At 62.8% G+C, this 56262-nt stretch carries 52 protein-coding genes, 3 tRNA genes and 1 pseudogene (2 of these 56 only partly in view); 33 read left to right on the top strand and 23 right to left on the bottom strand.

Annotation, left to right across the window (positions count from 1 at the left end):
• The 3 genes from K6301_RS07090 to K6301_RS07080 form a co-directional block, all read right to left on the bottom strand.
• A protein-coding gene (locus K6301_RS07090) for an alanyl-tRNA editing protein (protein WP_425475377.1) crosses the window boundary here: on the bottom strand, positions 1–57 show its 5' end (the start). Its footprint begins 687 nt before the window's first position; 57 of the gene's 744 nt are visible here — the first part of the coding sequence; the start codon lies at positions 55–57; its stop codon lies off the left edge, out of view.
• Positions 58–62: 5 nt separating this feature from the next.
• Positions 63–1103, bottom strand: coding sequence for a cysteine synthase A (locus K6301_RS07085; RefSeq protein WP_134651855.1), 1041 nt, complete (start codon positions 1101–1103; stop codon positions 63–65).
• Positions 1104–1228: 125 nt separating this feature from the next.
• Complete coding sequence (locus K6301_RS07080) at positions 1229–2494, bottom strand: SAM-dependent methyltransferase (RefSeq protein ID WP_247220159.1); 1266 nt, start codon at positions 2492–2494, stop codon at positions 1229–1231.
• A 236-nt stretch (positions 2495–2730) separates the two neighbouring features.
• Between K6301_RS07080 and K6301_RS07075 the strand changes: the two genes are divergently transcribed.
• Together K6301_RS07075 and K6301_RS07070 are read left to right on the top strand one after the other, a co-directional pair.
• Positions 2731–2934 carry a hypothetical protein gene (locus K6301_RS07075; protein ID WP_247220158.1) on the top strand — a complete coding sequence of 68 codons (204 nt, stop codon included), beginning with the start codon at positions 2731–2733 and terminating at the stop codon, positions 2932–2934.
• A 71-nt stretch (positions 2935–3005) separates the two neighbouring features.
• Complete coding sequence (locus tag K6301_RS07070) at positions 3006–3197, top strand: hypothetical protein (RefSeq protein ID WP_247220157.1); 192 nt, start codon at positions 3006–3008, stop codon at positions 3195–3197.
• Between the two features lie 120 nt (positions 3198–3317).
• Here the strand turns inward: K6301_RS07070 and K6301_RS07065 are convergent.
• Positions 3318–3392, bottom strand: a tRNA-Asn gene (locus tag K6301_RS07065).
• A 163-nt stretch (positions 3393–3555) separates the two neighbouring features.
• Between K6301_RS07065 and K6301_RS07060 the strand changes: the two genes are divergently transcribed.
• Together K6301_RS07060 and K6301_RS07055 are read left to right on the top strand one after the other, a co-directional pair.
• The gene (locus K6301_RS07060; protein WP_247220156.1) at positions 3556–3843 is read left to right on the top strand and encodes a hypothetical protein; all 288 of its coding nucleotides are present in this window, start codon (positions 3556–3558) and stop codon (positions 3841–3843) included.
• Positions 3844–3922: 79 nt separating this feature from the next.
• Positions 3923–4399, top strand: coding sequence for a DUF2938 domain-containing protein (locus tag K6301_RS07055; RefSeq protein WP_247220155.1), 477 nt, complete (start codon positions 3923–3925; stop codon positions 4397–4399).
• Between the two features lie 54 nt (positions 4400–4453).
• On the opposite strand, the gene K6301_RS07050 is transcribed toward K6301_RS07055, so the two are convergent.
• On the bottom strand, positions 4454–4777 hold the full coding sequence (locus tag K6301_RS07050) for an RcnB family protein (protein ID WP_247220154.1): 324 nt from the start codon (positions 4775–4777) through the stop codon (positions 4454–4456).
• A gap of 279 nt (positions 4778–5056) precedes the next feature.
• Between K6301_RS07050 and K6301_RS07045 the strand changes: the two genes are divergently transcribed.
• Together K6301_RS07045 and K6301_RS07040 are read left to right on the top strand one after the other, a co-directional pair.
• Positions 5057–5130 (top strand) — tRNA-Cys (locus K6301_RS07045).
• Between the two features lie 120 nt (positions 5131–5250).
• Complete coding sequence (locus tag K6301_RS07040) at positions 5251–5748, top strand: YciE/YciF ferroxidase family protein (protein ID WP_247220153.1); 498 nt, start codon at positions 5251–5253, stop codon at positions 5746–5748.
• A gap of 64 nt (positions 5749–5812) precedes the next feature.
• Here the strand turns inward: K6301_RS07040 and exbD are convergent, their stop codons facing one another.
• Together exbD and exbB are read right to left on the bottom strand one after the other, a co-directional pair.
• Positions 5813–6241 (bottom strand): TonB system transport protein ExbD, encoded by a 429-nt coding sequence (gene exbD, locus K6301_RS07035; RefSeq protein ID WP_247220152.1) that lies wholly within the window; start codon positions 6239–6241, stop codon positions 5813–5815.
• Positions 6242–6245: 4 nt separating this feature from the next.
• Entirely contained in the window at positions 6246–7223 is a 978-nt protein-coding gene (gene exbB, locus K6301_RS07030; protein WP_247220150.1) for a tonB-system energizer ExbB, read from the bottom strand.
• Positions 7224–7538: 315 nt separating this feature from the next.
• Here exbB and K6301_RS07025 point away from each other — a divergent pair, with 315 nt between their 5' ends.
• The 4 genes and pseudogenes from K6301_RS07025 to K6301_RS07010 all read left to right on the top strand — a co-directional run bounded on the left by K6301_RS07025 (position 7539) and on the right by K6301_RS07010 (position 13885).
• Entirely contained in the window at positions 7539–8189 is a 651-nt protein-coding gene (locus K6301_RS07025; RefSeq protein WP_247220527.1) for a protein-L-isoaspartate O-methyltransferase family protein, read from the top strand.
• A 236-nt stretch (positions 8190–8425) separates the two neighbouring features.
• Entirely contained in the window at positions 8426–9220 is a 795-nt protein-coding gene (locus K6301_RS07020) for a PopZ family protein (protein ID WP_247220149.1), read from the top strand.
• A gap of 82 nt (positions 9221–9302) precedes the next feature.
• Positions 9303–12285 (top strand): annotated as a pseudogene (locus K6301_RS07015) (valine--tRNA ligase).
• 346 nt (positions 12286–12631) lie between these two features.
• Positions 12632–13885 (top strand): OmpP1/FadL family transporter, encoded by a 1254-nt coding sequence (locus K6301_RS07010; protein WP_247220146.1) that lies wholly within the window; start codon positions 12632–12634, stop codon positions 13883–13885.
• 124 nt (positions 13886–14009) lie between these two features.
• Here K6301_RS07010 and K6301_RS07005 read toward each other — a convergent pair whose 3' ends face one another.
• The 4 genes from K6301_RS07005 to K6301_RS06990 all read right to left on the bottom strand — a co-directional run bounded on the left by K6301_RS07005 (position 14010) and on the right by K6301_RS06990 (position 20842).
• Positions 14010–17828: a vitamin B12-dependent ribonucleotide reductase gene (locus tag K6301_RS07005; RefSeq protein WP_247220144.1), complete on the bottom strand. Its 3819-nt coding sequence runs from the start codon at positions 17826–17828 to the stop codon at positions 14010–14012.
• 730 nt (positions 17829–18558) lie between these two features.
• Entirely contained in the window at positions 18559–19056 is a 498-nt protein-coding gene (gene gpt, locus K6301_RS07000) for a xanthine phosphoribosyltransferase (protein ID WP_134649223.1), read from the bottom strand.
• 123 nt (positions 19057–19179) lie between these two features.
• Complete coding sequence (locus tag K6301_RS06995; protein WP_247220142.1) at positions 19180–20022, bottom strand: universal stress protein; 843 nt, start codon at positions 20020–20022, stop codon at positions 19180–19182.
• Between the two features lie 64 nt (positions 20023–20086).
• Positions 20087–20842 carry a competence/damage-inducible protein A gene (locus K6301_RS06990; protein ID WP_247220140.1) on the bottom strand — a complete coding sequence of 252 codons (756 nt, stop codon included), beginning with the start codon at positions 20840–20842 and terminating at the stop codon, positions 20087–20089.
• Between the two features lie 168 nt (positions 20843–21010).
• On the opposite strand from K6301_RS06990, the gene wrbA reads away from it, so the two are divergent.
• On the top strand, positions 21011–21610 hold the full coding sequence (gene wrbA / locus K6301_RS06985; protein WP_247220138.1) for an NAD(P)H:quinone oxidoreductase type IV: 600 nt from the start codon (positions 21011–21013) through the stop codon (positions 21608–21610).
• A gap of 87 nt (positions 21611–21697) precedes the next feature.
• On the opposite strand, the gene K6301_RS06980 is transcribed toward wrbA, so the two are convergent.
• Positions 21698–21782, bottom strand: a tRNA-Leu gene (locus K6301_RS06980).
• Between the two features lie 258 nt (positions 21783–22040).
• Here K6301_RS06980 and K6301_RS06975 point away from each other — a divergent pair.
• Positions 22041–22790 (top strand): cytochrome c biogenesis CcdA family protein, encoded by a 750-nt coding sequence (locus K6301_RS06975; RefSeq protein ID WP_134649219.1) that lies wholly within the window; start codon positions 22041–22043, stop codon positions 22788–22790.
• Positions 22791–22832: 42 nt separating this feature from the next.
• Positions 22833–23795, top strand: a complete 963-nt coding sequence (locus K6301_RS06970) for an AEC family transporter (RefSeq protein WP_247220137.1) — start codon at positions 22833–22835, stop codon at positions 23793–23795.
• Here K6301_RS06970 and K6301_RS06965 read toward each other — a convergent pair.
• Positions 23763–24971 (bottom strand): UbiH/UbiF family hydroxylase, encoded by a 1209-nt coding sequence (locus K6301_RS06965; protein ID WP_247220134.1) that lies wholly within the window; start codon positions 24969–24971, stop codon positions 23763–23765. The two genes, K6301_RS06970 and K6301_RS06965, sit on opposite strands and share 33 nt — an antisense overlap.
• A gap of 247 nt (positions 24972–25218) precedes the next feature.
• Here K6301_RS06965 and pcsA point away from each other — a divergent pair, with 247 nt between their 5' ends.
• The 6 genes from pcsA to K6301_RS06935 are packed head-to-tail and all read left to right on the top strand — an operon-like array spanning position 25219 to position 31685.
• Entirely contained in the window at positions 25219–25944 is a 726-nt protein-coding gene (gene pcsA / locus K6301_RS06960) for a phosphatidylcholine synthase (protein WP_134649216.1), read from the top strand.
• Between the two features lie 18 nt (positions 25945–25962).
• A complete protein-coding gene (locus tag K6301_RS06955; protein ID WP_247220132.1) occupies positions 25963–26934 on the top strand; it encodes a quinone oxidoreductase family protein in 972 nt (323 codons plus the stop codon).
• A gap of 48 nt (positions 26935–26982) precedes the next feature.
• Entirely contained in the window at positions 26983–28557 is a 1575-nt protein-coding gene (locus K6301_RS06950; RefSeq protein WP_247220130.1) for an ABC transporter ATP-binding protein, read from the top strand.
• Positions 28547–29641: an ABC transporter permease gene (locus K6301_RS06945; RefSeq protein WP_247220129.1), complete on the top strand. Its 1095-nt coding sequence runs from the start codon at positions 28547–28549 to the stop codon at positions 29639–29641. The genes K6301_RS06950 and K6301_RS06945 overlap by 11 nt, the downstream gene beginning before the upstream one ends.
• Complete coding sequence (locus K6301_RS06940; protein WP_247220128.1) at positions 29641–30561, top strand: ABC transporter permease; 921 nt, start codon at positions 29641–29643, stop codon at positions 30559–30561. Before K6301_RS06945 ends, K6301_RS06940 begins: the two co-directional genes overlap by 1 nt.
• A gap of 53 nt (positions 30562–30614) precedes the next feature.
• On the top strand, positions 30615–31685 hold the full coding sequence (locus tag K6301_RS06935; RefSeq protein WP_247220127.1) for a BMP family ABC transporter substrate-binding protein: 1071 nt from the start codon (positions 30615–30617) through the stop codon (positions 31683–31685).
• Between the two features lie 115 nt (positions 31686–31800).
• Here K6301_RS06935 and hspQ read toward each other — a convergent pair whose 3' ends face one another.
• The gene (hspQ, locus tag K6301_RS06930) at positions 31801–32133 is read right to left on the bottom strand and encodes a heat shock protein HspQ (protein ID WP_247220126.1); all 333 of its coding nucleotides are present in this window, start codon (positions 32131–32133) and stop codon (positions 31801–31803) included.
• 155 nt (positions 32134–32288) lie between these two features.
• On the opposite strand from hspQ, the gene K6301_RS06925 reads away from it, so the two are divergent.
• Positions 32289–33236 carry a hypothetical protein gene (locus tag K6301_RS06925; protein WP_247220125.1) on the top strand — a complete coding sequence of 316 codons (948 nt, stop codon included), beginning with the start codon at positions 32289–32291 and terminating at the stop codon, positions 33234–33236.
• Positions 33237–33366: 130 nt separating this feature from the next.
• The gene (locus K6301_RS06920; protein ID WP_247220124.1) at positions 33367–34407 is read left to right on the top strand and encodes a TAXI family TRAP transporter solute-binding subunit; all 1041 of its coding nucleotides are present in this window, start codon (positions 33367–33369) and stop codon (positions 34405–34407) included.
• 90 nt (positions 34408–34497) lie between these two features.
• Here the strand turns inward: K6301_RS06920 and glnA are convergent, their stop codons facing one another.
• Both glnA and K6301_RS06910 read right to left on the bottom strand, forming a co-directional pair.
• Positions 34498–35907: a type I glutamate--ammonia ligase gene (gene glnA / locus K6301_RS06915; protein WP_134649207.1), complete on the bottom strand. Its 1410-nt coding sequence runs from the start codon at positions 35905–35907 to the stop codon at positions 34498–34500.
• A gap of 62 nt (positions 35908–35969) precedes the next feature.
• Positions 35970–36308, bottom strand: a complete 339-nt coding sequence (locus K6301_RS06910; RefSeq protein WP_003515720.1) for a P-II family nitrogen regulator — start codon at positions 36306–36308, stop codon at positions 35970–35972.
• Positions 36309–36673: 365 nt separating this feature from the next.
• Between K6301_RS06910 and K6301_RS06905 the strand changes: the two genes are divergently transcribed.
• Positions 36674–38164, top strand: a complete 1491-nt coding sequence (locus tag K6301_RS06905) for an NAD(P)H-hydrate dehydratase (protein WP_247220123.1) — start codon at positions 36674–36676, stop codon at positions 38162–38164.
• 63 nt (positions 38165–38227) lie between these two features.
• Here K6301_RS06905 and K6301_RS06900 read toward each other — a convergent pair whose 3' ends face one another.
• Positions 38228–39040, bottom strand: coding sequence for a DUF72 domain-containing protein (locus K6301_RS06900; RefSeq protein WP_247220121.1), 813 nt, complete (start codon positions 39038–39040; stop codon positions 38228–38230).
• Between the two features lie 19 nt (positions 39041–39059).
• Positions 39060–41978, bottom strand: coding sequence for an excinuclease ABC subunit UvrA (gene uvrA / locus K6301_RS06895; RefSeq protein ID WP_247220119.1), 2919 nt, complete (start codon positions 41976–41978; stop codon positions 39060–39062).
• Between the two features lie 282 nt (positions 41979–42260).
• Between uvrA and K6301_RS06890 the strand changes: the two genes are divergently transcribed.
• The gene (locus K6301_RS06890; RefSeq protein WP_247220117.1) at positions 42261–42794 is read left to right on the top strand and encodes a single-stranded DNA-binding protein; all 534 of its coding nucleotides are present in this window, start codon (positions 42261–42263) and stop codon (positions 42792–42794) included.
• An 88-nt stretch (positions 42795–42882) separates the two neighbouring features.
• On the top strand, positions 42883–43767 hold the full coding sequence (locus K6301_RS06885; RefSeq protein WP_247220115.1) for a restriction endonuclease: 885 nt from the start codon (positions 42883–42885) through the stop codon (positions 43765–43767).
• 15 nt (positions 43768–43782) lie between these two features.
• Here K6301_RS06885 and K6301_RS06880 read toward each other — a convergent pair whose 3' ends face one another.
• On the bottom strand, positions 43783–44412 hold the full coding sequence (locus tag K6301_RS06880; RefSeq protein WP_247220113.1) for a MarC family protein: 630 nt from the start codon (positions 44410–44412) through the stop codon (positions 43783–43785).
• A gap of 238 nt (positions 44413–44650) precedes the next feature.
• Between K6301_RS06880 and gyrA the strand changes: the two genes are divergently transcribed.
• Complete coding sequence (gene gyrA / locus K6301_RS06875) at positions 44651–47440, top strand: DNA gyrase subunit A (RefSeq protein WP_247220111.1); 2790 nt, start codon at positions 44651–44653, stop codon at positions 47438–47440.
• A 123-nt stretch (positions 47441–47563) separates the two neighbouring features.
• Here gyrA and K6301_RS06870 read toward each other — a convergent pair whose 3' ends face one another.
• Complete coding sequence (locus K6301_RS06870) at positions 47564–47737, bottom strand: hypothetical protein (protein WP_160872269.1); 174 nt, start codon at positions 47735–47737, stop codon at positions 47564–47566.
• A 363-nt stretch (positions 47738–48100) separates the two neighbouring features.
• Between K6301_RS06870 and coaD the strand changes: the two genes are divergently transcribed.
• The 6 genes from coaD to tgt all read left to right on the top strand — a co-directional run bounded on the left by coaD (position 48101) and on the right by tgt (position 52510).
• Positions 48101–48595 carry a pantetheine-phosphate adenylyltransferase gene (coaD, locus tag K6301_RS06865; protein WP_247220109.1) on the top strand — a complete coding sequence of 165 codons (495 nt, stop codon included), beginning with the start codon at positions 48101–48103 and terminating at the stop codon, positions 48593–48595.
• Positions 48596–48628: 33 nt separating this feature from the next.
• Positions 48629–49195: a peptidylprolyl isomerase gene (locus K6301_RS06860; protein WP_160872271.1), complete on the top strand. Its 567-nt coding sequence runs from the start codon at positions 48629–48631 to the stop codon at positions 49193–49195.
• An 80-nt stretch (positions 49196–49275) separates the two neighbouring features.
• On the top strand, positions 49276–49791 hold the full coding sequence (locus K6301_RS06855; protein ID WP_247220107.1) for a peptidylprolyl isomerase: 516 nt from the start codon (positions 49276–49278) through the stop codon (positions 49789–49791).
• Positions 49792–49867: 76 nt separating this feature from the next.
• Positions 49868–50317 (top strand): DMT family transporter, encoded by a 450-nt coding sequence (locus tag K6301_RS06850; protein ID WP_247220105.1) that lies wholly within the window; start codon positions 49868–49870, stop codon positions 50315–50317.
• A gap of 7 nt (positions 50318–50324) precedes the next feature.
• Positions 50325–51383, top strand: coding sequence for a tRNA preQ1(34) S-adenosylmethionine ribosyltransferase-isomerase QueA (gene queA / locus K6301_RS06845; protein ID WP_247220103.1), 1059 nt, complete (start codon positions 50325–50327; stop codon positions 51381–51383).
• Entirely contained in the window at positions 51380–52510 is a 1131-nt protein-coding gene (tgt, locus tag K6301_RS06840; RefSeq protein ID WP_247220101.1) for a tRNA guanosine(34) transglycosylase Tgt, read from the top strand. The genes queA and tgt overlap by 4 nt, the downstream gene beginning before the upstream one ends.
• 12 nt (positions 52511–52522) lie before the next feature.
• Here the strand turns inward: tgt and K6301_RS06835 are convergent, their stop codons facing one another.
• A complete protein-coding gene (locus K6301_RS06835) occupies positions 52523–52945 on the bottom strand; it encodes a DUF4864 domain-containing protein (protein ID WP_247220099.1) in 423 nt (140 codons plus the stop codon).
• 274 nt (positions 52946–53219) lie between these two features.
• Between K6301_RS06835 and K6301_RS06830 the strand changes: the two genes are divergently transcribed.
• Positions 53220–53618, top strand: coding sequence for a GFA family protein (locus K6301_RS06830; protein WP_247220097.1), 399 nt, complete (start codon positions 53220–53222; stop codon positions 53616–53618).
• Between the two features lie 181 nt (positions 53619–53799).
• Entirely contained in the window at positions 53800–54744 is a 945-nt protein-coding gene (locus K6301_RS06825; protein WP_247220525.1) for a phosphoribosylaminoimidazolesuccinocarboxamide synthase, read from the top strand.
• On the opposite strand, the gene K6301_RS06820 is transcribed toward K6301_RS06825, so the two are convergent.
• Together K6301_RS06820 and K6301_RS06815 are read right to left on the bottom strand one after the other, a co-directional pair.
• Positions 54732–55559: an MBL fold metallo-hydrolase gene (locus K6301_RS06820; protein WP_247220095.1), complete on the bottom strand. Its 828-nt coding sequence runs from the start codon at positions 55557–55559 to the stop codon at positions 54732–54734. The two genes, K6301_RS06825 and K6301_RS06820, sit on opposite strands and share 13 nt — an antisense overlap.
• A gap of 2 nt (positions 55560–55561) precedes the next feature.
• Positions 55562–56262 carry the 3' portion of a TatD family hydrolase gene (locus K6301_RS06815; protein ID WP_247220093.1) on the bottom strand. It continues 79 nt past the right edge of the window, so only the last 701 of its 780 coding nucleotides appear in the window; its start codon lies beyond the right edge, outside the window; its stop codon occupies positions 55562–55564.

Below are 56262 nucleotides of genomic sequence, written 5' to 3'. Positions count from 1 at the left end.
CTCGTTTGTCGAAAGATAGAAATCGTCGCGAAACAGGGCAGTGGTGGCTATGGACATGGGACCTATTCGACCGGCTGGTAGGGGACCTTGATCCCCGATTTCGCCTTCAGCCATCCCGGGACGGGCAGGCCCTTCGAATCGAGGAAGTCAGGGTTGAAGAGTTTCGACTGATAGCGGTTAGCATAGTCGCACAGGATCGTCACGATCGTATGGCCGGGACCGAGATCCTTCGCTAGGCGAATGGCGCCCGCAATATTGATTCCCGACGAGCCGCCGACAGCGATGCCTTCGTTCTCGATCAGGTCGAAGATGAGTGGAACGGCTTCCGCATCCGGGATCTGGTAGGAATAGTCAGGCGTGAAGCCTTCGAGGTTGGCCGTGATGCGGCCCTGGCCGATGCCCTCGGTGATGGAGCTGCCTTCCGACTTCAGTTCGCCATGGGCATAATAATTATAGAGGGCGGCACCATTCGGATCGGCGAGGGCGATCTTTATGTTCGGGTTCTTCGCGCGCAGGCCTTCTGCAACGCCCGCCAGCGTGCCGCCGGAGCCGACGGCGCACACGAAGCCGTCCACCTTGCCATCGGTGTCGCGCCAGATTTCGGGCGCCGTCGTCTCGACATGGGCCGCGCGGTTGGCGACGTTGTCGAACTGGTTGGCCCAGATCGCGCCGTTCGGTTCCGTCTTCGCCAGCTGTTCGGCGAGACGGCCGGAGAGCTTCACGTAATTGTTCGGGTTCTTGTAGGCGACAGCAGGCACTTCGACGAGCTCTGCGCCGAGCCCGCGAATGGCGTCCTTCTTTTCCTGGCTCTGCGTTTCTGGGATGACGATCACGGCCCGGTAGCCGAGCGCGCGGGCGACCAGCGCCAGCCCGATGCCGGTGTTGCCGGCCGTACCCTCAACGATGACGCCGCCCGGACGCAGCTGTCCGGCCGCTTCGGCCTTGCGGATGATCGAGAGCGCCGCGCGGTCCTTCACGGACTGGCCGGGATTGAGAAATTCCGCCTTGCCGAGGATCTCGCAGCCCGTCGCTTCGGACGGCCCCTTGAGGCGGATCAGCGGCGTGTTGCCGATGGCATCCAGAACAGACGGAAGAATGGACATGGCAGACGAGCCTCGCATGTGGTTTGCCTTGGTGGGAAGCGTCTTTTCGGCCGGCAGCCGTCGGTTTGCAAGAAATCCTGTTCCTGCCAAGCGCTCATCGTGAGGGATTTTTTCCACTGTTATGGTCAGGCGAGGGGGCGTGTATAGACCACCTGCCGCACATCGATGTTTTTTGCCCGAAATCCCGCTTCGCAATAATAGAAGTAGAACTCCCAAAGCTTGCGGAACCGCTCGTCGAAACCGAGCGGAACGATGCGCTCCCACGCCGCCCAGAAGCGGTGCCGCCATTCGGCGAGCGTGCGGGCGTAATCGTGGCCGAAGCCCATGTCGGAGGCGGTGAACAGGCCGGACTGGCGGCCGAGCGTGGCAAGATGCTCCCGTGTTGGCAGCATGCCGCCGGGGAAGACATATTTCTGGATGAAATCGGGGTTGGCGCGGTAGTCCGCATAGGCCTCCTGCAGGATGGTGATGATCTGCAGGCCGGCGCGCCCGCCGGGCTTCAGGCATTCGTGCAGCTTGGAGAAATAGGCTGGCCAGTACTTCTCGCCCACCGCCTCGAACATCTCGATGGAAACGATACGGTCGTAGGTGCCTTTCTCGTCGCGGTAATCCTGGAACTTCAGCTCGACCCGGTCGGAAAGGCCCGCCTTGGCGATGCGCTCGCGGGCGAAGGCCAGTTGCTCGCGGCTGATCGTCAGGCCCGTGACCGTGCAGCCGATCTCGCCCGCTGCGAATTCGGCGAAGCCGCCCCAGCCGCAACCGATCTCCAGAACATGGTCTTTCGGGCCGATACCGGTCGCCTCCGCCAGCGCACGGTATTTTGCGACCTGCGCGGATGTCAGGTCGTTTGCGCCGCTGGTGTACAGCGCCGACGAATAGGTCATCGTCGGATCGAGCCACTGGGAATAGAACTGGTTGCCGAGGTCGTAATGCGCCGAGATGTTGCGGCGCGCGCCGCGGCGCGTGTTCGCGTTCAGCCAGTGGCGGAATTTCTCGACGAGAAGAAGGAGGCCGCGCGGGCCGTTGGCATAGTTGCGCCCCACCTGCGGATTGACAAGGACGAGCTCGAGGAATGCGCCGGCATCGGGGCTTTCCCAGTCGCCGTCCATGTAGCTTTCCGCGACACCGATCGTGCCGCCGCTCACGGCGCGGTGAATAAGGTTCCAGTTGTTGAGCGTCACGGCGGCGGCCGGGCCGGGCTTTTCGCCTTCGATCACGAAGACTTGCCCGGCGGGCAACGTCATGGCGAGCGTGCCCGCCTCGATGTCCAGAAGTCCTTTCAGCACCATGCGCGCGCGCAGAGGCAAAGCTTTCGTGCGCTCTGCAAACGTCTCCCGCGTCAGCCGCTCCTGGCCCGCAAAAGCCGTTTCCGTGAGGTTTTTGGTCATCATCGATTGCCCCTCTGCCAACCCGATGTCGCGGAAGGCTAACGCCAATGTGGCGAAACACCAATACGAAAATCGTCCTGGAGTGGATCAACGACGTGCGACGAGCGCGCGGGAAAAGCACACCGTTTTAACGACCTGTTAGCAAACATGGTTAATTTTGCGTCTATCGGGCGGCCCGTTGAAACCAATCTTAATGTCGCCCGTTGCATGTCCAGTTCGATCGTGAAGGAGGAGCGCTCATGTTTTTCGGATTTTTTCAGTCCAGCCCCGACAGGGACGACGACATCGCGACCGGCACCTATGCCGACGGCATGATGGAGGCGCTGCGCAGCGACCCCTCCGCCGGTTTGCGCGAGCGCAGCCGGGCATCCCGCAGCCGCCACGAGCGCGATTACGGCGCCGTGCGCACGGCCGGCCAGACCGGCGCGGGCATGGTCGCCTAAAATGTAAAGCCGGCGGGAACAAAGTGCGGCGTCACCGGTTTTCTGGTGTCAGCTTTACGAGGAGGCCCGCCATGACCCACCACATCGACAATCGCCAGTTGGGTAAAACACAGAGCCGGGCCGTCATCGACGTTGCAGCTCACTGCCAGAAGAATGGTGTCGATAAGGCGCAGGAACGCAAGCTGCTGACGCTGCTCGGCCGCTTCGCCAGCCGCCACGAACTTCAGATGAACATCAAGCGTAACCCTAAAAATCTGCGGTGATGAGAATAAAACCGGACAGGCGCCGAGGGGCTTTGCGTGCCCCATGGTGTCATCTCGCAATATTTATCAATCTGAAACGAAAAAGGGGCCTCGCTTTACAGCGCGGCCCCTTTCAGAATCTGGCTCCCCGGGCCGGATTCGAACCGGCGACCTGTCGATTAACAGTCGAATGCTCTACCGCTGAGCTACCAGGGATCATCCGCTCGCTGCGGAGTGAGCGCGTAATACAAATGCCTGATCGATTTGCCAAGCGCTTTTTGACAAAAAAATGCAATGGGCTTGATTGATTGTGGAGAAGTCGCCAACTGGGTTGAGAAAGAGCCCTGGTATTCCGGGCGTTACAAGAAATGAGCCGTGAATGTCCGCGCGAAAATCCAACATGCATTTCGGTATCGATCCCAGGACCCGGGAGATCGTCATCGGTTCGCTCAGGATCAGATTGCCAGAATCGCGATGGATGCGAACGCTGATCGGCGTTCTTCTGATTATCGGCGGACTTCTCGGCTTCCTGCCGGTGCTCGGCTTCTGGATGTTGCCGCTCGGCCTGCTTGTCCTTTCCCACGATTCCCATTTCGTGCGCCGGCAGCGCCGCCGCTTTGCCGTCTGGTGGGCGACGCGCAAGATGCGGCGTGACGGCCGCCGGTAGGCTTCATTGCCTCTCCCATCCGAACCTGCTCTAAACACGAAGCCAAATCGTGGCGAGGGCCAATCGTGGTGGGGGAAGAATGGAACTGGTTCTGAAGGGCGTCCTGATCGGGACGGGCGCCACGCTGCTGATGGATATCTGGGTGATGCTGTTGTGGAAGGTCTTCCGCCAGCCGCGACCCAACTGGGCGCCCGTCGGACGATGGTTCTGGCATCTGAAAAACGGCACGGTCTTTCACGACGATATCGCTCGCGCGGCGCCCTATGACCATGAACGCGCGCTGGGATGGATCGCTCATTATGCCGTCGGCATTCTTTACGGTGTGATGCTGGTGCTGATGGTCGGGCCGGGCTGGCTTGCCGCGCCCACCTTCCTCCCGGCCTGGATCTGGGGGATTGTCACGGTGGCCGCCGGCTGGTTTCTGCTGCAGCCGGGCCTCGGCATAGGCGTTGCCGCTTCCAGGCTGCCGAATGCCAACACAGTGCGGATCTTCAACCTGCTCGCCCATACGGTGTTTGGCTTGGGGCTCTACGGGACGGCGCTGCTCTTGCGCTGACCTGTCAAAACGCCACCGCGGCCGAAGGCGACGGTGGCGTTTGTCTTGTTCTGCTTACCGGGCTGCGGCAACGCCGAGAATCAGGCCGGAGGCGACGCTCAGCAGGAGATAGGTGTTGTCGACCTTCACCCATTGCTGGCCGCGGCCGGGCTTGCGCAGGCCGTGGCGGTGATAATCACGCACGGGAGGCCGGCGCTTCCAGTCGGAGTAGCGCTCGCCCTTGTTCCAGTGGGGCCGCTTCTTCTTGTAGTCGTTCTTCTTCCAGGAGGAAGAATAACCGGGCTTGCGATCATGGCCATGCTGCTGGGCCTGCGCCATCGGCGCGGCGGCAAAGGACAGGGCGACGGCGGCGAGTAGCGTGCGGGTGAAAAGCTTCATGTGGTGGTTCCTCGTTGTCGATGAGGAGACCCTATTGCCAACGGGATGAACGAAAACTGAATGATAACATTACATTCCTGTAAGGAAAACAATATATTAGATTGGTCTTTTTAATGTGCTGCATCGACTATGTCGGCGCGAGTATGGTAGCGACGCCCTGCTACAACGGATGGAAGGGCAGCCATAATGAAAAAAGGATGGCAATCGCAGCGAAGCCCCTTGCGCCCTTTCTCAATTCGTTCTAAACGCCCGGCACCACTCGCTTTATAGCAAACGGACGGCCTCGTGGCGGAGTGGTTACGCAGAGGACTGCAAATCCTTGCACCCCGGTTCGATTCCGGGCGAGGCCTCCACTCTCTTCTTCAACATGCATCGATATCGGATGGTCGCGCTGCGACCTATTTTGCCGCGGCGTCGGAACGTTTCCGCCGCATATGGATTTTCTTCTCGTCATTAGCTCGAAGGAGGAATCCATGAAATCGCTGTCCGACATTTTCGAACATACGCTGCAGGACGTCTATTACGCGGAGAACGCCATCACCAAGGCTCTGCCGAAGGTGGCGAAGGCCGCCGGCAGTGCGGAGCTGCGCAAGGCGGCCGAAGAGCATCTTGCGGAGACCAAGGAGCAGATCAAGAAGCTGGAGCAGGTCTTCAAGTCGATCGGCAAGACGGCGTCCGGCGAAAAGTGCGACGCCATCGAAGGGCTGATCAAGGAAGCCGACGGCCTGATGAAGGAAGCCAAGGGCACCGCTCTCGACGCCGGCCTGCTGGCCGCCTGTCAGGCTGTCGAGCATTACGAGATCGCGCGCTACGGCTCGTTGCGGGAGTGGGCGAAGGACCTCGGCCATGACGAGGCGCACAAGATCTTGAGCGAAATCCTCGACCAGGAGAAGGCGACGAACAACAAGCTCACGAACCTTGCCGTCACCGCCATCAACAAGACGACCACCAAGGCAAAGGCTGCCGCCTGAGCGGCAGAGCGCCGGATTGACCGGGCTTTCGCGAGGGGCGCACACAGGTGTGCCCCTCATGCGTTTATTGCGCTGGGGCGCCTTCCAGGCCGACGAGGGCGATCTTGCCGTAGCCTGCGGCGCGCAGCAGGTTCATGACATCCATGACGCTGCCATAATCGACGCTCTTGTCGGCGCGCAGCAGGATCCGGGTGTCCTTGTTGGCTTCGGTCACCGCATCGAGCTCGGGGCCGAAATTATCGCGCGCGATCTCGCCATTACCGATGGAGACCGTGAGATCCTTCTTCAGCGTCATGAAGACCGGCTTGTCCTCGCGGGGCGTCGGCTGGGCGACGGAGGAGGGTAGGTCGACATTGATATCGACGGTGGCCAGCGGCGCCGCGACCATGAAGATGATGAGCAGAACGAGCATGACGTCGATGAACGGCGTCACGTTGATTTCGCTGTTCTCCTCGAGATCGTCGCCGCCGCCTTCCTTGATCTTGCTGGCCATGACGTCACCCGACCTTTGCGATGGTGCCTGCGGCGCGCTGGGCGTGCTGGCGGTGGGCGCGGCGCACGTCGAGATCGCGGCTGGCAAGCCGTTCGATCGCGGCCGAGGCGTCGCCGAGCTTCTGGCGATAGCCGGTGATGGCGCGGGCGAGGAAGTTGTAGATCACGACAGCCGGGATGGCTGCGACGAGGCCGATGGCGGTTGCCAGCAGCGCCTCGGCGATACCGGGCGCGACGATGGCGAGGTTCGTAGTCTGGGCCTTCGAGATGCCGATGAACGAGTTCATGATGCCCCAGACCGTGCCGAACAGGCCGACGAAGGGCGCCGTCGAACCGATGGTCGCGAGCAGGCCCGTTCCCTTGGCGATGCTGCGGCCGGCATGGATTTCCATGCGGGCGAGACGCGATGCGATGCGCTCCTTCACGCCGCCGTCGGAGACATGATCGAGCACGCCTTCCGACGCACTCATCTCCGCGCGTGCCGCCTGTGTCATCCGACCGACGACGCCGCGGCCGACGGCCGCTTCGCCATCCGCCAGACCGCGGGCGGCAACGAGATCGCGAACGGCGAGGCTCGCCGAGCGCTGAGCCGCACCGAGTTCGGCCAGCTTCACCAGCAGCACGGTCCAGGTCACGACGGAGGCGAAGGCGAGGCCGAGCATTACGCCCTTCACCACGATATCCGCCGCCATGAACATGCCCCAGGGCGACAGATCGTGCGGCAGGCCGGCTTGGCGCTCCTCACCCGCGGCCTCGTCGGCATCGAGCGCATCGAGTTCGGTGGCGGCTTGGGCCGTATTGTCCGTCGTTGCCGGCTGCGTGGTGGTTTGCGTCGTAACCGCCGGCGTGGAGCCTTCGCTCTGGCCGGCCTCCGGCTGGCCTTCCGTCTGGGCCGACGGGGTCTGTGCCTGCGCCAGAACCATATGCGGGGCGGTGATCGCCATCAGGATGATCGCGAAAAGCAGTCGAGACCGTTTCAGCACGGCGTATTCCTCTTGCATCTTCAAGTTCAAGAGCCCGGTGGGGCAGGGACACGGCGCTTGCGCCGTAAAACATGAGTGTCCAATACGACATTTACGGTGCGGGAGGCAATAATATGTTGACTCTATTGTTCATGATAAATCGCTGCAATCCGGGCATGGTAGGGCGTCATCGGCAAAGGGCGCGGTTTTTGCGCGCAATCGCCTTGCGCCACTGGACACCCGGCCCGAAAGCGCACTAAGAGAACTGCGATGCATCCGGCACGGGACCGGGCCTTTGCGCCGGTTCACGCCGTCTCACTTCAAGGGCTAGAGATGATTGACTACAAAGCAGCGCGCACGAAGATGGTGGACAACCAGATCCGTACGACGGATGTGACGTCGCACGACGTGCTTGACGCCTTCCTGACCGTCGCGCGCGAGGAGTTCGTGCCCGCGGCCGCAAAGCCGCTCGCCTATATCGACAACGATATCCAGATAGCGCCCGGCCGCTACCTGATGGAGCCGTCGCCGCTCGCCAAGCTCATCCAGCTCGCCGAGATCGCGGCAAGCGACGTGGTGCTGGAGGTTGGCTGCGGCACCGGGTATGCCTCGGCCATCCTGTCGCGTCTGGGCAGCTCCGTCGTGGCCCTCGAAAGCGATGCGGACCTTGCGGCAACCGCGACCGAAACGCTCGCGCGCCTCGGCTACGACAATGTCGCCGTCGTCACCGGCGATTTCGAGGCCGGCTATGCGGGTGAAGCCCCCTATGACGTGATCTTCGTGCATGGCGCCGTCGAGTTCGTCCCGGACGCGCTTTTCGCGCAGCTGCGCGATGGCGGCCGCCTCGTCGTGGTGGAAGGCTACGGCAATGCCTCGCAGGCCCGCCTGTACATCAAGGAAGGTGGCCATGTTTCCGAGCGCTATGCCTTCAACACGGCGGTGAAGCCGCTGCCGGGCTTCCGCAAGGCCAAGGATTTCGTTTTCTGACGAGATTTGTCAGGACAGGATTCGAGGAGCCCGCAGCACCCGTTGCGGGCTCTTTCTTTGCCGGGCGGCAGGGCATTGCCCCGCTCGTGGCCTTGGCAGCGTAAACAAATCTGTGCATCACTGATGACACATGATTCGCGGCGATTTAGTTCGTCTGCGAACTCGCCTAGGGTCTTCGGCAGGTTCGGCCGCCACGTCTTGTACGCCGCGGCCGCCGCGAGAGAACGGGGATAGAAATGGCTCAGCCAAATGTAGCGCGTGAACCGTCTATGGATGAAATCCTGGCGTCCATCCGCAAGATCATCGAGAACAACGAGGCCCAGCCGGACCTTGCTCCCGATGCGCAGGACGACGGTTTCGACATCACCACGGAAAGCCATTCCGCGCTGCCGGACCATCCCGCCGTCCTCGAGCGGTTCAGGATGGAAGAGCCGCAGCCTGCTCCCGTCCAGCCGATCCGGCACAGCGAGCCCGGGCACGGCGCTCAGCCGGCGCTTTCGCTGGCGGATGTCGCTGCGCGCGTCCGTGCCGCATCCGAGCGCCATGTCGCTGCCCACCGAGAACCGGCCGAAAGCGATCCGGTCGTCCCGTCGCCGGTTTCCCGCGAGGAGAGCCCGCTGGTCACGAGCCGCATGTCGGCCGGCGCCGGCCGCTTCACGCCCGTTGAAGAACCCGTTGCCCGGATGGAACCCGCTAGCGAAGAATCGGCACCCGCGCTGGTGTCCGAGCCTGAGCCCGCTCCTGTTCAGCCTGTTGACGTACAGCCGGCCCGGCAGGAAGAGGCCACCGTGGCCGAGGTCAACAGGGATGTTGCAGCACTCGTATCGCCGGCTGTCGGCGAACGTGTAGCGCTCTCCTTCGGTGCGCTGGCGCAGGCGGTCGATGCCGGCCCGCGCCGTTCCTTCGACGAGATCGCCGAGGACATGCTGCGTCCGATGCTGCAGGAATGGCTGGATGACAACCTGCCGACGCTGGTGGAGCGCCTCGTGCGCGAGGAAATCGAACGGGTGGCGCGCGGCTCGCGCCGCTGATCGCCCCATCTCTCCCGAAATAGGAACGATTTAAGCCGCGCCGGGCCCCCGGGGTGGCTTTTCTTCTGATATTGTTGACTTCATGCCGGCCATCCGGTTTACAAACCACACCGATAAACAGCAGGCCACGCACCAAAATGCTTGAGAAAAATTACGATTCCGCAGCGGTCGAGCCGCGCATTGCCAAGGCATGGGAAGACGCGGATGCCTTCCGCGCCGGCGAGGGCGCCGAACCCGGCGCAGAGACCTTCACCATCGTCATCCCGCCGCCGAACGTGACGGGCTCGCTGCATATGGGCCACGCGCTGAACAACACGCTCCAGGACATCATGGTCCGTTTCGAGCGCATGCGCGGCAAGGACGTGCTATGGCAGCCGGGCATGGACCATGCGGGTATCGCGACCCAGATGGTCGTCGAGCGCAAGCTCGCCGCAGAAAAGCTGCCCGGCCGTCGCGAGATGGGCCGCGAGGCCTTCATCGAGAAGGTCTGGGAGTGGAAGGCGGAATCCGGCGGGCTGATCTTCAACCAGTTGAAGCGACTCGGCGCATCCTGCGACTGGTCGCGCGAGCGCTTCACCATGGACGAGGGCCTGTCGGAAGCTGTCCGTGAGGTCTTCGTCTCGCTCTACAAGGAAGGCCTGATCTATCGCGGCAAGCGGCTGGTCAACTGGGATCCGAAATTCGAGACCGCGATTTCCGACCTCGAGGTCGAGAACAAGGAAGTCGACGGCCATATGTGGCACTTCAAGTACCCGCTGGCCGACGGGGCGACCTATACCTATGTCGAGAAGAACGAGGAAGGCAATGTCGTCTTCCAGGAAGAGCGCGACTATATCTCGATCGCCACGACGCGTCCCGAGACCATGCTGGGTGACGGCGCCGTCGCCGTTCATCCGACGGATGAGCGCTATGCGCCGATCGTCGGCAAGCTCTGCGAAATTCCGGTCGGCCCGAAAGAGCATCGCCGCCTGATTCCCATCATCACGGACGAGTATCCGGAGAAGGATTTCGGTTCGGGCGCGGTCAAGATCACCGGCGCGCACGACTTCAACGACTATCAGGTCGCCCGCCGCAACAACATTCCGCTCTATCGCCTGATGGATACCCGCGCTTCCATGCGCGATGATGGCGAACCCTATGCCTTCTATGCGGCGCAGGCGCTGGAAATCGCACGCACGGGTGCGGTTCCCACCGAGGCCGAGGTTGATGACATCAACCTCGTTCCCGACGAGTATCGCGGTCTCGACCGTTACGAGGCCCGCAAGCGTATTGTCGATGCGATCAATGCCGAGGGACTTGCCGTCACCGTCAAGGATGCCGAAGGCAACGACATTCCCTATGTCGAGAACAAGAAGATCATGCAGCCGTTCGGCGACCGCTCCGGCGTCGTCATCGAGCCGATGCTGACCGACCAGTGGTTCGCCGACGCCAAGACGCTGGCGGAGCCGGCCATTGCCTCCGTCCGCGAGGGGCGCACCAACTTCGTTCCGAAGAATTGGGAAAAGACCTATTTCGACTGGATGGAGAACATCGAGCCCTGGTGCATCTCGCGCCAGCTCTGGTGGGGCCACCAGATTCCGGCCTGGTATGGCCCGGACGGCCAGGTCTTCGTCGAGAAGACCGAGGAAGAGGCGCTTCATGCTGCCATCCAGCACTATATCGCCCATGAAGGTCCTTGGAAGGCATGGGTCGAGGAAAAGCTCGAGAACTTTGCGCCGGGCGAGATCCTGACGCGCGACGAGGATGTACTCGACACCTGGTTCTCCTCCGCTCTCTGGCCGTTCTCGACGCTCGGCTGGCCGGAACAGACGAAGGAGCTGGAAAAGTACTACCAGACCGATGTTCTGGTCACCGGCTTCGACATCATCTTCTTCTGGGTTGCCCGCATGATGATGATGGGCCTGCACTTCATGAAGGACGAGGCCGGCAATCCGGTCGAGCCGTTCCACACCGTCTATGTGCACGCCCTCGTGCGCGACAAGAACGGGCAGAAGATGTCGAAGTCGAAAGGCAACGTCATCGACCCGCTCGAACTGATCGATGAATACGGTGCGGATGCGCTGCGCTTCACGCTGGCGATCATGGCGGCGCAGGGGCGCGACGTGAAGCTCGACCCGGCCCGCATCGCCGGCTACCGTAACTTCGGCACCAAGCTCTGGAACGCCACGCGCTTTGCCGAGATGAACGGCGTGACGAGCGACCCGACATTCGTGCCGGAGACCGCCTCGCTCACCATCAACCGCTGGATCCTGACGGAGCTCGCCCGTACGGCACGTGACGTCACCGAGGCCATCGAGACCTACCGTTTCAACGATGCGGCAAGCACGCTTTACCGCTTCGTCTGGAACCAGTTCTGTGACTGGTATCTCGAACTGCTGAAGCCGGTGTTCAGCGGCGAGGATGCGGCGGCCAAGGCCGAATCCCAGGGCTGCGCCGCCTATGTTCTGGAGGAAATCTACAAGCTGCTCCATCCGTTCATGCCGTTCATGACGGAGGAACTGTGGGCGCATACCGCCGGTGAGGGCAAGAGCCGCGACGGTCTCCTCTGCCACGCAGACTGGCCGGCCCCGGCCTATGCCGACGATGCGGCCGCCGACGAGATCAACTGGCTGGTGGACCTCGTTTCCGGTATCCGCTCGGTGCGGGCCGAAATGAACGTACCGCCGAGTGCGACGGCGCCGCTCGTCATGGTCGGCACCAGCGCGCAGACGAGAAGCCGTCTGGTCACGCACGACTCGGCGATCCGTCGTCTGGCACGGGTCTCCGAAATCCTGCTTGAGGACACCGCACCGAAGGGTGCGGCCCAGATCGTCGTCGGCGAAGCCACGGCCTGCCTGCCGCTCGGCAGCCTGATCGATCTTGCGGTGGAAAAGGCGCGCCTTGAAAAGGCGATCGACAAGGCGAAGGCCGAGGCGGCGCGTATCGAGAGCAAGCTTTCGAACGAGAAGTTCGTCGCAAACGCCAAGCCCGAACTCGTCGAAGCGGAGCGGGAACGCTTTGCCGAACTGGAGCAGCAGCTCGCCAGCCTGGCCCTGGCGCTTTCGCGGGTCAGCGAGGCCGGCTGATTCTCCATTGCCGCCGTTGCGAAACCGCGCCGAACCGTTTCGGCGCGGTTTTGTATTTGAGGACCGGGCACAAAAGCCACGCTGTATCAAAAATGTGACATTGCGCTGCTCTCCGGAAATGGTCATCTCAATTTCAGGAATTATTAAGTGATTCTTGGAAAGATTTTCCGGAGGCTCGGCATAGTGAGGGGCTTCAGAAAAAACTTACGTAATTTCGCGACCTGCGCTGGAAAACACCGCGAAAAACTGGGGTTTGCCAAGTCGGATGTCGTCTTCGATAGTCTTCATGGACAGGCGTGTGCGAGGGGGCACTTTCCGCACGTCGCTATTCGCAGGGGAGGAGCGCATGCGTAAGAATAATTTCGGTCTCGGGGCCATGACAGCCGCCACGCTTTTGGCGGCCACATCGGCACAGGCGGGCGGCCTCGAACGGGGCGGTTACAATATCGACCTGCTGTTCGACCCGTCAGACTATGTCATCGATTCATCCGTGACCTACGTCAATCCGCAGCGCAAGCTGAACAATGTGCGGGATACGAACCCGCTCGATGGTACGAATGCCGGTCGTCCGAGCAACGGCGTTCGCGCCACGGAAGGGTACTGGGTTCCCCGGATCGGTTTCAAGGCCGGCATCGGCGAGGCGGTCGACTGCATGTTCGACTATTCGCAGCCGTGGGGCGCACACCTCAATCAGGGCCGAAACTGGGTCGGTGCGAACGAAAACATCGAGACCAAGATCAAGAGCGATAATTACGCGACGACATGTTCCTATTCTTTTGATGCCGGGCCTGGAAAGTTCCGCATCATCGGCGGCGCATTCTATCAGGAAGTCTCAGGCTTTCAGGAGCGCCTTGCCGCAGAACTGCCGGCGTTCTTGCCGTTCAGCGGTGTAGGGCGATTGGATCTGAAGGGCGATGGCTGGGGCTGGCGTGTCGGCGCCGCCTACGAAATTGAAGAATACGCGTTGCGCACGAGTCTTGTCTATAACAGCGCGGTCGATCTCGATAACATCACCGGCACGCTTGATCTAAGGCAGCTTCCCGGTGGTTTGGGTGGGAACCCGCTTGCGGGCGGGCTCACGCCCGTTTTCGGGGCGGCGAGCATGCCGGACTCTCTGGAGTTCAAGTTCCAGACAGGCGTAGCACCTGGCTGGCTCGTATTCGGTGGTGTGAAATGGACGGACTGGAGCCAGTTGCAGAGCCTGTCGTTCTGCCCGCAATCGACACGCGCCATCGCTTGCACGTCGCGCGGTCCGACGGAAGCAACGTCGCTTGACCTCTTCTATCGGGATGGCTGGACCGTCTCGGGAGGTGTTGGCCATAAATTCAACGAGCAGTGGAGCGGCGCGCTCAGCCTGGCGTGGGATCGCGGCGTCTCCACCGGCCTGGGAACGCATACCGATACCTGGACGCTCGGCGCCGGCGTATCCTATACGCCGACCGAAAACATCGAGCTGCGTGTTTCCGGTGCCCTTGGCCTGCTGACCAGCGGCTCTTCCGGCCCGATCGTGCGCAATGGTCAGACCTATGGTCGCGCCTCGTACGATTTCGACAACGACCTGGTTTCCGCCATTTCGACCTCCCTTAAGGTCAAGTTCTGACCTCAAGGCAAGGCTTCAAGACGAAAGGCCCGACGCATAGCGCCGGGCCTTTTTATATTGCGAATGTCTTTCTGAGCTAAACAAGGACCGGGGCGCTTCTTCCGCCCCGGTCATCGGTGTCAGATCAAGAGCAGCCGCTCGTTGCGCCGCAGGTGTCGCACTTCTCGCAGGTGCCGTTCCGCACCATGGTGAAGTTCTGGCACTCGGAGCACATGTTGCCGGTATAGCCCTGGGCGATCGAGCGCATGCGGCGTTCGGCTTCGAGCTTCTTGGCGTCCGCCTTGGCGGAAGCCGCTTCGGCGGCGGCCTTGTCGGAGAAGAGGGCAGTCACGCTCTGTTCGGCTTCTCCGGCGACCTCTTCGGCGATCTCCTCGGCCAGCTCGGCCGCGCGCTCCTCGTAATCGCGCTTGAAGGCGACGATTTCGTTGGTGGAGATCGCAACCGTCGGCTCGATCTTGCGGGCGGCGCTGCCGGCGAAAGCCGTCACGTTGCCGGTCGCGGCCGCCTTTGCCGGAGCGGCAGTGGCCGCACCCTTTGGCTCGGCGAGCTGACGTTCGCCCGACTGGCCGCCCTGGATGAGCGTCGGCTTGTGGCCGCGCGTCCAGCCGGTCGAGAACGGGTTGGTCTTGCCTTCCTGAATGCCCTTGCCGAGGGCGGTGTTGGAGAAGTCCGACTGGTCGACATGCGCGAGGTCATGGCGGCCGAGATAGGAGACGGCGAGTTCGCGGAACACGTAGTCGAGGATCGACGTGGCGTTCTTGATCGCGTCGTTGCCCTGGACCATACCGGCGGGCTCGAACTTGGTGAAGGTGAAGGCCTCCACATATTCCTCGAGCGGCACGCCGTACTGGAGGCCCAGCGAGATGGCGATGGCGAAGTTGTTCATCATCGCACGGAAGGCGGCACCTTCCTTGTGCATGTCGATGAAGATCTCGCCGAGGCGGCCGTCACCGAATTCGCCGGTGCGCAGATAGACCTTGTGCCCGCCGACGACGGCCTTCTGGGTGTAACCCTGGCGGCGGTTCGGCAGCTTTTCACGGTCGCGCACGACGCGTTCGATAATCTTCTCCACGATCTTTTCGGTGACCGTGACGGCCTGGGCGGCAGCTGGGGCTGCGACCAGCGCCTCGACGGCATCATCCTCGTCGTCCTCATCCTCGATCAGCGAGGCATTGAGCGGCTGCGAGAGCTTGGAACCGTCGCGGTAGAGGGCGTTGGCCTTCAGCGCGAGCTTCCAGGAGAGCATATAGGCGTTCTTGCAATCCTCGACGGTTGCCTCGTTCGGCATGTTGATCGTCTTGGAAATGGCGCCCGAAATGAACGGCTGGGCGGCCGCCATCATGCGGATGTGGCTTTCCACCGAGAGGTAACGCTTGCCGATCTTGCCGCAGGGATTGGCGCAATCGAACACGGCGAGGTGTTCAGGCTTCAGGAAGGGCGCGCCTTCCAGCGTCATCGCACCGCAGACGTGGATGTTGGCGGCCTCGATCTCCTTCTTCGTGAAGCCGATATGCTCCAGAAGGTTGAAGGACATGTCGGCGAGCTGCTCGTCGGAAACCTTCAGCGTCTCCTTCAGGAAGTCGGCGCCGAGCGTCCACTGGTTGAAGGCGAACTTGATGTCGAAGGCCGCCTTGAGACCGGCGCTGACCGCCTCGATCTTCTCGTCGGTGAAGCCCTTTGCCTTCAGCGAGCCGGGGTTGACCGCCGGTGCCTGGTTCAGGTTGCCGTGGCCGACGGCATAGGCCTCGATTTCGGCGATCTGGCTTTCCGAATAGCCGAGCGTGCGGAGCGCCTCGGGAACGGCGCGATTGATGATCTTGAAGTAACCGCCGCCGGCGAGCTTCTTGAACTTGACGAGCGCGAAGTCGGGCTCGATGCCGGTCGTGTCGCAGTCCATGACGAGGCCGATCGTGCCGGTCGGCGCAATCACGGTCGTCTGGGCGTTGCGGTAGCCGTGCTTTTCACCGAGGTCTACGGCCTTGTCCCAGGCAGCCTTGGCATGGACGATCAGCGTCTGGTCCGGGCACTCGTCATGAACGAGGGCAACCGGATTGACCGACAGTTGCTCGTAGCCGGTGGTCTCGCCATAGGCGGCGCGGCGGTGGTTGCGCATGACGCGCAGCATGTTGTCGCGGTTCGGCTCGAAGTTCGGGAACGGACCGAGCTCGCTCGCCATCTCGGCGGAGGTCGCATAGGACACACCGGTCATGATCGCGGTCAGCGCACCGGCAATGGCGCGGCCTTCCGTCGAGTCATAGGGAATGCCCGAAGACATCAGCAGGCCGCCGATATTGGCGTAGCCGAGGCCGAGCGTGCGGTATTCGTAGGAGCGTTCGGCAATCTGGCGCGAGGGGAACTGCGCCATCATGACCGAGACTTCCAGCACGATGGTCCAGAGGCGGACGGCGTGCTCATAGTCGGCGATGTTGATGTTCTTGGTCACCGCATCCTTGAACTGAAGCAGGTTCAGCGAGGCGAGGTTGCAGGCGGTATCGTCGAGGAACATGTATTCCGAGCACGGGTTCGAGGCGCGGATCGGGCCCGCGGCCGGCGAGGTGTGCCAGTCGTTCATCGTCGTGTTGAAGTGCAGGCCCGGATCGGCCGATGCCCAGGCGGCATAGGAGATCTGCTCCCAGAGGTCGCGGGCCTTCAGCGTCTTCATGACCTTCCCGTCCTTGCGGGCGGTCAGGTTCCAGTCGCCGTCATTCTCCACGGCGCGCAGGAAGTCGTCCTTCAGCGAAACGGAGTTGTTGGAGTTCTGGCCGGAAACGGTGAGGTAGGCCTCCGAATCCCAGTCCGTGTCATAGGTGGTGAACTCGAGGTCCTTGTAGCCCTGACGCGCGAACTGGATGACGCGCTTGATGTAGTTTTCCGGAACCTGGGACTTCTTGGCCGCGCGGATCTCGCGCTTCAGCGCCGGGTTTTCCGCCGGGTCATAGCACCGGTCGCCTTCGGCCGAGCAATTGACGCAGGCCTTCATGATGGCCTTGAGGTGGCCGGCGACGATCTTCGAGCCGGTGACGAGCGCCGCCACCTTCTGCTCTTCCTTGACCTTCCAGTTGATGTAGGCCTCGATGTCAGGATGGTCGATATCGACCACGACCATCTTGGCCGCACGGCGCGTCGTGCCGCCCGACTTGATGGCGCCCGCCGCGCGGTCGCCGATCTTCAGGAAGCTCATCAGGCCGGAGGACCGACCGCCGCCGGACAGCTTTTCGCCTTCGCCGCGCAGATGCGAGAAGTTCGAGCCGGTGCCCGAGCCGTACTTGAAGAGACGGGCTTCACGCACCCACAGGTCCATGATGCCGTTCTCGTTCACGAGATCGTCTTCGACCGACTGGATGAAGCAGGCATGCGGCTGGGGATGCTCGTAAGCCGACTTGGACTTGGTCAGCTTGCCGGTGAAGGGATCGACATAGAAGTGGCCCTGGCCGGGGCCGTCGATGCCGTAGGCCCAGTGCAGGCCGGTGTTGAACCACTGCGGCGAGTTCGGTGCGACGCGCTGGGTGGCGAGCATATAGGCGAGCTCGTCCTTGAAAGCGGCGGCGTCTTCCTCGGTCGCGAAATACTTGCCCTTCCAGCCCCAGTAGGTCCAGGTGCCGGCGAGGCGGTCGAAGACCTGGCGGGCATCGGTTTCCGAACCGAAGCGCTCACCCTCGGGGAGCGCCTTCAAGGCTTCGGTATCCGGCACGGAGCGCCACAGGAACGACGGAACGTCGTTTTCCTCGACCTTCTTCAGCCGGGCAGGCACGCCCGCCTTACGGAAATACTTCTGGGCCAGGATGTCGGCTGCGACCTGGCTGAACTGCTGGGGCACATCGATATCGGCCAGCCGGAAGACGATGGAACCATCCGGGTTCTTGATCTCGCTGGTGGCCTTGCGGAACGCGATATCCGCATAGGCCGACTGGCCAGGTTTGGTGAAACGACGTTCTATACGCATTGTCCGTTGTCCTCTGTGCCGCATCCTGTCGCAAAAACAGGGCAAAAATAATCCCCGCCAGGCCGCAATGTCCCTGCAGCCAGCCCCGATCTTCCAGTCCGTGTGGGAAACCCGATTGATCTCGGGTATTCCTGTATCTTGTGCTTATTCTGGCTGCAAACGCTAAATATAGTATTAACAGTTTCTTTATGCCAGTGGTTCAGGAAACTTTGGCGCACCAGAAAACGGACGCGCGAAATACCCCTGCGGCGAGCGGACCTACCGCCCGGCCACATGCGCATAAACGCGATTTTCGTGATGAGAACCGACCTCGTGACTTACGGTTCAGGCGCCGCCGCAACCTTGGTTTTCATTAACCCCATCTGCCTGATTCTCGTCAAGGGCTGGTTTGTGAACGAAGTTTGAACCCCATATCTTGTGCCTCCCGGCTGTGGAAAATGGGGACAGTGCCGAACGCCTGAAAACTCAGGCGGTTCCGGTGAAAAGGGCAGGGCGGCGGCCAGACCGTTGTGGAAAACAAGAAGAAATGAGGGATGAAAACACAGGATTTTTCTCCGCCACGACTTTCGGGATGGCCATGACGACCGCGATGTGATCCGTGGATAAGGTGATTCTATCCTGCCGTCCGCCAGCCATGCGCAGGCAAGGAAAAGCCGGCGGCATGTAGGCACATGCGCCGGCTTGAAACGGAGCAGGCCGCGCTCGGCGCGGCGTCAGGGTAGGCGGTGGCCTATCCGCGCGAGCCCTTTGCAATAGGTTCCTGGTAGGTGAAGCCCATATCCCAGGGGAAATAGATCCAGGTGTCCTGGCTGACCTCGGTCACGAAGGTATCGACCAGCGGACGGCCCTTCGGCTTGGCGTAAACGGCGGCGAAATGCGCCTTCGGCAGCATGGCGCGTACCTGGGCTGCGGTCTTGCCGGTATCGGTGAGGTCGTCGACGATGAGGATGCCTTCGCCGCCCTGCTGGGTCAGTTCCGGCGAGATGCCCTTCAGGACGTGCATTTCCCCCTGCGAGACATAGTCGTGGTAGGAGGCGACGCAGACGGTCTCGATGAGGCGGATGTTGAGTTCACGCGAAATGACGGCAGCCGGCACGAGGCCGCCGCGCGTGATGCAGACGATCGCCTTCCATTCGCGGTCGCCGTCGGCCAGGCGCCAGGCAAGGGCGCGCGCGTCGCGATGAAACTGATCCCAGGAAACGGGGAAGGCTTTGTCGGGCAGCGACATGACGGGCTCCTGAACGGCGGAAAAACAAGATTCCACCTCTCTACTGCAAACCTGACCCCAAGAAAATCGGCGGCTGACCCTCGTCCGCCGCCGATCCACAGGCAAGTCGTCGCATTCGGCGCGTCAGCGCGACATCAATGTCGGCACGCGGGCGCCGCGCATCAGCGCACTGGTGACCCCGCCGAACAGGCGCTGGCGCAAGCGTGAATGGCTGTAGGCGCCCATGACGATGAGGCCGGCGTCGATTTCGGTCGCGCGATGATTGAGCGCGTCGGCGACCGACCGGCCTTCCGAGGCACCGGATGACACCGTTGCCCTGACGCCATGGCGCGCCAGGGTGGCGGCAAGCTCCGCGCCACAAAAATCCCGAGACTGCAGGGCGGTCTCCGGCGGATCGATCGCGAAAATCTCCACTTCCCTCGCGGCGGTCAGAAAGGGCAGGGCGTCGAAGACGGCGCGGGTCGATTCGCGCGAGCCGTTCCAGGCGACAAGCACGCGCTCGATCGGCGCGGGGCCCGCCTGCGCATTCGACACGAGATAGAGCGGGCGGCCGCTTTCATAAAGCAGGTCCTCGATGTCCTCGCGCGCCGGGCCGTCGATATCCGGATCGAACTGGGCGGCGAGCACGATATCGGCACTGCGCGCGCTGTCGATCACCCCGGCGGAGGCGTAGCCGGCCGAACCGGTGAACAGCCGCCATTCATAGGAAATGTCGTCGCGCTCGCAACGGCACCGGAAGGCCTCTTCGACCGCGCGGGACTGTTGCTGCGCCCGGTCCTGCAATTGCAGCACGGCGTTCGGATCGGGATATTCCATCGGTGCGATCAGCGTCACTACCACGGGCGCTTCCGCGTGAATACCGATGACGTGGCCGCCGGTGCGGCGGGCAAGCGCCAAGGCGTGATCCGTCACCTTGCCGGCGTCTTCTGCGGTGCTCAGCACTGCGACAATCGTCTTGTAGGTCATGTCGGCCTCCTGTCTGGTTCGCTCGAAATCTGCGCCAGCAGTGCCGCTGCAACCTTGATCAGGATCAAGATGCCGCCTTGCCGGCCGCGATTTCGGCGATCATCGCTATTATATCACGTTCTGCGGCCTGTGCTGGCGCTTCCTCGCGGCTGCGAATGACGATTTCCGTCGAGAACCGGTTTTCGGAAAAGCGCGGGTAGGAGCCGATGCTGGTCTCGGGATGGTTTTTCTGGATGGCCGCCAGCGCACTGCCGATATCGCCCTCGCCGAAGGGGGAGGCGACGGAGCGCGACAGCATGGGTACGCCACCCTCAAGCTTGGGGATGACGGTTCCCAGCATGGCGGTGAAGACCTGGGGAACGCCGGCCATGACGTAGACATTGCCGATCTGGAAGCCGGGTGCCGTCGAGACTGCGTTTTCGATGTGGACTGCGCCTTGCGGCATGCGCGCCATGCGCTGGCGCGCCTTGTTGAACTCGACGCCGCGCCGTTCGTACATGGCGCCGAGGAGCTGCATGGCGAGCGGATCATGCAGGCAGGGCACGCCGAAAGCCTTGGATATCGCATCGGCGGTGATGTCGTCGTGCGTCGGGCCGATGCCACCGGAGGTGAAGACATAGGTGTAGCGCGCGCGCAGCGCATTCAGCGCCTCGACGATCGCATCTTCCTCGTCGCCGACGATGCGCACCTCCTTGAGGTCGATGCCTGCGAGGAACAGCACGTCGGCGAGCTGGCCGATATTCTTGTCCTTGGTGCGGCCCGACAGCAGTTCATCCCCGATGGCAAGCATGGCAGCCGTAGCGACAGACGTGGAACTCATGGTCGTTTCCTGAAATTTCGAATGGAAATCCGACCACATGGCCGGGTATTGTCAACGCGGGGTGAACAGTCTGTCGACCCGACGGGTTGTGACGCTGTCACACCGAAGTGCTACATCCAAGAGGATGCCGCGATCAAGCGGAAAGCCCTTTTCGAACAGGAGACGACAATGGCGAAAGTACTGGTTCTCTACTATTCGGCCTACGGCCATATCGAAACGATGGCCTACGCCGTGGCGGAAGGCGCGACGTCGGCCGGCGCCGAGGTGACGGTCAAGCGCGTTCCGGAACTGGTGTCCGAAGAAGTCGCCAAGGCGTCCTATTACAAGCTGGACCAGAAGGCCGAGATCGCCAAGGTCGACGAACTCGCCGAATACGATGCCATCATCGTCGGCGCCGGCACGCGCTTCGGCACGGTCGCTTCGCAGATGCGCAATTTCTGGGACCAGACGGGTGGCCTGTGGGCAGCCGGCAAGCTGGTCGGCAAGGTCGGATCGGTCTTCACCTCTTCCGCCACGCAGCATGGCGGCCAGGAATCGACGATCCTCGGCTTCATCCCGACCCTCCTTCACCACGGCCTCGTCGTTGCCGGCCTTCCCTATGCCTTCCAGGGCCAGATGGGCATCGATGAAGTCAAGGGCGGCTCGCCCTACGGCGCCTCCACCATCACCGACGGCGACGGCTCGCGCCAGCCTTCGCAGGTGGAGCTGGACGCCGCCCGCTTCCAGGGCGCCCATGTCGCGAAGCTCGCGGCCAAGCTTTCGGCCTGATGTTCTCCTGAAACATCGCTGAACAAGAGGGTGCGGCCAGCGTCAGGGGCCGCGCCCTTTTTGTTGTTTGTCGCACTTTTCTAGGGTTGGTGCGGGCGGCGGGGATCGAACCCGCACAGCCAAGGCCGAGGGATTTTAAGTCCCTTGCGTCTACCAGTTTCGCCACGCCCGCGTTGAGCTTCAAATAACACGCCGCTGTGACTTTGGAAGCCTCGCAAGCGCTATTGCGATGGAAATTCCGTTTGCTGCACATCATTTACCAGACGCTGACTTGTTTCCCCGTCGGCAACCACGGGGCACCAAGACATTTCGCCGCGTTCTCCAAAAGGTGATTGGCAGGGCGGTGGTGCGGCGGCTATCAGGAGGCATGTTTGGAGGCTCACGGTGCTGCGCGGCTTGGCCGTCTTGCCCCGGCCTTGCGGAGTAGCCCGTGTCGATTGCCGATATTTCCCTTTTGAGCGCACTGCTTGCCGGAGCGCTGTCGTTCCTCTCGCCCTGCGTGCTGCCGCTGGTGCCGCCCTATCTCTGCTACATGGCCGGCATTTCGGTCGAGCAGTTCAAGGGCGCTGATGCGGTCGCCGTCCGGCGCGATACGCGCGGTGCGGTGCTGCTTGCCGCCTTCTTCTTCACGCTCGGCTTCGCCACCGTATTCGTGGCGCTCGGGGCCGGCGCCTCGACGATCGGTATGGTGCTGCGCCGGCATCTCGACATCCTCGCCCAGATCGGCGGCGTCATCATCATCCTGATGGGCCTGCATTTCCTCGGCGTGCTGCGCATCGGGCTCTTTGCCCGCGAGGCACGCTTCCAGGGCGGCGGCAAGCCTGCGACGGCGTCGGGCGCCTATCTGATGGGCCTCGCCTTCGCCTTCGGCTGGACGCCGTGCATCGGGCCGGTGCTGGGCGCCATTCTCGGCGTGGCGGCCGCACGCGAGACGGTCGGTGACGGTGCGGCGCTGCTAGCCGTCTACTCGCTGGGGCTTGCCGTTCCTTTCTGGATCGCCGCCGGCTTCTCCGGCGCCTTCATGCGTTTTCTCGTCCGGTTCCGACGCCATCTCGGCACGGTGGAGAAGGTCATGGGCATCCTGCTCATCCTCACCGGACTGGCCTTCATCTTCGGTTATATCAGCGCCGTCGCCATCTGGTTCCAGCAAACGTTTCCCATTCTCTCGCAAATCGGCTAGTGCGGGGCATCAGCCTCAGCATGCGGGATCGGGCGACAGGCCATGGCGGACATCATCGGACTGGTTCTGCCGTTCTTCGGCATGATTTTCCTGGGCTATGTCGTTGCAAGGATCACGCGCCAGCCGATCGAGGCGCTGGGCTGGCTCAATACCTTCATCATCTACATTGCGCTGCCGGCGCTGTTCTTCAAGCTCGTGGCGAAGACGCCGATCGAGCAGCTGACGCGGATCGATTTCATCCTGGCCAATGTCAGCGCCACCTATCTGGTTTTCACGCTCATCTTCGCCGCCGGCCTGCTTTTGCGCCGCGCGACGACACGCGAAGCGACGATCCAGGGGCTTGCCGCCGCGTACGGCAATATCGGTTATATGGGACCGGGGCTTGCATTGCTCGCCTTCGGGGAGCCGGCGGCCGTTCCCGTCGCGCTCATCTTCTGCTTCGAGAACATGCTGCATTTCTCGATTGCGCCGGCCCTGATGGCGCTGGGCGGCGGTGAAAAGCAGCCGTTGCACCGGCTTGCCGCAGGCGTCGCGCGCCGGATCGTCACGCATCCCTTCATCATCGCCACGGCCGCCGGCTTCTTTGCCGCCTTCACCGGGTTCGAAGCGCCGGCACCGCTGCAGCGGCTGATCGATTATCTCGCACAGGCGGCCGCGCCCTGCGCGCTTTTCGCCATGGGGGTGACGTTGGCGCTGCGGCCGTTGAAGCGGGTGCCGGTCGAGATCGGCTATATCGTGCCGGCGAAGCTCGTCCTGCTGCCGGTGACGATGTATCTCATGCTGGGGCTTGCCGGCAGTTTCGATCCGGTCTGGGTCTATACCGCGGTCCTGCTCGCAGCGCTTCCCACCGCGACGAACGTCTTCGTCATCGGCCAGCAATATGGCGTGTGGCAGGAGCGGGCGTCCGCGACCATCCTCGTGACGACGGTGCTGTCCGTCGCCACCGTGACCGCGCTTCTCTACCTCGTCAAGTCAGGCCTGCTTCCGGCCGACCCGTTCCCGTAAGCTGTCGCGAAACGCCTTGAGCGAGCCGAGCGGCTCGATCCCCTCGCGCATGACGACGCTGCGAAGCGGGCCGATGGTGGAGAGCAGGTGAAGGCCGGCCGAGCGCAGGAACTGCACGGGCAGGAAATCCGACAGCAGCGAGCGGTTGAGGAGATCGACGCTCAGCGTGCGCGACCGGACATCCGCCTGGCGCTTGCGGTCGAAGCGCGCGCCGATCCCGACATCGTCCACCGCCGCTGACGTCTTTAGCAGGTCCTTGAGGGCCATGATGTCGCGCAGGCTGAGATTGAGGCCCTGCGCGCCGATCGGGGGGAAGGCATGGGCGGCCTCGCCGATCAGCACCACGCGATCCTTGCCGAAGCGGTCGGCGGTCATGCCGGACAGCGGAAAGCTCTGGGCGCCGGCTTCGACCGACACCTTGCCGAGCATGGATTGCATGCGCTGCTCGACGGCGACGCTCAGTTCAGCGACGGGGAGCGCGGCGAGCCTTGCCGCTTCCTTCGGCGGCAGCACCCAGACAAGGCTGGAGCGATCGCCGGGTAGGGGAACCTGGGTGAAGGGTCCGCTCTCCGTGTGGAACTCCGTCGAGACATGGCCGTGCGGACGGTCATGGGCGAAGTTGAGCACGAGCGCCGATTGCGGATAGGACCAGGCGCGCACGCCGATGCCGGCGCTCTGGCGGACCAGCGATTGCCGACCGTCCGCGCCGACGACCAATCCGGCCATGACGCGCTCACCGTCATCCAGCACCAGTTCGATGCCGGTTTCGAACGTGTTGGCGGCCGTGATGCCGTTTTCGATGCGCACGATGCCGGCGTTTTCGGAAATCCTGCGATCCAGCGCCGCGAGGAACGGCGCGTTCGGGATGTTGTAGCCGAAGGCGGGCAGGCCGACCTCGCCGGCGCGGAAGGCAACGGGCGGGGCTCGCAGCAGGCGCGTCGTCCCGTCGAGGATCTGCATGGTTTCCAGCGCCGCGGCATGCGGGGCGATATCCTCCCAGAGGCCGAGCGTCTTCAGGAAAGCGATGGACTGGTCCATGAGGGCCGTCGTGCGGCCGTCCGGCTTGCGGGCGGGCGGGGCGATGAGCGCGACGCTGGCTCCCGAGTCGGCGAGCGCCAAAGCGGCGAGATTGCCGGCAAGGCCGGCCCCGACGATGGCGATATCGAATTGTCTCATGACCGGCCTCCGCAGCGCGACGCGATTACCCACAGATTTTGCTGGGCTTCTATCCCTCAAGACTAGGCCGGCAAAGAGGCAATTTCCATGGGATGAATCCGCGCAGGCGGCAAACGGCTCGCAAATGCGGGGATTTTCACTGGCGATGGCGGGCAATCAATGCATATTACCTGACGTGACCGCACAGGAGGGCGCGTTCGGCACGGACGAACGCGTGACAAAGCCCCAGGATGGACTGCGACCGGCAATGAAATTTTTCAACTACAAGCGCGTGCCCTATGCGGAAATCCGCGCCTTTTCCGTTCACATCCTGACGGCATCCGGTTCCTTCCTGGCTTTTCTCGGTGTCGTTGCCGCAGCCGAACATCGTTTCGTCGACATGTTCTGGTGGCTGGGGCTCGCGCTGCTCGTCGACGGTATCGACGGGCCGATAGCGCGCAAGGTGCGCGTCAAGGAAGTGCTGCCGAACTGGTCCGGCGACACGCTCGACAATGTCATCGACTACGTGACCTATGTGCTGCTGCCGGCCTTCGCGCTCTACCAGAGCGGCATGATCGGCGAGCCGTGGTCCTTCGTGGCAGCCGGCGCCATCGTGGTGTCCAGCGCCATCTACTATGCCGACATGGGCATGAAGACCGACGAATATTTCTTCTCGGGCTTCCCCGTGGTCTGGAACATGGTGGTGTTCACGCTTTTCGTCATACAGGCGAGCGAACTGACCGCGTCGATCATCGTTTTCGTGTCGGTCTTCCTCACCTTCATGCCGATCAACTTCCTGCACCCGGTGCGCGTGGAGCGGCTGCGCAACGTCAATCTCGCCGTCTTCTTCCTATGGGCGCTGCTGAGCGGTTATGCGCTGCTTCTCCATTTCGCATCGCCCACCTGGGTGGTCTGGGGCGTGGTCGCGACGGGTCTCTATCTCTATGTCATCGGCGCCGTGATGCAGGTGTTCCCCAGCCTCGGCCGTCGCTAGAATATAAGGAAGCATGCCATGACCAAGGCGATCGTCATTCGCAGCCTCGGCGGACCCGAGGTTCTGAAACTCGAGGACGTTGCGCTTGCGGCGCCCGGCCCGGGCGAGGTGCAGATCCGGCAGGCGGCCGTGGGCCTCAATTTCATCGACGTCTATTTCCGCACGGGCCTCTACAAGACGGAGCTGCCGTTCATTCCCGGCAAGGAAGGCGCAGGCGTCGTCACGGCGCTGGGCGAGGGCGTGACCGAATTCGCGATCGGCGACCGGGTCGCCTATGCCTCGGCCGATGGCGCTTATACCGCGGAGCGCAATGTCGCGACGCGGCATCTGGTGCGGGTGCCGGACGGCATTTCGCTCGAAACGGCAGCCGCCATGATGCTGAAGGGCATGACCGCGCAGTATCTGCTGCTTCAGACCTACCAGGTGAAGCCCGGCAGCGTGATCCTCTTCCACGCCGCAGCCGGCGGCGTCGGGCTCATCGCCGGGCAATGGGCCAAGGCGCTGGGCGCGACCGTGATCGGCACGGCAGGGTCGCAGGCCAAGATCGATCTCGCGCTTGCCCATGGCTACGACCATGTCATCGATTACGGCAAGGACGATTTCGCAGCGCGCGTTCGGGAGTTGACGGACGGCAAGGGTGTCGACGTGGTCTACGATTCCGTCGGCAAGGACACCTTTCCGAAATCGCTCGACTGCCTCAAGCCGCGCAGCCTGTTCGTGAGTTTCGGCAATTCCTCCGGTCCGGTCGAAGCCTTCAACATGGGATTGCTCGCCCAGAAGGGTTCGCTCTTCGCGACGCGCCCGACATTGTTTGCCTATATCGCCACACGCGAGGCACTCGATGCATGTGCAAACTCGCTGTTTGATATTGTGCAAAGCAACAAAGTGCGTATCAATATTAATCAGACTTATCCGCTGGCGGACGCGGGGCGCGCGCACACGGATCTGGAAACAAGAAAAACGAGTGGAACGACACTGCTCATTCCCTGACCGCCCCAACGGGGCAAAAAGGCTGGGATCGCAGGAAAGAGGGGCAAAGTGCCAGCCGTTGGAGCATCCGCGGGCGGACCTTTATTGGCCGTTCGCAGCCTGACAAAACTGTTCGGTTCGTTTGCCGCCTGCAACGGCATCGATCTCGAAATCCAGCCCGGTGAAATCCATGCCCTGCTGGGCGAGAACGGCGCGGGAAAATCAACGCTCGTGAAGATGCTTTTCGGCGTTCTGGCGCCGACCAGCGGCGAGATCGTCTGGAAGGGCGAGGCCGTGCGCATCCCCAGCCCCGGCGCCGCCCGCCGTCTCGGCATCGGCATGGTGTTCCAGCATTTTTCGCTGTTCGAAGCGCTGACGGTCGCCGAAAACATCGCGCTTTCGCTGAGCCCCGGCATATCGCTGTCGAAGGTCGCCGAGGAAGCGTCGCGCCTCTCGCATCTCTACGGCCTGCCCCTCGATCCGAAGGCGCATGTCGCGGATCTCTCGGTCGGCGAGCGCCAGCGCATCGAGATCGTGCGCGCGCTGTTGCAGAACCCTGAACTGATCATCCTTGATGAGCCGACCTCCGTCCTGACGCCGCAGGAGGCCGACAGGCTGTTCGAGACGCTGGACAAGCTGAAGGCCGAAGGGCGCTCCGTTCTCTACATCAGCCACCGGCTCGAAGAAGTGCAGCGCATCTGCGACCGCGCGACCGTCCTGCGCCACGGCAAGGTGACGGGCGCCTGCGATCCCCGCAAGGAAACGCCCGCCTCGCTCGCGCGCATGATGGTGGGCAGCGATGTCGCCTCCGTGAGCACGGCCGGCACCAACACCAAGGGCGACGTGCTGCTGGAGGCGCGCCACCTGAGCGTGCCGTCGCGCACGCCCTTCGCCGTCGCCCTCAAGAATGTCTGCCTCAAGGTGCGGGGCGGCGAGGTGCTGGCGATCGCCGGTGTTGCCGGCAACGGACAGGGTGAGCTTTTCGATGCGCTTTCGGGCGAGTATCCCGCGGCGGACGCCTCCGCCGTTTTCATCCGCAACAAGCCGGCCGGCAATCTCGGCATCACGGCGCGCCGCCTGATGGGCGCAGGCTTCGTGCCGGAAGAACGCCACGGCCACGCCGCCGTACCCTCGCTGCCGCTGTCGGACAACCTCGTCCTGGCGCGCAACCAGTCCGACCGGCGGACTTTCCTCGGCGGCGGCGTGCTCGGCATCATCAAGCACGCGGTCGTGCGCCTGGCATCGCGCCGCATTTCCGAGACGATGGACGTGCGCAAGAGCGGCGACGATCCGGCGGCAGGCTCGCTGTCGGGCGGTAATCTCCAGAAATACATTGTGGGCCGCGAACTCGACCGTCAGCCCTCCGTGCTGATCGTCAACCAGCCGACCTGGGGCGTCGATGCGGGGGCGGCAAGCCGCATCCGCCAGGCGCTCGTCGATCTCGCCAAATCCGGCTCGGCCGTGCTCGTCATCAGCCAGGACCTTGACGAAATCTTCGAGGTGGCGACCGAAATCGCCGTCATCAGCGAGGGACGCCTGTCGGATGCCTATCCCGCGCACACGCTGACGCGCGAAAAGATCGGCCTCCTGATGGGTGGAATGTACGGCAAGACGGAAGGCGAAGAGGTGGCCCATGCGCATTGAACTGGAACGACGCGCCAACCCGTCCCTCCTGTTTTCCGTCCTGTCTCCGTTTCTGGCGCTGGCGCTGACGGTGTTTGCGGGCGGCATCATGTTCGCGCTGCTGGGCAAGGACCCGGTTTCGGCGCTCTACAGCTTCTTCATCGAGCCGCTGCTCGACATCTGGTCGCTGCACGAGATCGCCATCAAGGCCGCGCCGCTGATCCTGATCGGCGCGGGCCTGTCCGTGTGCTATCGCTCCAACAACTGGAACATCGGTGCCGAGGGGCAGTTCATCGCCGGCGCGATTGCGGGGGCCATCGTGCCGGTCGTCTTCCACGAGTGGCATTCGTCGCTGGTGCTGCCGCTGATGCTGATTTTCGGCATGATCGGCGGTGCGCTCTATGCCGCCATACCCGCCTTCCTCAAGGCGCAGATGAACACCAATGAAATCCTGACGAGCCTGATGCTGGTCTATATCGCGCAACTCTTCCTCGATTGGCTGGTGCGCGGCCCCTGGCGCAGCCCGGATGCCTACAATTTTCCTGTTACCCGCGATTTCGCGCCGGAGGCGATCCTGCCAGAGCTTGTATCCTCCGGGCGCGCCAATCTCGGCTTCGTCTTCGCCATCGTCGCCGCGGTCGGCCTGTGGATCATGATGCGCTATACGCTGAAAGGCTTCGAGATCACCGTGCTCGGCCAGTCCGAACGGGCAGGGCGCTTCGCGGGCTTTTCCTCCAAGCGCATGATCTGGTTCTCCATGCTGCTTTCCGGCGCTTTCGCCGGACTTGCCGGCATTTCCGAAGTCAGCGGTGTCATCGGCAAGTTGCAGCCCATCATTTCGCCCGGCTACGGCTTTACCGCCATCATCGTTGCCTTCCTCGGTCGCCTCAATCCGCTCGGCATCATCGCCGCCGGCCTGTTCCTGGCGCTCACCTATGTCGGCGGCGAGGCCGTGCAGCTGACGCTCGGCGTCTCCGACAAGGTGACACGCGTCTTCCAGGGCCTGCTGCTGTTCTTCGTGCTCTCCTGCGACACGCTGATCCAATACAGGATCCGGCTGGTGTTCTCCCGGTTCGGCCAGACGAGCGAGGGGGGAGCGCACTGATGGGTATCATCGAAGCCATCCTCCTGACGGTCGTCACCGCCGCCACGCCGCTGGTGCTCGCTTCGCTCGGCGAGCTCGTCTCCGAGCGGGCGGGCGTGCTCAATCTCGGCGTGGAGGGCATGATGGTGATGGGAGCGGTACTCGCCTTCGCTGCCACGCAGGCCACCGGCTCGCCCTATATCGGCATCCTCGCGGGCATTGCCTGCGGCGCGCTGTTTTCGCTGCTTTTCGGCTTCCTGACGCTGACGCTCGTCGCCAACCAGGTGGCGACCGGCCTTGCGCTGACCATCCTCGGCCTTGGCGTATCCGGGCAGATCGGGGAGCCGTATGTCGGCATGTCCGGCGTCAAGCTTCAGCCCATCGTCATTCCGCTGCTCTCCGATATTCCGTTCATCGGGCCCATTCTGTTCAAGCAGGACCTGATCTTCTACCTGTCGATTGCGCTGGTGTTCGGCGTGAACTCGTTCCTGTTCCACAGCCGGGCAGGGCTCAAGATTCGGGCGATCGGCGACAACCACGCCTCCGCGCATGCGCTCGGCATCCATGTCATCCGCACGCGCTACCTCGCCGTGATGTTCGGCGGCGCCTGCGCGGGTCTCGCCGGCGCGCAGCTGTCACTCGTCTATACGCCGCAATGGGTGGAGAACATGTCGGCCGGGCGCGGCTGGATCGCGCTGGCGCTCGTCGTCTTCGCATCGTGGCGGCCGTGGCGGCTACTGGCGGGCGGCTATCTCTTCGGCGCCGTCTCCATCAGCCAGCTGCATGCCCAGGCGCTCGGTCTCGGCATTCCCTCGCAATTCCTGTCGGCTCTTCCCTATGCCGCCACTGTTATCGTACTAATCCTGATATCGCATAATCGGCGCATGACGCTGATCAACACGCCCGCCTGCCTCGGCAAGCCATTCGTGCCTGATCGGTGATGAAGAACAAGAAGACGGGACACAACCAATCCAACCCACCTACAGAGGATAAAATGAAGAAAATCATTCTCGCTCTCACGACATCGGCCGCCGTTCTCGGCTTTGCCGCCGCTGCCAGCGCTCAGGACAAGACGAAGATCTGCTTCATCTATGTCGGCTCCAAGACTGACGGCGGCTGGACGCAGGCGCACGACATCGGCCGTCAGGCGCTGCAGGACCACTTCGGCGACAAGATCGAGACGCCCTTCCTCGAAAACGTGCCGGAAGGCCCGGATGCCGAACGCGCGATCGAGCGCATGGCGCGCTCCGGCTGCGCCCTGGTGTTCACCACATCGTTCGGCTTCATGGACGCGACCATCAAGGTTGCGGAAAAATTCCCGGACGTGAAGTTCGAGCATGCGACCGGCTTCAAGTCGGCCGCCAATGTCGCGACCTACAATGCGCGCTTCTATGAAGGCCGCTACATCCAGGGCGTGATTGCCGCCAAGCTGTCGCAGAAGGGCCTCGCCGGCTACATCGCGTCCTTCCCGATCCCGGAAGTCGTGATGGGCATCAACTCGTTCGTCCACGGCGCCCAGTCCGTGAACCCGGACTTCAAGGTGAAAGTCATCTGGGCCAACACCTGGTTCGACCCGGGCAAGGAAGCCGATGCCGCCAAGGCGCTGGTCGACCAGGGCGTCGATATCCTGACGCAGCATACCGACACAACCGCGCCGATGCAGGTTGCCGCGGAACGTGGCATCAAGGCCTTCGGCCAGGCATCCGACATGATCAAGGCCGGCCCGGAAACGCAGCTGACCGCGATCGTCGACACCTGGGGCGCCTACTACATCAAGCGCACACAGGCCGTTCTCGACGGCACGTGGAAATCCGAACAGATGTGGGACGGCCTGAAGGACGGCATCCTGACCATGGCACCCTACACGAACATGCCTGACGACGTGAAGAAACTTGCAGAAGAGACCGAAGCGAAGATCCGCTCCGGCGAACTGCACCCCTTCACCGGCCCGATCAAGAAGCAGGACGGCTCGGACTGGCTGGCTGACGGCGCCGTTGCCGACGATGGCACGCTTCTCGGCATGAACTTCTACATCGCCGGCGTGGACGACCAGCTGCCGAAGTGATCGGATCGATCATCCCAAAAACAGAAAGGCGCTCCGTTGGAGCGCCTTTTTCGTTTGAAGCGACAGCGACGCGCCTTCGGATCGTCACGGTCGGCCTCGTAGTCTGCCGGAGCGGTTAATGGAAGATACCGCTTTGTTCCTTCCACCTGTAGTGGCCTTCGTCGACGTCCATCAGCGCGCGGACCTGCGGATGGCGAACGGGCTTGCCACTGTCATCCGCGACCAGATTCTGCTCGGAGACATAGGCGACATATTCCGACTCGTCGTTTTCCGCGAAGAGATGGTAGAAGGGCTGATCCTTCGACGGGCGGATTTCCGCGGGAATGGCGTTCCACCACTCTTCGGTGTTAGCGAATTCGGGGTCGACGTCGAAGACCACGCCACGGAACGGGAAAACCCGGTGGCGGACCACATCGCCGATGGCAAATTTTGCATGATGCATCTTCATGGCGTACCTACCTTTCTCCTTATATTTGGGTAATTGCGCTGAAACATCAATAGTTCCGGTCGCGTGCGATACGCGTTCCGAACAGGGCGGCGGCGCTTGCACCTGCTCCGGTTTCGGCGTACCTCCAAAAGACAGCGTCAAGCGGGTCGTAATGCATGAACAATCAGTGGGGCAGAGGCAGCGGCGGGGCAACCGGAGGCGGTAGCGGTATCGGCGGCATTCTGTTCGCGTCGATCGTCTGTCTGGCGCTGGGTGGCGCCGCCGGTTACGGCGCGTTCCGCGCGATATCAGGCGCCCCCTCCGAAAGCGCCCTCGAAGATCGCGACCGGCGTATCGCAGACCTGACCGATGAAAACGATGCCCTGAAGCGCCAGCTCGATGCGTTGCGCGCCGATGCCAGCCGATCCGACGCGGCGGCAGAAAATGTGCGCGTGGCACAGGAGATCGTTCCAGGACTTCAGCGCGAACTGGAGCTTGCGGGGCAAAAACTCGCCCAGGCGGAACGGCTGCGGAAGGACGCGGAGGCGGCTGCAACCGAGCGTGCCCGTGAGCTTGACGAACGGGCCGGACAAATTACGCAGCTCGAAAAGGCGATCGAGGAGGCACGCAGCACGCGGGCGGCCAACCGGAATGCCGAGACCGAACGCCTCGAGGCCGAGGCGGAGACGTTGCGCGGGGAACTCGCACAGGCCGAGCAGGCCGCCAAAAGGCTCCGCACCCGCGAACTGCCCGACCTGGTGGCCGAAATCGCCCGCAAGAACCAGGAGATCGCGACACTGACGGCGCGCAATGCCGCCCTTGCGGAGAGGATTGCTGCGCTGGAGACGGCCGCCCAGCCGAAGAGCCCGCAACAGGCGGATGACAACGGCGCGCGCGACAACGCCAAGCCTGCCGACCGTCGCAGCCCCCGCAACGCCGCACTGGTGGCGCAGGTCATCGAGAGAACGCCGGGGCTCGACCGGCTGACGGGCGCGCAACGCACGCAGCTGGAACAGACCCTCGTTTCCGGAGAATGCGTGACCAATGCGCTCGGCAGCGTGCTGAACCGCGTGCCCATCCTGGCGCTTCGCGGCCTGATGCGCGACCTCGACAGCGACTGCTAGGCCTTTGCGGCGAAGGCCGGGCACGATACTGTTCTGCCAGGTCGCGAAGACACGTCGATGGGCGGTTTCAGCCTTTAAACAAACGGCCCTGACCTGCGGGAAAAATGCCCGCCCACGGAAGGAGATTTGCATGAAGCGATCAGTTCTGGCCGCCGCACTCGGCCTTGCATTGTCGATGGCAACGGCATCGGCATCGGCACAGGCGTTCGAGCGCAGCATCATGACCGGCGGCCCGCAGGGCACCTATATCAAGATCGGCCGCGACATCGCCGCGCTCGGTGCCGAGTGCGGCCTGACGCTGAACGTCGTCGAAAGCGCCGGGTCGCTTGAGAACTTCGTCGGCGTGCGCAACCGCCGCAACACGCAGTTCGGCATCGTCCAGAGCGACGTGCTCGAATATCTGAAGACCTTCGAGGCGAACGATCCCGAGGTGCAGAAGGCGGTGAAGGGCGTGCGCATCATGTTCCCGCTCTACAACGAGGAAATCCACGTGCTGGCGCGCAAGGAGATTGCCGGCGTGAAGGACCTCGCCGGCAAGAAGGTCGCCGTCGGCAAGAAGGATTCCGGGACCTTCCTGACTGCGACGCTGGTAATGGACATCCTCCAGGTCAAGGCGGGTGAGCGGGTCGACATCAATCCCGACGAGGCGCTGCCGAAGCTGCTTTCCGGCGAGATCGACGCGTTCTTCTATGTCGCGGGCGCGCCCGCATCGCTGTTTTCCGGCAACACGATCGACAAGGCGAAGTTCCACCTCCTGCCGATCACCGAAGCGCCGCTGCTCGCCACGTATACGCCCTCGCGCATAGAAGCCGGCACCTATTCGTTCCAGGACGAGCCCGTCGACCTCGTCGCGGTAAAGGCCGTGATGATGACCTATGACTATGACGTCAAGCGCAACGCCTATCATCGCGACAGCTGCAAGACCGTCGCCGACTTCTCCAGCCTGATCATCGGCGGCCTCGACAAGCTGAAGGCGACCGGACATCCGAAATGGAAGACCGTCGACCTGACGGCGCTGCCGCCGGGCTGGCAGGTCGGGGTCTGCGTCAAGGCCGGCATGGCGCTGGACTACAAGCCTGCCTGCAAGCCGCAAGCCGGCGCGGCAACGGGCGCCACGGACGATTCGAACGAGGAGTATCTCAACCTCCTCAAGCAGCGGCTGAAGCCCTGACCGCATCGCAGACCAACAAAAAACCCGGCCACTGGCCGGGTTTTTCGTCTCGGGAGGCCTCCCGCCCAAAGGCGGGAGGAAAAGCGCCGATCAGGCGGAGTAGTACATGTCGAATTCGACCGGGTGCGGCGTCATTTCGAAGCGCATGACTTCGGCCATCTTCAGTTCGATATAGGCATCGATCTGGTCGTCGTCGAAGACTCCGCCGGCCGTGAGGAACTTGCGGTCCTTGTCGAGGCTTTCCAGAGCTTCGCGCAGCGAGCCGCACACCGTCGGGATCTTCTTCAGTTCCTTCGGCGGCAGGTCGTAGAGGTCCTTGTCCATGGCCTTACCGGGATGGATCTTGTTCTTGATGCCGTCGAGACCAGCCATCAGCATGGAGGCGAAGCCGAGGTAGGGGTTGCCGAGCGGGTCGGGGAAGCGGATTTCGACGCGCTTGGACTTCGGACCCGTGCCGAACGGAATGCGGCACGATGCCGAGCGGTTGCGAGCCGAGTAGGCGAGCAGAACCGGTGCTTCATAACCCGGGACGAGACGCTTGTAGGAGTTCGTCGTCGGGTTGGTGAAGGCGTTGATCGCCTTGGCATGCTTGATGATGCCGCCGATGAAGTAGAGGCAGGTTTCCGACAGGCCGGCATATTCGTCGCCAGCGAACTGCGGCTTGGCGTCCTTCCAGATCGACAGGTGGACGTGCATGCCCGAGCCGTTGTCGCCGAAGATCGGCTTCGGCATGAAGGTGGCCGTCTTGCCATAGGCATTGGCGACCTGGTGCACGACGTACTTGTAGATCTGCACCTTGTCGGCGCTGCGGACGAGCGTGTCGAACTTGACGCCGAGCTCGTGCTGGGCGGCCGCCACTTCGTGGTGCTGCTTCTCAACCGTCACGCCCATTTCCTTGAGCACGGTCAGCATTTCCGAACGCATGTCCTGGCAGCTGTCGACCGGCGGGACCGGGAAGTAGCCGCCCTTGACGCGGGGGCGATGGCCGAGGTTGCCGGTCTCGTAGTCGGTGTCGTCGTTGGAGGGGAGCTCCGACGAATCCAGCTTGAAGCCGGTGTTGTACGGGTCGGCCTTGTACTTGACGTCGTCGAAGACGAAGAATTCGGGTTCCGGACCGGCGTAGATGGTATCGCCGATGCCCGATGCCTTGAGGTAGGCTTCAGCCTTCTTGGCCGTGCCGCGCGGGTCGCGGTTGTAGGATTCGCCCGAGACCGGATCGAGGATGTCGCACATGACGACGAGGGTGGACTGCGCGAAGAACGGGTCGATGTGGACCGTTGCGGTATCGGGCATCAGCACCATGTCGGACTCGTTGATGGCCTTCCAGCCGCCGATCGAGGAGCCGTCGAACATGACGCCGTCGGCGAACATGTCTTCATCGACGCAATCGACGTCCATCGTGACGTGGTGCAGCTTGCCGCGCGGGTCGGTGAAGCGCAGGTCGACGAACTTGACGTCGTTTTCCTTGATTTGCTTGAGGATATCATTGGCAGTCGTCATGTGTGTAGTCCCTGTGTGAGATGACGAGGTTATGAAAGCCCGGGCCGGACGGCCAGGCGGGATTAGATGGCGTCGACACCGGTCTCGCCGGTGCGGATGCGGATGACTTCTTCGACATTGGAGACGAAGATCTTGCCGTCGCCGATGCGGCCGGTCTGGGCGGCGTTGCGGATGGCCTCGATGACGGCCTCCGCATTTTCGTCGGCCAGAACGACCTCGACCTTCACCTTGGGCAGAAAGTCGACAACATATTCGGCACCGCGGTAAAGCTCCGTGTGCCCCTTCTGGCGTCCAAAGCCCTTCGCTTCGGTGACGGTGATACCCTGCAGGCCAACTTCCTGAAGGGCTTCCTTCACCTCATCGAGCTTGAAGGGCTTGATGATCGCTTCGATCTTTTTCATGAGAAAATGTCTCTCCGCTTCTCCCGTTTGCGCGCGTTTTGCGCCCGCTGCAAACATCCAATGCATGTAGCATGCCAACTTGAGGCAGGATGGGTGTCGAAACCGAAAAATCCCGTTTCGAGATGAAACCGCTTGTCGCCACGTCGCCGATGATGCGGATTTGCAGCAGAAAGGGCCAGCGAAATCTGCCTAAAATTTATCACTTTTCGGCGCCGGTTACCGTGCGGCGCGGACAAGCCTGCGGCCATGGCTTCAAAAGCCGCAAATTTGAGCACTCAATATGGGCATATGCATAAATAATAGACTGATTGGGAGGGCAGGGTACCGCTCTTGCCCAACTGAGGATTTTACGGGCATGGTGTGCCATGCACAGCCATAAAGACACATTGCTGCTCACGCCCGAAGAGATGGGGCAGGTCGACCGCGCCGCCGCCGCATCCGGTCTCTTCAGCTATGGCCTGATGGAGCGGGCAGGGCAGGCGGTGGCCGCCTGCGCGCTGCGCCGCTTTCCCGGTGCCCTTCGCTTCGTCGTCCTCTGCGGTCCCGGCAACAACGGCGGAGACGGCTATGTCGCCGCGCGGGCGCTGCAGGCGGCCGGCGCGGAGATCGCGGTTCACGCACTGGACGACCCGGCAGCGCTGCGCGGCGATGCGGCCACCGCCTTCGGGCAGTTCACAGGCTTAGTCGCGCCGCTTGCGGATTATCATCCCCGGACCGGCGACGTCGTGGTGGATGCCCTGTTTGGCGCGGGGCTGGCCAGGGACCTCGCAGCGGATGTGGTCGCGATTATCGAAAGCATCAATGAGAGCGTCATTCCGGTGCTTGCGGTGGACCTTCCCTCGGGTATCGACGGCAGAACCGGCGCCGTCCGCGGCGCCGCCTTCCAGGCCGCCGCGAGCGTCACCTTCATGTGCCGCAAGCCCGGGCATCTTCTCCTGCCGGGCCGGATGATGGCCGGCGCATTGGAAATCTTCGACATCGGCATACCCGGGCGCATCCTGCGCGCCCACGGGGGAGAGATCGGCGTGAATGCGCCGGCCGCCTGGCGGGATGTCCTGCCGATAGAAACGGGGGCGGGGCATAAATATGTGCGGGGTCATCTCGCCGTCTTCTCTGGGCCTGCCACCGCGACGGGGGCGGCGAGGCTTTCGGCGATGGCAGGCCTTCGCGCCGGCGCGGGGCTTGTCACGCTGTTGTCTCCCACGGCAGCATTGCCCGCCAACGCCGCGCACCTGACGGCGGTCATGCTGAAGCCGATCGACGATGAAGGCGATCTCGCCGCCTTGCTGGAGGATGCCCGGCTCAAGACCTTCGTGCTTGGCCCCGGCTTCGGCGACGGCGAACGGGCACGGCGCTATGCCGGCCTGATCGCCTCGGGCGAACGGCGGCTGGTTCTCGATGCCGACGGCATAACCGCTTTCCGCGATGACCCGCAGGCGCTTTTCGATCTTTTCGAAGGACCCGTGCCGCGCCTGGTCGTGACGCCGCATGACGGCGAATTCGCCCGGCTGTTCCCCGATATCGCCAAGGACAGCACGCTTTCGAAGATCGAGCGGGCGCAAAAGGCCGCGGCGCGCAGCAACGGCGTGGTCGTCCTCAAGGGCGCGGACACCGTCATCGCAGCACCGGACGGACGCGCGCTCGTCAATGACAATGCGCCGCCATGGCTCGCGACCGCCGGGTCCGGCGACGTGCTGGCCGGTCTCGTCGGCGCGCATCTCGCACAGGGCATGCCGGCTTTCGAGGCCGCGGCGAGCGCGGTCTGGCGGCATGGAGAGGCGGGCCGCCTGGCCGGCGAAGGCCTGACGGCCGAAACGCTGATCGACGCCCTGACCGGCCTCGACCAGCTGAAGTGAGGTTTCTCCGGGCGACATCGATGGGCAAAAGGCTGAATATCGCCCATCGTAAGGCGCGACTGACTACGCGCGCGGCTGCGTGCGTTTCTGCAATTCGCGCGCGCCATTCGGTGCATTGACCTTGCCCGACGTGATGAAGAACGCAAAGACATCGCGCGGCTTCTTCGCCGGCTTCGTGTCGGGATCGATCTTCGGCAGGTCGGATGGCTCACCGCCTGCCGCCCAGGCCTTCAGCCGCTCCGCCCACTCATCCAGCGCCTTGGGCGGATAGCAGGTCTCGATATCGTCGGATCCCTTCTGCAGGCGGGCATAGACGAAATCGGCCGTCACATCCGCGATCTCGGGGTATTCCGCGTGATGCGCATAGACGATGGCCGCATTGTATTTGCGGGCCAGCGCGGCAAATTCCGGTGCCATGAAGCTTTCGTTGCGCACTTCGAGCGCATGTTTCAGCGTCAAGCCATCCTGCTTTTCCGGCAAGAGCTTGAGAAAACCCTCGAAATCCTCCGGATCGAACGCCTTGGTGGGCGCGAACTGCCAGAGGATGGGGCCGAGATGCTCACCAAGCTCCGTCAGGCCCTGCGTCAGGAATTTTTGGACGGACTCGCCGCCATCGGCCAGAACCTTTCGGTTGGTGGTAAATCGGCTGGCCTTGAGGGAAAAGATGAAACCGTCAGGCACTTCCGACGCCCATTTCGCGAAGGTCTCCGGCTTTTGAGAGCCGTAATAGGTGCCGTTGACCTCGATCGTCGTCAGTTCGCGGCTGGCGAATTCCAGCTGGCGCTTCTTCACCAGCTTTTCGGGATAGAAGCTTCGCTCCCAGGGCTCGAAGGTCCAGCCGCCGATTCCGGTTTTGATCGTGCCGGATGCGCTCATCATCGTCCTCCCTTGTGCCTCATTCCGCCGCGATCCGCTTGATCGGCCGTCGCTCCAGCAGCTCCTTCAGGAACTGCCCGGTATAGGACCGCTCGACCTTCACCACATCCTCCGGCGTGCCTTCGGCAATCACCTCGCCGCCGCCATCGCCGCCCTCGGGGCCGAAATCGATGATCCAGTCGGCGGTCTTGATGACCTCGAGATTGTGCTCGATGACGACGACCGAATTGCCCTGGTTGACCAGTTCGTGCAGCACTTCCAGCAGTTTCGCCACGTCATGGAAATGCAGACCCGTCGTCGGCTCGTCGAGAATGTAGAGCGTGCGGCCGGTGGAACGCTTGGACAGTTCCTTGGCAAGCTTGACGCGCTGCGCCTCGCCGCCCGACAGGGTGTTTGCCTGCTGGCCGACCTTGATATAGCCGAGGCCGACCTGGTTGAGCGTCACCAGCTTGTCGCGCACGGCCGGCACGGCGGCGAAGAACTCGACGCCTTCCTCCACCGTCATGTCGAGCACGTCGGCGATGGACTTGCCCTTGAAGGTGACATCGAGCGTCTCGCGGTTATAGCGCTTGCCGTGGCAGACGTCGCAGGTGACGTAGACGTCGGGCAGGAAGTGCATCTCGATCTTGATGACGCCGTCGCCCTGGCAGGCCTCGCAACGCCCGCCCTTGACGTTGAAGGAGAAACGACCCGGCTGATAGCCACGCGCTTTCGCTTCCGGAAGCCCCGCAAACCAATCACGGATCGGCGTGAAGGCGCCGGTATAGGTCGCCGGGTTGGAGCGCGGCGTGCGGCCGATCGGCGACTGGTCGATATCGATGACCTTGTCGATATATTCGAAGCCGTCGATACGCTCGTGTTCCGCAGGGATTTCGCGTGCGCCCATGATGCGGCGGGCGGCCGACTTGTAGAGCGTCTCGATCAGGAAGGTCGACTTGCCGCCGCCGGACACGCCCGTGACCGCCGTGAAGACGCCGAGCGGAATGGAAGCCGTGACATTCTTCAGGTTGTTGGCCTTGGCGCCGACGACCTTGATTTCCTTTTTCTTCTTCGGCTTGCGGCGTTCGCTTGGAACGGCGACCGACAGCTCGCCCGAAAGATACTTGCCGGTCAGCGAGGCCGGATTGGCGATGACCTCCTCCGGCGTGCCCTGTGCAATGACCTGGCCGCCATGGATGCCGGCGGCGGGACCGATATCGACGACATAGTCGGCCGTCAGGATCGCATCCTCGTCATGCTCGACGACGATGACGGTGTTGCCGATGTCGCGCAGGTGCCGGAGCGTATCCAGCAGGCGCGCATTGTCGCGCTGGTGCAGGCCGATGGACGGCTCGTCCAGCACGTAGAGCACACCCGTCAGGCCGGAGCCGATCTGCGAGGCAAGCCGGATGCGCTGGCTTTCGCCGCCCGACAGCGTGCCGGAATTGCGCGACAGCGACAGATATTCCAGGCCGACATCGTTGAGGAAGCGCAGCCGCTCGCGGATCTCCTTGAGGATGCGCACCGCGATCTCGTTCTGCTTGGCGTTGAGGTGCTCCGGCAGCGCCTCGAACCAGTCGCGCGCCACGCGGATCGACATGGCGGTCGTCTCGCCGATATGCAGCTTGTTGATCTTGACCGCCAGCGCCTCGGGTTTCAGGCGAAAACCGTTGCAGGCCGGGCAGGGCGCGGCCGACATGTAGCGCTCGATCTCCTCGCGCGACCAGGCCGAATCCGTTTCCTTCCAGCGGCGCTCGAGGTTCGGCACGATGCCCTCGAAGGTCTTCACCGTCTTGTAGGAGCGCGCGCCGTCCTTGTAGTTGAACTCGATCTTCTCGTCCGTGCCGTGCAGGATGGCGTTCTGCGCCTTTTCCGACAATTCCGACCAGCGGTTGGACAGCTTGAAACCATAGGCGGCGCCGAGCGCTTCCAGCGTCTGGTTGTAATAGGGCGAGGAGGATTTGGCCCAGGGCGCGATCGCGCCATCCTTCAACGTGCGTTCCGTTTCCGGCACGATGAGGTCAGGATCGATCTTCTGCTGGCTGCCCAGGCCATCGCAGGTCGGGCAGGCGCCGAAGGGGTTGTTGAACGAGAAGAGCCGCGGCTCGATTTCCGGAATGGTGAAGCCGGAGACCGGGCAGGCGAACTTTTCGGAAAACAGCATGCGCTCATGCGTCTCGTTCAGCGACTTGTTCGCCGAGCCGCCGGCGGCGGTTTCCTCAGGCGGCAGCGGCTTATCGGCGAATTCGGCGATGGCAAGGCCATCGGCGAGTTTCAGGCACGTCTCGAGGCTATCGGCGAGGCGCGAGGCAAGATCCGGGCGCACGACGACCCGGTCCACCACCACGTCGATGTCGTGTTTGTATTTCTTGTCGAGAGCCGGCACGTCGGCGATCTCATAGAACTGGCCATCCACCTTAACGCGCTGGAAGCCCTTCTTCATGAGCTCGGCGAGTTCCTTCTTGTACTCGCCCTTGCGGCCGCGCACGATGGGAGCCAGGATATAAAGACGGGTGCCCTCGCCGAAATCGATGACGCGGTCCACCATCTGGCTGACGGTCTGGCTTTCGATCGGCAGGCCGGTGACCGGAGAGTACGGCACACCGACGCGCGCGAAAAGCAGGCGCATGTAATCGTAGATCTCGGTGACGGTTCCGACGGTCGAGCGCGGGTTCTTCGAGGTCGTCTTCTGCTCGATGGAGATGGCCGGAGACAGGCCATCGATCTGGTCCACATCCGGCTTCTGCATCATCTCGAGGAACTGGCGCGCATAGGCCGAGAGGCTCTCGACATAGCGGCGCTGGCCCTCGGCATAGATCGTGTCGAACGCGAGCGACGACTTGCCCGATCCGGAAAGCCCGGTCATGACGATCAGCTTGTTGCGCGGCAGATCGAGATCAATGCCCTTGAGATTGTGCTCGCGCGCGCCGCGTATGGAAATGGTCTTGAGTTCGCTCATGGTATCCAGCGTCAGAAGTCGTTGCGCATTCAGGAAAGGTCGGCTTCTATGTAGGGATTGGCAGCCGCGTGTCCATGCGCCCTTGAGAAGATTCCGTGCCCGTTTCCGATTCGGTTGACAAGAGTGTAGGGAATTAATAGAACAAAAAAAGAACAAAAATGCGCAATCTGTGGATTGTCGCTCGTGTGGGGCGCGCTGGCGCGCTCCAGTCGATAAGGTATCGTCAATCTAGTGACAAATGCCGGGTGCCCTTCGCCCGGCGCGACAACGGGAAATACGGGTATGGCTGGAAGCGTCAACAAGGTGATCTTGATCGGGAACGTCGGTGCGGACCCGGAAATCCGGCGCACGCAGGACGGTCGGCCGATCGCCAACCTGCGTATCGCCACGTCCGAGACCTGGCGTGACCGCAACAGCGGCGAGCGCCGCGAGAAGACGGAATGGCACAATGTCGTCGTCTTCAACGAAGGCCTGTGCAAGGTCGTCGAGCAATATGTGAAGAAGGGCGCGAAACTCTATATCGAAGGCGCGCTGCAGACGCGCAAGTGGCAGGACCAGACGGGTAACGACCGTTACTCGACGGAAGTGGTCCTCCAGGGCTTCGGTTCCACCCTGACCATGCTGGACGGCCGCGGCGAAGGTGGCGGTGCAAGCCGCGGCGGCGACTTCGGCGGCAGCAGCAATTTCGGCGGCGGCGGCCAGGGCTACGACGATTACGGCTCGCGTCCGACGTCCGGTGGCGCCAGCAGCGGCGGCGGCAGCCGCTCGGGCGGTGGCTCGCTCTCGCGCGACATGGATGATGACATCCCGTTCTGAGCAACTTATCCTGGCTCCCGGGGATTACGAGGGGGCTGGGTTCTGACGTCAAGGTTCACGGCGCCCCCTTGTGAGAGGAGGCGCCGTTTTGAGTCTTCTTAAAGGTGCAACACGTTTTGTGTTGCTGACGCTCGTGATCGGTCTTTTCGGAAGCCTGATCGCCGCAATGGGCATGCCCGCCGGTGGGAGACCCGGACTGACGGCCTTGGGCATTCTTGGCGCGATCATCGTTCTGCTTAGCCCTTTTCTCGCCGCTGCCTGGATTTGGCGACGACACAGCGTAGCGAAGGCACGAGACGCGTCGATGCGCCTGGCCGCGCTCGCGGAAGAGCAGGAGTACCAGCAGAACCTTCTGCGGCGACGAGCCATCGAGCGGCAGAGGTTGATCGACGCAGTGGACAGACACCGCAGCGCCTTGAGCCGCAATCTGGCGCTCGCCGTCAGGACCAACGATTACGGCGCCGTCGTCAAGGACATGACCGACGAGGCGCTCGTCGAGTTTTTTGCCAGCATTGCGCTCGACAGTGCGTTGTTTTCTTTCGACGAAGCGAAGGCGCAGGTTTTTGGACGGCTCAGCATCCATAGGCGCGAACAAGCGGCGGCAGGCTTCGATGCCGACACTTTTCCAAGGGGCGGGAACGACTTTGAGCAGTGGGTAGCCCAGTCGCTCACGCGGTTTGGCTGGACGGCAGAAGTGACGCGCGGCTCGGGCGACCAGGGACTGGATGTCATAGCCGAGAAAGCGGGCAAGCGCCTCGGTTTGCAATGCAAGCTCTACGGAAGCCCCGTCGGAAACAAGGCGGTGCAGGAGGCCCATGCAGGCATGGCCTATTACGGTGTCGATGCCGCAGGCGTCCTGACCAATGCGAGCTTCACGCCAAGCGCCACCGCACTGGCTACGGCGACGGGTATCAGGCTTTTCTCGCAACACGACATCCCCGACCTTTTCGAGAAGACCTTCGGCGCGCGATAGCGCTGGCTGTCTCTGTCAGAGAACAAACACCGATTTCACGCCGTCGACCACGAACTGCACCGCGAGCGCCGCGAGGATGACGCCGAGCAGGCGGGTGAGGATGGCGCGGCCGGTATTGCCGAGGAAGCGGTCGATGCGGTCGGCGATGACGAGGGCGAGGAACAGGATGGCGATGCAGAGTGCCAGCACGCCGATGAGCGCGCTTCGCTCCAACGCCGAGGGAAATGAACCGGACAGCAGGATCGCGGCCGAAATGGCGCCCGGGCCGGCAATCAGCGGCAAGGCGAGCGGGAAGACGGCGATGTTGTGGATGTGATCGCGAGTGATCGCCACCTCGCTCGTCTTCTCCTTGCGCTCGTTGCGGCGCTCGAAGATCATCTCGAAGGCGATCCAGAAGAGGAGCAGGCCGCCGGCAATGCGGAAGGCGGCGATGGAGATGCCGAGTAAAGACAGCACGCTTGATCCGGTGACGACGAAGACGGCGAGGATGCAGAAGGCGATGAGTGAACCGCGCAGGGCTACCTGCTTGCGCTGCGCACGCGTCATGCCCACGGTGAGCCCGAGAAAGATCGGCGCAAGCCCGGGCGGATCGATCGTGACGAGCAGCGTCGTGATCGCATTGATCACAGTGTCCGTGGTGAGCATCCGGTCGTTCCCCTCGCCGTTGCATGGCCGTTTCACGCGGCCTTGAAGCGACATTGTTAGGCGAGGGCGCGCCCGAAGGGAAGGGCGCGCGCAAAGCGGCGGCAGCCCGGCCATGAAAATGCGCAAATTCGCGGATTTCCTGGGAAAAGCCTGTTCAAAACCCTTGGCAAAATTGGCGCTTCCGGCGCCGGTAGGCTATAAAATTGCATCTGATTCTGAACAACGATCGTGACCGAAATTGACAGAACAAACGACACCCGGCGGAAAGAACCCTCCTGGCATTGAGCCGATTTCCATCATCGAGGAAATGCAGCGGTCCTATCTCGATTACGCCATGAGCGTGATCGTGTCCCGTGCGCTGCCGGACGTGCGCGACGGTCTCAAGCCCGTGCACCGGCGCATCCTCTACTCGATGAGCGAGATGGGCGTCGACTGGAACAAGAAATACGTGAAGTCGGCCCGCGTCACCGGTGACGTGATGGGTAAATACCATCCGCACGGCGACTCGGCGATCTATGACGCCCTGGCGCGCATGGCGCAGGACTGGTCGCTCCGCCTGCCGCTGATCGACGGCCAGGGGAACTTCGGCTCCATCGACGGCGACCCGCCGGCAGCCCAGCGTTACACGGAATGCCGCCTGGAAAAGGCCGCCCATTCGCTGCTCGACGATCTCGACAAGGAGACCGTCAACTTCCGCGACAACTACGACGGCACGATGAGCGAGCCGGTCGTGGTGCCCGCGAAGTTCCCAAACCTGCTGGTCAACGGCGCGGGTGGCATTGCCGTCGGCATGGCGACGAACATTCCGCCGCATAACCTTTCGGAAGTGATCAACGGCTGCATCGCGCTGATCGACAATCCCGCGATCGATCTCATCGAGCTGATGCAGCATATTCCGGGCCCGGATTTTCCGACGGGCGCGCTGATCCTCGGCCGTTCCGGCATCCGACAGGCCTATGAGACCGGCCGCGGTTCCGTCGTCATGCGGGGCCGCGCCACCATCGAACCGATGCGCGGCGACCGCGAGCAGATCATCATCACCGAGGTTCCCTTCCAGGTGAACAAGGCGACGATGATCGAGAAGATGGCCGAGCTGGTGCGCGACAAGCGCATCGAAGGCATTTCCGATCTCCGCGACGAGTCCGACCGCGATGGCTACCGCGTCGTCATCGAGCTGAAGCGCGACGCCAATGCCGACGTCATTCTGAACCAGCTTTATCGCTACACGCCGCTGCAGACCTCCTTCGGCTGCAACATGGTGGCGCTCAATGGCGGCAAGCCGGAGCAGATGACGCTGCTGGACATGCTGCGCGCCTTCGTCGCCTTCCGCGAGGAAGTCGTCAGCCGCCGCACGAAGTACCTGCTGCGCAAGGCGCGCGACCGCGCCCATGTCTTGGTGGGCCTCGCCATCGCGGTCGCCAATATCGACGAGGTCATCGCCCTTATCCGCAGCGCGCCCGATCCGCAGACGGCGCGCGAGCAGCTGATGGAGCGCCGCTGGCCGGCCAAGGACGTCGAGGCGCTGATCCGCCTCATCGACGACCCGCGCCATCGCATCAACGAGGACCTGACCTACAATCTCTCGGAGGAACAGGCCCGCGCGATCCTCGAACTGCGTCTTGCCCGCCTGACGGCGCTCGGCCGCGACGAAATCGACGAAGAGCTGAACAAGATCGGCGAGGAGATCAAGGATTACCTCGATATCCTGTCGTCGCGCCTGCGCATCATGACGATCGTCAAGGACGAGCTTAGTGCCATCAGGGACGAGTTCGGCACGCCGCGCCGCACGGAGATCACCGAAGGTGGTCCCGACATGGACGACGAGGACCTGATCGCCCGCGAGGACATGGTGGTCACCGTGTCGCATGCCGGCTACGTCAAGCGCGTGCCGCTGGCGACCTATCGCGCCCAGCGCCGTGGTGGCAAGGGCCGCTCCGGCATGGCCATGAAGGACGAGGATTTCGCAACCCGCCTGTTCGTCGCCAATACGCACACGCCGGTGCTGTTCTTCTCCTCGCGTGGCATCGTCTACAAGGAGAAGGTCTGGCGCCTGCCGATCGGCACGCCGCAGTCCAAGGGCAAGGCGCTGATCAACATGCTGCCGATCGAGCCCGGCGAACGCATCACCACCATCATGCCGCTGCCGGAGGACGAGACGACGTGGGAAAACCTCGACGTCATGTTCTCGACGACACGCGGAACGGTGCGCCGCAACAAGCTTTCCGACTTCGTCCAGGTCAACCGCAACGGCAAGATCGCGATGAAGCTCGAGGAGGACGGCGACGAGATCCTCAATGTCGAGACCTGCACGGATCGTGACGACGTGTTACTGACGACGGCGCTCGGCCAGTGCATCCGCTTCCCGGTCGATGATGTGCGTGTCTTCGCCGGCCGCAATTCGGTCGGTGTGCGCGGCATCAATCTGGGCGCCGGCGATCGCATCATCTCGATGACGATCGTCAGCCATGTCGATGCCGAGCCGTGGGAACGAGCCGCTTATCTCAAGCGGTCCGCCGCCGAGCGGCGCGCAAGCGGCGCTGACGAAGAGGAAATCGCACTGGTCGGCGAGGATGTCGGCGAAGTCGGCGACCTCTCGGAAGAGCGCTACCAAGAGCTCAAGGCGCTCGAGCAGTTCGTGCTGACGGTGTCGCAGCGCGGCTTCGGCAAGCGGTCGTCGTCCTACGACTTCCGCACCTCCGGCCGCGGCGGCAAGGGTATCCGCGCGACGGACACCTCCAAGACAAGCGAAATCGGCGAACTCGTCGCCGCCTTCCCGGTCGAGGAAACGGACCAGCTGATGCTCGTCTCCGATGGTGGCCAGCTGATCCGCGTGCCGGTCAACGGTATCCGTATCGCCAGCCGCGCCACGAAGGGCGTCACGATCTTCTCCACCGCGAAGGACGAGAAGGTTGTCTCCGTGGAACGCATCAGCGAGCCTGAAGGCGATGATGAGATGGAGATCGAGGGCGAGGCCGTCGTCGTGGATGGCGAGATCGACGCCGGTCCTGAAGGCGAGGGCGAGGCATAAGCCTCGCCGCAGAAGCCCGGTAAACGTGAAAAAGCCGGACGGGCAGGGAACGACCGTCCGGCTTTTCAATGTTGGCGGGCGGCCTGGAGGGAAGCCACCCGCACGAACGGCGGCGAAGGGGCGCTACACGCCGAAGCCGCCTGCTTCCGTTTTCAGCCTGGTTTTCTTCAGGGCCGCGCGATCTCGTTTCAGATCAAGAATTGTCCGCGCGAAGTCCACGACGAAAACCGCGCTGATGAAGAGCGTGGAAATGATGGTCAGCAAAGCCATGATCACGTACTCGCTCACCGCAGCCATTTTCCGCGGCCGGCACCCTCAGCAGCAGCCGGACGATCCTCTTCACGAAGGGCATTGAAAGCCGCAACGCTGAGCGCGATGAACATTGCCATGCAAAGTAGAGCGAGTGCCATCTTGGTGTTCCTTTCCGTTCTAAGGAAACGCAATGCTTCATTCACTTCATTCGGTCGGTAAAATGCCCCGCAACGACTTTTGTTCCCGGCCTTATGCTGTCATTTAGACATGGCCCGCCTGAAATGACCTTGAACGGTTCATTCATGTGCTGTTCATCATCGCCGCAGGGGATAGGTGCGGGTGCGTCAGGCCGTGCCCTTGCAGATCACAGCCTTCCGTGACAAAAGGCGGGCAAACGGGACCTCGCCGATGACAGTCGCCTTCTATCCTGGCTCTTTCGATCCGTTCACCAACGGACACGTCGACGTTCTCGTCCAGGCGTTGAACGTGGCGTCCAAGGTCATCGTCGCGATCGGCGTCCATCCCGGCAAGACGCCGCTTTTTTCCTTTGACGAGCGCGCCGACCTCATTGGCCAGTCGATCGCCGGCGTACTGCCGGAACGGGCAGGGGATGTCAGCGTCGTCTCCTTCTCCAATCTCGTGGTGGATGCCGCGCGCACGCAAAGCGCGCGGCTCTTGATCCGCGGCCTGCGCGACGGGACGGATTTTGATTACGAGATGCAGATGGCCGGCATGAACCGGCAGATGGCGCCGGATATCCAGACGGTGTTTCTGCCGGCCGGCGCCGCTTCGCGGCCCATTACCGCCACATTGGTCCGTCAGATCGCGGCCATGGGCGGCGATGTCAGTGCGTTCGTTCCGGCGCCCGTCTTTGCGGCCCTCAAGGCCCGCCAGAAGGGCTGAGCCCATTATCCTGAACCCATCAAGGGAGCTATCATGAACATTCTCCGCACCGCCTTCGCAGGCGCCCTGTTCCTGGCGACGGCAACCGGCGCCTTCGTGGCCCAGGCTGCCGATTTCATCACGATCCAGCTCAAGGACGGCCCCGTCGTCATCGAGTTGAACGACAAGGCGCCGAAGCACGCCGAGCGCATCAAGGCGCTTGCTGCGGCCGGCGAATACGACAACGTCGCCTTCCATCGTGTGATCGACGGTTTCATGGCCCAGACGGGTGACGTGCAGTATGGCGACATGGAGAACGGCTATCAGCCGCAGGCAGCCGGCACGGGCGGCTCCAGCCAGCCGGATCTGCCGGCCGAGTTCTCGGATATCCCGTTCGAGCGCGGGACCGTCGGCATGGCGCGCGCGCAGGATCCGAATTCCGCCAACTCGCAGTTCTTCATCATGTTCGCGCCCGGCGACTTCCTGAACGGCCAGTACACGGTCGTTGGCAAGGTCGTCTCGGGCATGGAGAATGTCGACAAGATCAAGCGCGGCGACGACGCCAACAACGGTTCCGTCACCGACCCCGACCGCATGATCAAGGTCACCGTCGGCAAGTAACGGCATTTTTTGATTACGTGCCTGTTGTAATCTCGAAGGAAGAACACACCTCTGGGGCAGGCTTTTAAAGGAGAGAGACCATGGCCGAGATCAAGGATCCGGAAAACACCATCATCATGGAAACCACGAAGGGCAAGGTGGTCATCCAGCTGCTTCCGGATCTCGCACCGGGCCACGTGGCACGCATCAAGGAACTGACGCGCGAAGGCGCCTATGACGGCGTCGTCTTCCACCGCGTGATCGAAGACTTCATGGCCCAGACGGGCGATGTGCAGTACGGCAAGACCGGCGGCGCGGACTTCAACCCAGCCCGTGCGGGCATGGGCGGCTCCGACAAGCCGGACCTCAAGGCCGAATTCTCCAATATGAGCCATGTGCGCGGCACCTGCTCGATGGCCCGCAGCCAGATGCCGAACTCCGCCAACTCGCAGTTCTTCATCTGCTTCACCGACGCACCCTGGCTGAACAAGCAGTATTCCGTGTGGGGTCAGGTCATCGAAGGCATGGACAATATCGACAAGATCAAGCGCGGCGAGCCGGTGCGCGATCCCGATACCATCGTTTCGATGAAGGTTGCCGCCGACGTAGCGGCCTGATAGAAACCGATCGTTTTCGACCGCGCCCGCCCCGGCGGGCGCGGTTTTGTTTGTTTTCTTTTCAAGGACCGGCGATATGGCTGCTTTCCTCTGGGCGTTGCTTGGCATCGCGGCCGGCGCGTGCATCGCAATTCAGGCCCCGATCAACGCCATGCTCGGACGTGGTCTCGGCATGCCGGTCGCGGCCGCCTGCGTGTCATTCCTGTCGGGTGCCGCCATCCTCGCCCTTGTCGTTCTGCTGACCTCTTCTTTTGAAGGGCGCTCGCCGGATTGGCGCGGCCCGGACCTCTGGCTCTATATCGCAGGCGGCGCATTGGGCACGGTCTATGTCACGACCGCGATCTTTCTCACGCCGCGCATCGGCGCCGCCGCCGTCATGGCCTTTGCCGTTTCCGGCCAGCTTCTCGCCGGCATCCTGCTCGACCGTATCGGTTTTCTCGGCATGGCCATTCGCGAAATCTCCGTCGGGCGCATCGGCGGCGCCGTCCTGCTCGTCGCGGGCGCCCTGATGATCCGCTTCCTCTGAGAAAACCATGCGCGTCGACCTTTTCGATTTCGACCTGCCGGAAGAAAACATTGCATTGCGCCCCGTGACCCCACGCGAGGCGGCAAAACTGCTCGTGGTGCGTCCGGGCACGGCGACGCCTTATGAAGATTTCACCGTCGGGGATCTGCCGTCGCTGCTCAGGGCAGGGGATGCGCTTGTCTTCAACGATACGCGCGTCATTCCCGCTCAACTGGAAGGCATCCGCCATCGGGAAGGCGCAGGCGGGCAGGCCGTATCGGCAACGCTTCACATGCGCATCGCCGGTGATCGCTGGAAGGCCTTCGCCAAGCCCGGCAAGCGCATCAAACCGGGCGACCGCATCGCCTTCGGCACGCTCTGGGCGACCGTGGAAAACAAGGGCGAGGGCGGGGAGGTCACGCTGCATTTCGATGCGTCCGGCCCCGAACTCGACCGCGCCATCGCGACAGTCGGCCATATCCCCCTGCCGCCCTATATCGCCTCCAAGCGCGCCGAAGACGAGGCGGACCGCAAGGACTACCAGACGATCTATGCCCGCGAAGAGGGCGCCGTGGCCGCGCCCACCGCCGGCCTGCATTTCACCGATTCGCTGTTCGAGAAGCTCGATGCACTCGGCGTCATCAGGCATTTCGTGACGTTGCACGTGGGTGCCGGAACCTTCCTGCCGGTCAAGGCCGACGACACGACCGAGCATGTCATGCACGAGGAGATCGGCTATGTCTCCGAAGAGACCGCCGCGGCGCTCAATGCCGTGAAGGCGAGGGGCGGCCGCATCGTCTCCGTCGGCACGACCTCGCTGCGCCTGCTGGAAAGTGCCGCCGACGAGGATGGCGCGATCAAGCCATGGTCCGGCGCGACGGGCATTTTCATCACGCCCGGCTACCGCTTCCGCACGGCCGATATCCTGATGACGAACTTTCATCTGCCGAAGTCGACGCTGTTCATGCTCGTTTCGGCCTTTTCCGGCCTGGAGACGATGCGCGGCGCCTATGCGCATGCCATTTCGTCCGGCTACCGCTTCTATTCCTACGGCGATTCCAGCCTGCTTTTCCGGGACCACGCATGACCGAAACCTTCCAGTTCAAGCTTCTCGCCACGGATGGCAAGGCCCGTCGCGGTGAGGTCTCGATGCCGCGCGGCACCATTCGCACGCCCGCCTTCATGCCGGTCGGTACGGTCGGCACGGTCAAGGCGATGTATCTGGACCAGGTCCGCGAGCTTGGCGCGGATATCATCCTCGGCAACACCTATCACCTGATGCTGCGGCCCGGACCGGAGCGCGTCGCGCGATTGGGCGGCCTGCACGAGCTCATCCGCTGGCCGCACCCGATCCTGACGGATTCGGGTGGTTTCCAGGTCATGTCGCTCTCGGGCCTGCGCAAGCTCGACGAGCAGGGCGTGACCTTCAAGAGCCATGTGGACGGCGCGCTGCATCACATGTCACCGGAGCGCTCCATCGAAATCCAGGGCCTGCTCGACAGCGATATCCAGATGCAGCTCGACGAATGCGTGGCGCTGCCAGCATCGCCCACGGAGATCGAGCGCGCCATGGAAATGTCATTGCGCTGGGCCGAGCGCTGCAAGGTGGCCTTTGGCGACCAGCGCGGCAAGGCGATGTTCGGCATCGTGCAGGGCGGCGATATCCCGCATCTGCGGGTGCGCTCTGCACAGGCGCTCGCCGGGCTGGATCTCAAGGGCTACGCCATCGGCGGCCTTGCGGTGGGCGAACCGCAGGAGGTCATGCTCGACATGATCGACACGACCATCCCGCACATGCCCTTCGAGAAGCCGCGTTACCTGATGGGCGTCGGTACGCCCGACGATATGCTGAAATCCGTTGCTCGCGGAATCGACATGTTCGACTGCGTGATGCCGACCCGGTCGGGCCGCCACGGCCTGGCCTTCACCCGGCGCGGCCGCATCAATCTGCGCAATGCCCGCCATGCCGAGGACATGCGTCCGCTGGACGAGGAATCGAACTGCCCGGCAGCCCGCGATTACTCGCGCGCCTATCTGCATCATCTGATCCGCGCCAACGAGTCCCTCGGCGGCATGCTGCTGACGTGGAACAACCTGTCCTATTACCAGGACCTGATGGCTGGTATCCGCAAGGCGATCGAGGAGGGCCGTTTCGCCGACTTCATGGCGGAGACGCAGGAGAATTGGGCGAGGGGCGATCTCGCCCCGCTTTGACCGTTCGCACGTTCAGATTTCCGGCCCCGGCGCCGCGCGCACCATATGCACGCCATTGATCCTGTAGCTGCCGTCCGGCTGCCGCAGGAGCTGATAGAGTGCCGTCCAGTCCTTGCCGTCAGGCCCGGATATCAACACCTCCTGCACCACCATGTCGCCAACGATCTTCGAGCGGCCAAAGGCGAAGTTGCCCGCGCGATAGACCGGTGCATAGCTCTTTCTGACCATGTCGAAGAACGCGTCTTCAGTCGCGAACTTTTCGCGGATGGCCGGCGAGGCAAAGGCATAGGCGGTTGCCGCATCGTCGGCCAGGAACGCGGCGATCTGACGTTCGATAATATCCTGGACGGTGTCCAGCGGCTCGGCCGCGCCAGCCGCAGACGGTAAGGCCGTCACGAACAATGCACTGAGGGATATGGCGGCAGCGCATTTCATGGCATGCTCCTCACGCTGATCGTCGGTTAGAATAGCGTGTTTTCGTGCAGAACGCTTGCTTATTGAACTGCTACTCGATTTACGGAGGAACCACATATTTTATTGTTTTATTTCAGATGCATATTGCAATGTTTTAATGTAATTTACCTGAGAGACAAGTTTATGAACTTGCACGTTGCGTTTGTCAGCCGCGCCTGCGCGTGAGAAAGTTGTCGGTGCTGGGCGAGCTCATTTTCGGTTCCAGAGCGGCACGGCAAGAGCAGGAGCAAAGACCATGCAGCGGTTCACAGGTGGTTGTCTTTGCGGTGCCGTTCGCATCGAGGCGGCGGGGCCGCCGTATCGCGTCGGCCTGTGTCATTGCATGGATTGCCGCAAGCACCATGGCGCGCTTTTCCATGCCTCGGCGATCTTCCCGGAGAGTGCGGTCACGGTGCAGGGAGAGATGCGGGACTATCAAAGCCGCTTCTTCTGTCCGCGTTGCGGTTCCTCCGTATTCTCGCGTAGCGACGACGAGATCGAGGTGAACCTTGGCGCGCTCGACGCGCCCGACCAGTTGGTACCGACCTACGAACTCTGGACCATCCGTCGGGAAATCTGGCTACCGCCGTTTCCAACCAAGAAGCTCTACGAGCGCGACCGGGAGAATGAGGGACGTTTCGAAGACCGGGATTGAGGGATTAGGGGCTTCAGATCGGCCGATATGAAAATCACATAAGATAGATTATGGAACTATCCATCTGACGAAATTCGCCAAAGACGCTGGAAAACCGGTTTCCGCCTTGACCCGGAACCTCTCCCAGCCTTAAGCGAAACGGCAGACGGAACCAACAGCGAAAGCCTTGCTCATGAGCGATTTGCGCATTCTCTCCGACGCCTACATTCCGGAACTGCCGAACCGCTACAACGGCAAGGTTCGCGAGAATTACGACCTGCCGGATGGTCGCCGCATCATCATCGCGACGGATCGGCTCAGCGCTTTCGATGTCATCCTGACCGCCATTCCGTTCAAGGGACAGGTCCTGACCCAGACGGCGCGCTACTGGTTCGAGGAAACCGCCGACATCTGCCCGAACCATGTCCAGTCCTATCCGGACCCGAATGTCGTGATCGGCACGCGGCTCGATATCCTGCCGGTCGAGATCGTGGTGCGCGGCTATCTGGCCGGCACGACCAGCACGTCGATCCTGACCAAGTATCGCAAGGGCGAACGCGAGATGTACGGCATCACGCTGCCGGATGGCCTCAGGGACAATGAAAAGCTTCCCGAGCCGATCATCACGCCCACCAGCAAGGCCTTCGACGGCGGCCATGACGAGCCGCTGTCGGGCGAAGAAATCCTCGCCCAGGGCCTGCTGACGCCGGCACAGTGGGAAACGGTGTCGCGCTATGCGCTCGCGCTCTTCGCGCGTGGACAGGCGCGCGCAGCCGAACGCGGGCTGATCCTCGTCGATACCAAGTACGAATTCGGCACGGACAAGGACGGCCGCATCGTGTTGGCGGACGAGATCCATACGCCGGATTCCAGTCGGTACTGGATTGCCGACAGCTACGAGAAGAGTTTTGCCGCCGGCGGGCGTCCGGCGAGCTTCGACAAGGATTTCGTGCGCGCCTGGGTTACCGAGCGCTGCGATCCCTACAAGGACCCGATCCCGGAAATCCCGCGCGAGCTGGTCGAGCAGACCTCCAAGGTCTACATCCAGGCCTTTGAACAGATTACGGGAAAGACGTTCGTTCCCGATCTTTCCGAGGACACGGTGCTCGACCGAATCCGCAAGAATCTGGCGCCTTACTTTACCTGATCGCCGGTCAGCGTGGTTTCGAAGCGCAGCCCGTCATAGGCGGGCTCCACGTGATCGGGCGTTTCCCGCTGCACGGTGTCGTAATCGAGCGGCACGTGCATGTGGGTCAGGATCGCGCGGGACGGCTTCAATCGCTCGATCCACTCCAGCGCCTGGCTGATCGAGAGATGGCTGGAGTGATAGCGATACTGGAGCGCGTCGATGATCAGCACGTCGAGGCCGTGCAGACGCGGAACGGTTTCTTCGGGGAAATCGCTAACATCGGAGCAATAGGCTACATCGCCGATGCGAAACCCTAGCGAATGGATCTGGCCGTGCACCTGAAGGTGAGGCTGGAACGTCATGGCGCCCCCTCGCCCGTGGATCGTCACCGGCGCGTCCTTCGGCTCGATCAGGTTCTCCGTGATGATCGGCGGATACATGCTGCCGGCGGGTGTCTTGAGACAGTAGCCGAAGCCTTCGCGAACGCGCTCCATGGTCGGCTCGTCGGCCCAGATCGGCACCTGCCGGTGGTTCTGCAACACGAATCCCCTGATGTCATCGATGCCATGGATATGATCGGCATGGGGATGCGTATAGAGAACGGCATCGATCTCGGCGACGCCGGCTGCGATCATCTGGGTGCGAAAATCCGGCCCCGTATCGATGACGACGGTCGTCACCCCATCCGGCCCGAACTGCTCCACCAGGAAGGACGCACGCGTTCGCCGGTTCTTCGGATTTTGCGGATCGCAGGCGCCCCAATCACCGGTGATGCGCGGCACGCCGGGCGACGAACCGCAGCCGAGTATGGTAAAGCGGCGGCGATAGACCACGGCTACACCCGCGGCATCTTCGAGAAGATGCGGAAAGCGTTCTCGGTGGTCATGCGCGCGATATCCTCGGTGCTGACACCGATCGTCTCGGCCAGCACAGCCGCCGTGTGCGCGACATAGGCCGGCTCGTTGCGCTTGCCGCGGAACGGTTTCGGCGCAAGGTAGGGCGCGTCAGTCTCCACCAGCATGCGCTCAGGCGGCACGGTTTTGGCGATCTCGCGCAGCTCTTCCGACTTCGGGAACGTCAGGATGCCCGAAAAGGAGACGTAACCGCCGAGTTCCACTCCAGTACGGGCGAGATCCGGCCCGGAGGAAAAGCAGTGCAGCAGGAAGGGGAAAGCGCCCTTCCCCGTTTCATCCGTCAGGATCGCCGCCATGTCCTCGTCCGCCGAGCGGCTGTGGATGACGAGCGGCAGGCCGGTTTCCCGGGCGGCGGCAATGTGGTTGCGCAGGCCGATCGCCTGCGCATCACGCGGCGCATTGTCGTAGAAATAGTCGAGACCCGCCTCGCCGATCGCTACCACGCGCGGATGCCGAGACAAGGCCACGAGTTCCGCGATCGTGATATCCAGCTCCTCGTCCGCATTGTGCGGATGCGTGCCGACCGAGCAGAATACGCTCGGATAGGTCTCGGCGATCGCCAGTATGTCCGGAAACTTCCGTACCCGCGTCGAGATGGTGATCATCTGCTTCACGCCGGCCG

This window comes from Shinella oryzae (assembly GCF_023038235.1).
GTDB classification, from domain to species: domain Bacteria; phylum Pseudomonadota; class Alphaproteobacteria; order Rhizobiales; family Rhizobiaceae; genus Shinella; species Shinella sumterensis.
The sequence above is the reverse complement of the archived record's forward strand: the minus strand, read 5'-3'. Positions and strand labels throughout refer to the sequence as shown.

What these genes read in the sequence shown, in the direction of transcription:
- K6301_RS07085 (WP_134651855.1), bottom strand. Translation starts at nt 1,103, where the DNA reads ATGTCCATTCTTCCGTCTGTTCTGGATGCCATCGGCAACACGCCGCTG.
- K6301_RS07080 (WP_247220159.1), bottom strand. Translation starts at nt 2,494, where the DNA reads ATGATGACCAAAAACCTCACGGAAACGGCTTTTGCGGGCCAGGAGCGG.
- K6301_RS07075 (WP_247220158.1), top strand. Translation starts at nt 2,731, where the DNA reads ATGTTTTTCGGATTTTTTCAGTCCAGCCCCGACAGGGACGACGACATC.
- K6301_RS07070 (WP_247220157.1), top strand. Translation starts at nt 3,006, where the DNA reads ATGACCCACCACATCGACAATCGCCAGTTGGGTAAAACACAGAGCCGG.
- K6301_RS07060 (WP_247220156.1), top strand. Translation starts at nt 3,556, where the DNA reads ATGTCCGCGCGAAAATCCAACATGCATTTCGGTATCGATCCCAGGACC.
- K6301_RS07055 (WP_247220155.1), top strand. Translation starts at nt 3,923, where the DNA reads ATGGAACTGGTTCTGAAGGGCGTCCTGATCGGGACGGGCGCCACGCTG.
- K6301_RS07050 (WP_247220154.1), bottom strand. Translation starts at nt 4,777, where the DNA reads ATGAAGCTTTTCACCCGCACGCTACTCGCCGCCGTCGCCCTGTCCTTT.
- K6301_RS07040 (WP_247220153.1), top strand. Translation starts at nt 5,251, where the DNA reads ATGAAATCGCTGTCCGACATTTTCGAACATACGCTGCAGGACGTCTAT.
- exbD (WP_247220152.1), bottom strand. Translation starts at nt 6,241, where the DNA reads ATGGCCAGCAAGATCAAGGAAGGCGGCGGCGACGATCTCGAGGAGAAC.
- K6301_RS07020 (WP_247220149.1), top strand. Translation starts at nt 8,426, where the DNA reads ATGGCTCAGCCAAATGTAGCGCGTGAACCGTCTATGGATGAAATCCTG.
- K6301_RS07010 (WP_247220146.1), top strand. Translation starts at nt 12,632, where the DNA reads ATGCGTAAGAATAATTTCGGTCTCGGGGCCATGACAGCCGCCACGCTT.
- K6301_RS07005 (WP_247220144.1), bottom strand. Translation starts at nt 17,828, where the DNA reads ATGCGTATAGAACGTCGTTTCACCAAACCTGGCCAGTCGGCCTATGCG.
- gpt (WP_134649223.1), bottom strand. Translation starts at nt 19,056, where the DNA reads ATGTCGCTGCCCGACAAAGCCTTCCCCGTTTCCTGGGATCAGTTTCAT.
- K6301_RS06995 (WP_247220142.1), bottom strand. Translation starts at nt 20,022, where the DNA reads ATGACCTACAAGACGATTGTCGCAGTGCTGAGCACCGCAGAAGACGCC.
- K6301_RS06990 (WP_247220140.1), bottom strand. Translation starts at nt 20,842, where the DNA reads ATGAGTTCCACGTCTGTCGCTACGGCTGCCATGCTTGCCATCGGGGAT.
- wrbA (WP_247220138.1), top strand. Translation starts at nt 21,011, where the DNA reads ATGGCGAAAGTACTGGTTCTCTACTATTCGGCCTACGGCCATATCGAA.
- K6301_RS06970 (WP_247220137.1), top strand. Translation starts at nt 22,833, where the DNA reads ATGGCGGACATCATCGGACTGGTTCTGCCGTTCTTCGGCATGATTTTC.
- K6301_RS06965 (WP_247220134.1), bottom strand. Translation starts at nt 24,971, where the DNA reads ATGAGACAATTCGATATCGCCATCGTCGGGGCCGGCCTTGCCGGCAAT.
- pcsA (WP_134649216.1), top strand. Translation starts at nt 25,219, where the DNA reads ATGAAATTTTTCAACTACAAGCGCGTGCCCTATGCGGAAATCCGCGCC.
- K6301_RS06955 (WP_247220132.1), top strand. Translation starts at nt 25,963, where the DNA reads ATGACCAAGGCGATCGTCATTCGCAGCCTCGGCGGACCCGAGGTTCTG.
- K6301_RS06945 (WP_247220129.1), top strand. Translation starts at nt 28,547, where the DNA reads ATGCGCATTGAACTGGAACGACGCGCCAACCCGTCCCTCCTGTTTTCC.
- K6301_RS06940 (WP_247220128.1), top strand. Translation starts at nt 29,641, where the DNA reads ATGGGTATCATCGAAGCCATCCTCCTGACGGTCGTCACCGCCGCCACG.
- K6301_RS06935 (WP_247220127.1), top strand. Translation starts at nt 30,615, where the DNA reads ATGAAGAAAATCATTCTCGCTCTCACGACATCGGCCGCCGTTCTCGGC.
- hspQ (WP_247220126.1), bottom strand. Translation starts at nt 32,133, where the DNA reads ATGAAGATGCATCATGCAAAATTTGCCATCGGCGATGTGGTCCGCCAC.
- K6301_RS06925 (WP_247220125.1), top strand. Translation starts at nt 32,289, where the DNA reads ATGAACAATCAGTGGGGCAGAGGCAGCGGCGGGGCAACCGGAGGCGGT.
- K6301_RS06920 (WP_247220124.1), top strand. Translation starts at nt 33,367, where the DNA reads ATGAAGCGATCAGTTCTGGCCGCCGCACTCGGCCTTGCATTGTCGATG.
- glnA (WP_134649207.1), bottom strand. Translation starts at nt 35,907, where the DNA reads ATGACGACTGCCAATGATATCCTCAAGCAAATCAAGGAAAACGACGTC.
- K6301_RS06910 (WP_003515720.1), bottom strand. Translation starts at nt 36,308, where the DNA reads ATGAAAAAGATCGAAGCGATCATCAAGCCCTTCAAGCTCGATGAGGTG.
- K6301_RS06905 (WP_247220123.1), top strand. Translation starts at nt 36,674, where the DNA reads ATGCACAGCCATAAAGACACATTGCTGCTCACGCCCGAAGAGATGGGG.
- K6301_RS06900 (WP_247220121.1), bottom strand. Translation starts at nt 39,040, where the DNA reads ATGAGCGCATCCGGCACGATCAAAACCGGAATCGGCGGCTGGACCTTC.
- uvrA (WP_247220119.1), bottom strand. Translation starts at nt 41,978, where the DNA reads ATGAGCGAACTCAAGACCATTTCCATACGCGGCGCGCGCGAGCACAAT.
- K6301_RS06890 (WP_247220117.1), top strand. Translation starts at nt 42,261, where the DNA reads ATGGCTGGAAGCGTCAACAAGGTGATCTTGATCGGGAACGTCGGTGCG.
- K6301_RS06880 (WP_247220113.1), bottom strand. Translation starts at nt 44,412, where the DNA reads ATGCTCACCACGGACACTGTGATCAATGCGATCACGACGCTGCTCGTC.
- K6301_RS06870 (WP_160872269.1), bottom strand. Translation starts at nt 47,737, where the DNA reads ATGGCTGCGGTGAGCGAGTACGTGATCATGGCTTTGCTGACCATCATT.
- coaD (WP_247220109.1), top strand. Translation starts at nt 48,101, where the DNA reads ATGACAGTCGCCTTCTATCCTGGCTCTTTCGATCCGTTCACCAACGGA.
- K6301_RS06860 (WP_160872271.1), top strand. Translation starts at nt 48,629, where the DNA reads ATGAACATTCTCCGCACCGCCTTCGCAGGCGCCCTGTTCCTGGCGACG.
- K6301_RS06855 (WP_247220107.1), top strand. Translation starts at nt 49,276, where the DNA reads ATGGCCGAGATCAAGGATCCGGAAAACACCATCATCATGGAAACCACG.
- K6301_RS06850 (WP_247220105.1), top strand. Translation starts at nt 49,868, where the DNA reads ATGGCTGCTTTCCTCTGGGCGTTGCTTGGCATCGCGGCCGGCGCGTGC.
- queA (WP_247220103.1), top strand. Translation starts at nt 50,325, where the DNA reads ATGCGCGTCGACCTTTTCGATTTCGACCTGCCGGAAGAAAACATTGCA.
- tgt (WP_247220101.1), top strand. Translation starts at nt 51,380, where the DNA reads ATGACCGAAACCTTCCAGTTCAAGCTTCTCGCCACGGATGGCAAGGCC.
- K6301_RS06835 (WP_247220099.1), bottom strand. Translation starts at nt 52,945, where the DNA reads ATGAAATGCGCTGCCGCCATATCCCTCAGTGCATTGTTCGTGACGGCC.
- K6301_RS06830 (WP_247220097.1), top strand. Translation starts at nt 53,220, where the DNA reads ATGCAGCGGTTCACAGGTGGTTGTCTTTGCGGTGCCGTTCGCATCGAG.